57 protein-coding genes and 1 riboswitch (1 of these 58 running past the window's edge) are annotated in these 57671 nt (G+C 50.5%); of the genes, 24 read left to right on the top strand and 33 right to left on the bottom strand.

The annotated features are described in order from the left end of the window. From L9P87_RS17660 to L9P87_RS17630, 7 genes are all read left to right on the top strand, one after another. Positions 1-1731 carry part of the coding region annotated (locus L9P87_RS17660) for a VCBS domain-containing protein (RefSeq protein WP_290368540.1) on the top strand (this coding region is incomplete at its 5' end). Its footprint begins 6737 nt before the window's first position, so 1731 of the 8468 annotated nt are shown. An 87-nt stretch (positions 1732-1818) separates the two neighbouring features. Beyond that, entirely contained in the window at positions 1819-3972 is a 2154-nt protein-coding gene (locus L9P87_RS17655; protein WP_237446087.1) for a type I secretion system permease/ATPase, read from the top strand. Positions 3973-4048: 76 nt separating this feature from the next. Beyond that, positions 4049-5320 carry an HlyD family type I secretion periplasmic adaptor subunit gene (locus L9P87_RS17650; protein WP_237446086.1) on the top strand — a complete coding sequence of 424 codons (1272 nt, stop codon included), beginning with the start codon at positions 4049-4051 and terminating at the stop codon, positions 5318-5320. 17 nt (positions 5321-5337) lie between these two features. Then, positions 5338-6678 (top strand): TolC family outer membrane protein, encoded by a 1341-nt coding sequence (locus L9P87_RS17645; RefSeq protein ID WP_237446085.1) that lies wholly within the window; start codon positions 5338-5340, stop codon positions 6676-6678. Then, positions 6671-7411 carry an OmpA family protein gene (locus L9P87_RS17640; protein ID WP_237446084.1) on the top strand — a complete coding sequence of 247 codons (741 nt, stop codon included), beginning with the start codon at positions 6671-6673 and terminating at the stop codon, positions 7409-7411. The genes L9P87_RS17645 and L9P87_RS17640 overlap by 8 nt, the downstream gene beginning before the upstream one ends. Then, positions 7408-8349 (top strand): ABC transporter substrate-binding protein, encoded by a 942-nt coding sequence (locus L9P87_RS17635; protein ID WP_237446083.1) that lies wholly within the window; start codon positions 7408-7410, stop codon positions 8347-8349. Before L9P87_RS17640 ends, L9P87_RS17635 begins: the two co-directional genes overlap by 4 nt. Positions 8350-8462: 113 nt before the next feature. Then, positions 8463-9242, top strand: coding sequence for a TSUP family transporter (locus L9P87_RS17630; protein ID WP_237446082.1), 780 nt, complete (start codon positions 8463-8465; stop codon positions 9240-9242). An 18-nt stretch (positions 9243-9260) separates the two neighbouring features. Here the strand turns inward: L9P87_RS17630 and L9P87_RS17625 are convergent, their stop codons facing one another. After that, a complete protein-coding gene (locus tag L9P87_RS17625) occupies positions 9261-9587 on the bottom strand; it encodes a hypothetical protein (protein ID WP_237446081.1) in 327 nt (108 codons plus the stop codon). A gap of 360 nt (positions 9588-9947) precedes the next feature. Between L9P87_RS17625 and L9P87_RS17620 the strand changes: the two genes are divergently transcribed. Beyond that, positions 9948-10961, top strand: coding sequence for a hypothetical protein (locus L9P87_RS17620; RefSeq protein WP_237446080.1), 1014 nt, complete (start codon positions 9948-9950; stop codon positions 10959-10961). Between the two features lie 160 nt (positions 10962-11121). On the opposite strand, the gene L9P87_RS17615 is transcribed toward L9P87_RS17620, so the two are convergent. Next, positions 11122-13299, bottom strand: coding sequence for an NERD domain-containing protein kinase family protein (locus L9P87_RS17615; RefSeq protein ID WP_237446079.1), 2178 nt, complete (start codon positions 13297-13299; stop codon positions 11122-11124). 143 nt (positions 13300-13442) lie between these two features. Between L9P87_RS17615 and L9P87_RS17610 the strand changes: the two genes are divergently transcribed. After that, positions 13443-13817: a limonene-1,2-epoxide hydrolase family protein gene (locus tag L9P87_RS17610; RefSeq protein WP_237446078.1), complete on the top strand. Its 375-nt coding sequence runs from the start codon at positions 13443-13445 to the stop codon at positions 13815-13817. 37 nt (positions 13818-13854) lie between these two features. Here the strand turns inward: L9P87_RS17610 and L9P87_RS17605 are convergent, their stop codons facing one another. The 3 genes from L9P87_RS17605 to L9P87_RS17595 form a co-directional block, all read right to left on the bottom strand. Further along, entirely contained in the window at positions 13855-15084 is a 1230-nt protein-coding gene (locus L9P87_RS17605; protein WP_237446077.1) for a lytic murein transglycosylase, read from the bottom strand. A gap of 132 nt (positions 15085-15216) precedes the next feature. Next, complete coding sequence (locus L9P87_RS17600) at positions 15217-15483, bottom strand: GNAT family N-acetyltransferase (RefSeq protein WP_237446076.1); 267 nt, start codon at positions 15481-15483, stop codon at positions 15217-15219. After that, positions 15480-16319 (bottom strand): hypothetical protein, encoded by an 840-nt coding sequence (locus L9P87_RS17595; RefSeq protein WP_237446075.1) that lies wholly within the window; start codon positions 16317-16319, stop codon positions 15480-15482. The genes L9P87_RS17600 and L9P87_RS17595 overlap by 4 nt, the downstream gene beginning before the upstream one ends. A gap of 178 nt (positions 16320-16497) precedes the next feature. Here L9P87_RS17595 and L9P87_RS17590 point away from each other — a divergent pair, with 178 nt between their 5' ends. The 7 genes from L9P87_RS17590 to L9P87_RS17560 all read left to right on the top strand — a co-directional run bounded on the left by L9P87_RS17590 (position 16498) and on the right by L9P87_RS17560 (position 22164). Further along, positions 16498-16917 (top strand): nuclear transport factor 2 family protein, encoded by a 420-nt coding sequence (locus L9P87_RS17590; RefSeq protein ID WP_237446074.1) that lies wholly within the window; start codon positions 16498-16500, stop codon positions 16915-16917. Positions 16918-17234: 317 nt separating this feature from the next. After that, positions 17235-17924 (top strand): PhoH family protein, encoded by a 690-nt coding sequence (locus L9P87_RS17585; protein WP_237446073.1) that lies wholly within the window; start codon positions 17235-17237, stop codon positions 17922-17924. Positions 17925-18055: 131 nt separating this feature from the next. After that, on the top strand, positions 18056-18910 hold the full coding sequence (locus L9P87_RS17580; protein WP_237446072.1) for an acyl-CoA thioesterase: 855 nt from the start codon (positions 18056-18058) through the stop codon (positions 18908-18910). 63 nt (positions 18911-18973) lie between these two features. After that, on the top strand, positions 18974-19453 hold the full coding sequence (locus L9P87_RS17575; protein ID WP_237446071.1) for a DUF302 domain-containing protein: 480 nt from the start codon (positions 18974-18976) through the stop codon (positions 19451-19453). 150 nt (positions 19454-19603) lie between these two features. Then, positions 19604-19987, top strand: a complete 384-nt coding sequence (locus tag L9P87_RS17570) for a limonene-1,2-epoxide hydrolase family protein (protein ID WP_237446070.1) — start codon at positions 19604-19606, stop codon at positions 19985-19987. Positions 19988-20084: 97 nt separating this feature from the next. Then, a complete protein-coding gene (gene ftnA, locus L9P87_RS17565) occupies positions 20085-20606 on the top strand; it encodes a non-heme ferritin (RefSeq protein WP_237446069.1) in 522 nt (173 codons plus the stop codon). Between the two features lie 169 nt (positions 20607-20775). Beyond that, on the top strand, positions 20776-22164 hold the full coding sequence (locus tag L9P87_RS17560) for an alkaline phosphatase (RefSeq protein ID WP_237446068.1): 1389 nt from the start codon (positions 20776-20778) through the stop codon (positions 22162-22164). Between the two features lie 123 nt (positions 22165-22287). On the opposite strand, the gene cobN is transcribed toward L9P87_RS17560, so the two are convergent. From cobN to L9P87_RS17465, 19 genes are all read right to left on the bottom strand, one after another. Next, positions 22288-26148 carry a cobaltochelatase subunit CobN gene (gene cobN, locus L9P87_RS17555; protein ID WP_237446067.1) on the bottom strand — a complete coding sequence of 1287 codons (3861 nt, stop codon included), beginning with the start codon at positions 26146-26148 and terminating at the stop codon, positions 22288-22290. After that, complete coding sequence (gene cobW, locus L9P87_RS17550) at positions 26149-27240, bottom strand: cobalamin biosynthesis protein CobW (protein WP_237446066.1); 1092 nt, start codon at positions 27238-27240, stop codon at positions 26149-26151. A 30-nt stretch (positions 27241-27270) separates the two neighbouring features. Beyond that, positions 27271-28077, bottom strand: coding sequence for a precorrin-4 C(11)-methyltransferase (cobM, locus tag L9P87_RS17545; RefSeq protein WP_237446065.1), 807 nt, complete (start codon positions 28075-28077; stop codon positions 27271-27273). Positions 28078-28094: 17 nt separating this feature from the next. Next, positions 28095-28871 carry a precorrin-3B C(17)-methyltransferase gene (gene cobJ, locus L9P87_RS17540; protein ID WP_237446064.1) on the bottom strand — a complete coding sequence of 259 codons (777 nt, stop codon included), beginning with the start codon at positions 28869-28871 and terminating at the stop codon, positions 28095-28097. A 28-nt stretch (positions 28872-28899) separates the two neighbouring features. Next, positions 28900-29658, bottom strand: coding sequence for a cobalamin biosynthesis protein (locus L9P87_RS17535; protein WP_237446063.1), 759 nt, complete (start codon positions 29656-29658; stop codon positions 28900-28902). Continuing rightward, positions 29655-30404, bottom strand: a complete 750-nt coding sequence (gene cobI / locus L9P87_RS17530; RefSeq protein ID WP_237446062.1) for a precorrin-2 C(20)-methyltransferase — start codon at positions 30402-30404, stop codon at positions 29655-29657. Before cobI ends, L9P87_RS17535 begins: the two co-directional genes overlap by 4 nt. Next, the gene (gene cbiE, locus L9P87_RS17525; RefSeq protein ID WP_237446061.1) at positions 30401-31684 is read right to left on the bottom strand and encodes a precorrin-6y C5,15-methyltransferase (decarboxylating) subunit CbiE; all 1284 of its coding nucleotides are present in this window, start codon (positions 31682-31684) and stop codon (positions 30401-30403) included. Before cbiE ends, cobI begins: the two co-directional genes overlap by 4 nt. Before the next feature lies 1 nt (position 31685). Next, positions 31686-32324 carry a precorrin-8X methylmutase gene (locus tag L9P87_RS17520; RefSeq protein WP_237446060.1) on the bottom strand — a complete coding sequence of 213 codons (639 nt, stop codon included), beginning with the start codon at positions 32322-32324 and terminating at the stop codon, positions 31686-31688. A 38-nt stretch (positions 32325-32362) separates the two neighbouring features. Next, a complete protein-coding gene (locus L9P87_RS17515) occupies positions 32363-33379 on the bottom strand; it encodes a sirohydrochlorin chelatase (protein WP_237446059.1) in 1017 nt (338 codons plus the stop codon). A gap of 73 nt (positions 33380-33452) precedes the next feature. Then, complete coding sequence (locus tag L9P87_RS17510) at positions 33453-34184, bottom strand: precorrin-6A/cobalt-precorrin-6A reductase (protein ID WP_237446058.1); 732 nt, start codon at positions 34182-34184, stop codon at positions 33453-33455. Continuing rightward, positions 34181-35299, bottom strand: coding sequence for a cobalt-precorrin-5B (C(1))-methyltransferase (locus L9P87_RS17505; RefSeq protein WP_237446057.1), 1119 nt, complete (start codon positions 35297-35299; stop codon positions 34181-34183). Before L9P87_RS17505 ends, L9P87_RS17510 begins: the two co-directional genes overlap by 4 nt. A 38-nt stretch (positions 35300-35337) precedes the next feature. Continuing rightward, positions 35338-36012 (bottom strand): urease accessory protein UreH domain-containing protein, encoded by a 675-nt coding sequence (locus L9P87_RS17500; RefSeq protein WP_237446056.1) that lies wholly within the window; start codon positions 36010-36012, stop codon positions 35338-35340. A gap of 50 nt (positions 36013-36062) precedes the next feature. Then, positions 36063-37442, bottom strand: a complete 1380-nt coding sequence (locus tag L9P87_RS17495; protein ID WP_237446055.1) for a cobyrinic acid a,c-diamide synthase CobB — start codon at positions 37440-37442, stop codon at positions 36063-36065. Continuing rightward, the gene (cobO, locus tag L9P87_RS17490) at positions 37442-38035 is read right to left on the bottom strand and encodes a cob(I)yrinic acid a,c-diamide adenosyltransferase (RefSeq protein ID WP_237446054.1); all 594 of its coding nucleotides are present in this window, start codon (positions 38033-38035) and stop codon (positions 37442-37444) included. The genes L9P87_RS17495 and cobO overlap by 1 nt, the downstream gene beginning before the upstream one ends. Before the next feature lie 17 nt (positions 38036-38052). Continuing rightward, positions 38053-39741 (bottom strand): AAA family ATPase, encoded by a 1689-nt coding sequence (locus L9P87_RS17485; RefSeq protein WP_237446053.1) that lies wholly within the window; start codon positions 39739-39741, stop codon positions 38053-38055. Between the two features lie 2 nt (positions 39742-39743). Further along, on the bottom strand, positions 39744-40514 hold the full coding sequence (locus tag L9P87_RS17480; RefSeq protein WP_237446052.1) for a CbtA family protein: 771 nt from the start codon (positions 40512-40514) through the stop codon (positions 39744-39746). A 91-nt stretch (positions 40515-40605) separates the two neighbouring features. Then, positions 40606-40782 carry a CbtB domain-containing protein gene (locus L9P87_RS17475; RefSeq protein WP_237446051.1) on the bottom strand — a complete coding sequence of 59 codons (177 nt, stop codon included), beginning with the start codon at positions 40780-40782 and terminating at the stop codon, positions 40606-40608. A 31-nt stretch (positions 40783-40813) separates the two neighbouring features. Then, a riboswitch (cobalamin riboswitch) is annotated at positions 40814-41010 on the bottom strand. A gap of 23 nt (positions 41011-41033) precedes the next feature. Continuing rightward, positions 41034-41351, bottom strand: coding sequence for a hypothetical protein (locus L9P87_RS17470; RefSeq protein WP_237446050.1), 318 nt, complete (start codon positions 41349-41351; stop codon positions 41034-41036). Positions 41352-41629: 278 nt separating this feature from the next. Next, positions 41630-42229, bottom strand: coding sequence for a TetR/AcrR family transcriptional regulator (locus L9P87_RS17465; protein WP_237446049.1), 600 nt, complete (start codon positions 42227-42229; stop codon positions 41630-41632). A gap of 196 nt (positions 42230-42425) precedes the next feature. Here L9P87_RS17465 and L9P87_RS17460 point away from each other — a divergent pair, with 196 nt between their 5' ends. From L9P87_RS17460 to L9P87_RS17445, 4 genes are read left to right on the top strand one after another with little or no spacing between them, the layout of a single operon-like run. Next, on the top strand, positions 42426-43220 hold the full coding sequence (locus tag L9P87_RS17460) for an SDR family NAD(P)-dependent oxidoreductase (protein WP_237446048.1): 795 nt from the start codon (positions 42426-42428) through the stop codon (positions 43218-43220). A 28-nt stretch (positions 43221-43248) separates the two neighbouring features. Continuing rightward, positions 43249-44364, top strand: a complete 1116-nt coding sequence (locus L9P87_RS17455; RefSeq protein ID WP_237446047.1) for a sulfotransferase family protein — start codon at positions 43249-43251, stop codon at positions 44362-44364. 5 nt (positions 44365-44369) lie between these two features. Further along, positions 44370-45905 carry a hypothetical protein gene (locus L9P87_RS17450; RefSeq protein ID WP_237446046.1) on the top strand — a complete coding sequence of 512 codons (1536 nt, stop codon included), beginning with the start codon at positions 44370-44372 and terminating at the stop codon, positions 45903-45905. A gap of 3 nt (positions 45906-45908) precedes the next feature. After that, a complete protein-coding gene (locus L9P87_RS17445; protein WP_237446045.1) occupies positions 45909-46703 on the top strand; it encodes an SDR family NAD(P)-dependent oxidoreductase in 795 nt (264 codons plus the stop codon). 124 nt (positions 46704-46827) lie between these two features. Here L9P87_RS17445 and L9P87_RS17440 read toward each other — a convergent pair whose 3' ends face one another. After that, a complete protein-coding gene (locus L9P87_RS17440) occupies positions 46828-47634 on the bottom strand; it encodes a PhzF family phenazine biosynthesis protein (RefSeq protein WP_237446044.1) in 807 nt (268 codons plus the stop codon). Positions 47635-47912: 278 nt separating this feature from the next. Here L9P87_RS17440 and L9P87_RS17435 point away from each other — a divergent pair, with 278 nt between their 5' ends. Both L9P87_RS17435 and dapE read left to right on the top strand, forming a co-directional pair. Then, positions 47913-48623, top strand: coding sequence for a helix-turn-helix transcriptional regulator (locus tag L9P87_RS17435; protein ID WP_237446043.1), 711 nt, complete (start codon positions 47913-47915; stop codon positions 48621-48623). Positions 48624-48737: 114 nt separating this feature from the next. Continuing rightward, entirely contained in the window at positions 48738-49877 is a 1140-nt protein-coding gene (dapE, locus tag L9P87_RS17430; protein WP_237446042.1) for a succinyl-diaminopimelate desuccinylase, read from the top strand. Positions 49878-49880: 3 nt separating this feature from the next. Here dapE and L9P87_RS17425 read toward each other — a convergent pair whose 3' ends face one another. The 5 genes from L9P87_RS17425 to ung all read right to left on the bottom strand — a co-directional run bounded on the left by L9P87_RS17425 (position 49881) and on the right by ung (position 54609). Further along, positions 49881-50696: a class I SAM-dependent methyltransferase gene (locus tag L9P87_RS17425; RefSeq protein ID WP_237446041.1), complete on the bottom strand. Its 816-nt coding sequence runs from the start codon at positions 50694-50696 to the stop codon at positions 49881-49883. Between the two features lie 117 nt (positions 50697-50813). Beyond that, positions 50814-51461 (bottom strand): YiaD family glycine zipper/OmpA-like lipoprotein, encoded by a 648-nt coding sequence (locus L9P87_RS17420; protein ID WP_237446040.1) that lies wholly within the window; start codon positions 51459-51461, stop codon positions 50814-50816. Between the two features lie 110 nt (positions 51462-51571). After that, the gene (locus L9P87_RS17415) at positions 51572-52531 is read right to left on the bottom strand and encodes a hypothetical protein (protein WP_237446039.1); all 960 of its coding nucleotides are present in this window, start codon (positions 52529-52531) and stop codon (positions 51572-51574) included. 42 nt (positions 52532-52573) lie between these two features. Beyond that, positions 52574-53863 (bottom strand): hypothetical protein, encoded by a 1290-nt coding sequence (locus L9P87_RS17410; protein ID WP_237446038.1) that lies wholly within the window; start codon positions 53861-53863, stop codon positions 52574-52576. Between the two features lie 62 nt (positions 53864-53925). Then, positions 53926-54609 (bottom strand): uracil-DNA glycosylase, encoded by a 684-nt coding sequence (gene ung / locus L9P87_RS17405; protein WP_237446037.1) that lies wholly within the window; start codon positions 54607-54609, stop codon positions 53926-53928. 113 nt (positions 54610-54722) lie between these two features. Between ung and L9P87_RS17400 the strand changes: the two genes are divergently transcribed. Beyond that, complete coding sequence (locus L9P87_RS17400; protein WP_237446036.1) at positions 54723-55106, top strand: group II truncated hemoglobin; 384 nt, start codon at positions 54723-54725, stop codon at positions 55104-55106. On the opposite strand, the gene L9P87_RS17395 is transcribed toward L9P87_RS17400, so the two are convergent. After that, positions 55103-55402: a hypothetical protein gene (locus L9P87_RS17395; protein WP_237446035.1), complete on the bottom strand. Its 300-nt coding sequence runs from the start codon at positions 55400-55402 to the stop codon at positions 55103-55105. The two genes, L9P87_RS17400 and L9P87_RS17395, sit on opposite strands and share 4 nt — an antisense overlap. Positions 55403-55494: 92 nt before the next feature. Between L9P87_RS17395 and L9P87_RS17390 the strand changes: the two genes are divergently transcribed. Beyond that, the gene (locus tag L9P87_RS17390; protein ID WP_237446034.1) at positions 55495-56430 is read left to right on the top strand and encodes an alpha/beta fold hydrolase; all 936 of its coding nucleotides are present in this window, start codon (positions 55495-55497) and stop codon (positions 56428-56430) included. A 230-nt stretch (positions 56431-56660) separates the two neighbouring features. On the opposite strand, the gene L9P87_RS17385 is transcribed toward L9P87_RS17390, so the two are convergent. Together L9P87_RS17385 and L9P87_RS17380 are read right to left on the bottom strand one after the other, a co-directional pair. After that, positions 56661-57338, bottom strand: coding sequence for a transposase (locus L9P87_RS17385; RefSeq protein ID WP_237446033.1), 678 nt, complete (start codon positions 57336-57338; stop codon positions 56661-56663). 165 nt (positions 57339-57503) lie between these two features. After that, positions 57504-57671 carry a transposase gene (locus L9P87_RS17380; protein ID WP_290368541.1) on the bottom strand — a complete coding sequence of 56 codons (168 nt, stop codon included), beginning with the start codon at positions 57669-57671 and terminating at the stop codon, positions 57504-57506.

Here is a 57671-nt window from a genome sequence, read left to right as displayed (position 1 = left end):
AACGCCGAGTGGGGTAGCATCTCGATAGACGACACCGGTAAGTGGACCTTTGTCGTCAATACCTCCAAGGCGCAAGAATTAGCTGATGGCATGTCACAGCAACTTGATTATCAAGTTTCAGTGACCGACCCCCATGGCGAAGTCAGTACTAAAACTGTCTCTGTAACCATCGTCGGTAGTAACGACTTACCGGTTATTACCGGTACCGACAGTGACACGGTGAACGAGGACACCGACTTGAGCGGTGGTAACCTACTCGCCAGTGGTAAGTTGAACATTACCGATGCCGACCTAGGACAGGCCTTGTTCAGCGCCACCGTCGTCAATAATGGTCTTTATGGCAACTTAACCATCGACAGCTCTGGGCAGTGGAACTATTCTGCCGCCAACAACCAAGCTGCTATTCAAGCATTATCTGAGGGCGAGCCGCTCACCGATACGATAACCATCAGTGCCGCTGATGGCACTCTCCACGATATTGTCATCACCATAATCGGCACCAATGATATTCCTGTTATCGGTGGCGATGACACCGGCTTAATCACCGAAAGTAACAACCCTGCCGTTAGTGAGTTAGTCGCTTCTGGCAAGCTTGATATAGCCGATGACGACACCCTGAACGGTATCAGCGAAGCTCGCTTTAGTCCGATGAATTTAACCAATAGCCTCGGCGTCTTTGTCTTATTAGCCGACGGTAATTGGAGCTTTACTGCTGACAACAACAATCCGCTAATCCAACAAATGGGCGAGAACGACAGCACCGATTTACGCTTTACCGCGGTCAGTGCCGATGGCAGCAACAGCCAAGAGATTGTGGTCACCGTCAGTGGCGTTAACGATGCCGCGACCATCACTGCCACCACCAACCCAACCCCTGTTGTTCAGGAAGACTCCGGTTTAGATGCCGGCTTCCTGGTCACCTCTGGCACGGTTACCGTGATTGATGAGGACAGCGGTGAATCCGTTATGTTAGTGCGCGAATACCAGGGCAACTTCGGCAAACTCACCATGCAAGAAGATGGTCAGTGGCAATATCGAGCCGATAACAGCCAGACAGCTATCGATGAGCTCAATGAGCAAAGCACACCACTGCAAGACAGTTTCACGGTACTCAGCGCCGATGACAGCGAGTTAGTCATTAATATTATTATCGAGGGTACTAACGACCAACCCAAGGTAGACGCCATCACTCCGCTGCAACTCACTATAGACAATGCTGCCGACACCAACGGTGTCGATGGCGCGGTTATAGCCAGCGACGCAGAGAATGATTCACTTACCTATTTGGTTGATGGCGCCACCAGTTCTGCCGGCAGCTACGGTACGCTAACCATGGAAGAAGATGGCCAATGGAGCTACCTGATCACAGATAATTCACTGGCTGAGAACGCATTATTTAAAGAGCAATTTGAAGTCAGCGTCTCTGATGGCAAGCTCAGCAGTATCATCACCCTCGATATTCAACTTATCGGCGGTGTTGAGTTACCTGAACCCTTAGCTGTGCAGTTAAATAGTGCCGCCCCCGAAGGGCGTTCTCTGTCTCAGCCTCAATTCAACAGTAGCGGCTCCGAAGATGAGGAGGCTGTCGAGCAGTTATTGAGCCAATTTGAAACCACCAGCACTGAAGGCGACACTGAAGCGGTCACACCAACTGTTGAAGCTGGCAGTCACAGCGATGGTGGGTTTGTCGATTTGACGATAACGTTGCCTCAGGATGAATTTAATCAATAAAAAGTCTCCGATATGTGCAAAATAGATTATTATAAAATCTATAAGCTAATAATATTTATATACTTTTAAAGGATAGCTTTCATAACAATGAGCGGCAATGTGGAAAAACAGGATAATCAGTGGCAGATACCTCGGCTCGCTTCCGAGGATACCCTGCTGGATGGCATCCTCACACTCGCCCAGTTGTATGGTCTTTCTGCATCGCCACAGCGTATCAATGAGGGCTTGCCTCTGATCGATGGCAGGCTCACTCTTGAGCTGGTGCCACGAGCTGCCAAGCGCGCTGGCCTAGGTATGCGTCTGATGAAAAGAGAGGCGAATAAGATTGATACCCGCACCCTGCCCTGCCTGCTATTAATGCGCGACGGCACCAGTGCGGTATTAACCCAAATGTCAGAGCAGGTCTGCCTTCTGATCGACCCAGTCAATAACGGCACCATCGAATTGACATTGGACGAACTAACAGACACCTACAGTGGCTATTTCTTCGCCACCCGGACGCTCTATCACTACCGAAAACACGCCGATGATGTCAGTAAAGAAAAGCATCTGCACTGGTTCTGGGGAACAATTAGCAGCAGTTGGAGAATTTATCGAGACGTCATCCTTGCCACCGTTCTGATTAATCTATTTGTGCTAGCAAGCCCATTGTTTGTGATGAATGTTTATGACCGTGTGGTGCCCAACAATGCTATCGACACGCTATGGACTTTTGCCATTGGCGCGCTCATTATTTTTAGTTTTGATTTTATTTTAAAACTGCTGCGAACATACTCCATCGATATTGCCGGGAAAAAAGCCGACATATTATTATCCGCCAAGATTTTTCAGCAGGTTCAATCGATCAAACTCAGCCATGGCCCCCAATCCACCGGTTCTTTTGCTAAAAACCTCGCGGATTTTGAAAGCGTGCGTGACTTTGTCACCTCTGCCACTATTACCACGCTGATCGATCTGCCCTTTGCTGTCATATTCCTCATCATTATTGGTATTTTATCCGGCCCCGTTGTATTGGTGCCTATTGCCGGCATTATCATCATCGCGATTTACTCAGTGCTAATCAGTATTCCGCTGAAGACATCGATTCAGAAAACCTATGGTGCCTCGGCAGAAAAAAATGGCTTGTTAATTGAAACACTGTCTAATTTAGAAAATATAAAATTACAGCAACTCGCCAGTCACCATCAACACCGCTGGGAACAGGCCAGCGGCGACATCGCCAATTGGAGCATGCGCTCACGTTTTCTTGGCCAGTCGTCGGCCAGCGTTGTCAGTTATATTGCCCAACTCTCTACCGTCAGTATTGTGATTGTCGGTGTCTACCTAATCAGCAATGGCGATCTGTCTATGGGCGGGTTGATTGCGGCAGTTATGCTCTCCGGTAGAGCGATCTCACCCATGGGTCAAATTGCCAGCCTGATCACACGCTTCCACCAGGCTAAGGCGTCCTACAAAGGCCTTAGCGACATCATGGCAATGCCGACAGAAACCAGTGAGGACAGTAATTACCTAACCAACCCCAGTCTCACCGGACACTATCGTTTCGACGAGGTTTACTTTAATTTCCCTAATCAGGTTCAGCCATTTCTCCATGCTATTAATCTCGAATTTAAGGCCGGCAGCAAAACCGCAATCATCGGCCAGATAGGTTCTGGGAAATCGACGCTGATGCGCTTACTAACAGGTCTCTACTCACCATCATCGGGGCAGGTCAGCATAGACGGAACGGACATCGGTCAAATTTCGCCGGCTGATTTGCGTAACAGCCTCGGTTGTATTACCCAGCAGAATGAATTATTCAGCGGCACGATTCGCGATAATATCGTTGCCGGTTACCGGCATGTCGATGACGATGAGGTATTGCGTGTCGCACAACTATCCGGTGTCAGCCGTTTCACCGCCGAAGGAAAAGCTGGCCTAGAACGCCCTGTCGGCGAGAGAGGCAGCCTGTTGTCTGGCGGTCAGCGCCAGTGTGTTGCCTTTGCCCGAGCACTGCTAAACAACCCAAAAGTGCTGATACTCGACGAGCCCACCGCTGGGCTCGATAATCAAAGTACCCAAAACTTTATTAGCAATTTAGAGAATGTTATTGAAGATAAAACCGTCATTCTTCTCACGCATAATATGAGTCTGCTAAAAACAGTGGATAACATTATTGTGATGAACCAGGGCCGGGTTGCCTTGAGCGGCAAAAAAGCCGACGTACTAAGCCAGCTGCAAGCCGGCATGGTCGAGGTGTAATATGCTAAAAACCATCGACCAACTTAAAAGATCAGACACAAATCAACGCCCCGCCTTCGACCAGGACTTACCTTACATGTCGGAGTCAAGCGCTGCGGTTCTGATTAAAACACCCCGTGGTGGCCGCTTAATTCTCTACACCATTGCGCTAATGTTTCTTGTTCTTATCATTTGGGGGGCGCTAACCGAGGTTGATGAAATCACCCGAGCTGAAGGAAAAATAGTACCCTCTTCACGAGTTCAAATTATTCAAAATCTCGAGGGCGGCATTCTCAACGAGCTGTATGTTCGCGAGGGGCAGCATGTTATTAAAGGGGCCGCCTTGCTCAATCTAGAAGATTCCAAGGCTGAGGCTGCAGTCATTGAGTCCAACGTTGAGTACGATGCACTGATCGCGACCGCTGCACGTTTGGTTGCCGAGGCCGGTAATACTATCCCCGTATATCCTGTTGCCGATACGGCTGAACTCGCCGGCTATATCTCAGCTGAAAAACAGCTGTATCTTATCCATCAGCAGGAGATAAACAGTGAGCGGCAGATTATCAATCACGCGGTCGACGAGAAACAGTTTGAAATAGACTCGACAACGCAGAATATTGAAGACCTACAACAACAACTTCGGTTGATGCAGGAACAGAAAAAAATCAATCAACCATTGGTTGAAATCGGCGCTGTTCCACGCTTGGAGCTGCTCAATATCGAGCAACAAATCAGCAGCCTAACCGGAGACATTAACCGCGCCAAGAATATGATTCCGAGTTTGAGCTCTGCGCTAAAAGGCGAACAAGAGAAACTCACCAGCCTCGATGTCAAATATCAAGAAGAGGCTCAACAAGAGCTCACACAAATCCGCGCTAAAATTGCCATTGCCAAGGCGGGAAAAACGTCTAGCAGAGACCGTATTGATAGAACCTCTGTCATTGCCCCTGTCAGCGGTACCGTTAAGAAAATTCATATCACCACCCTCGGTGGTGTCGTTCAACCGGGTATGCCATTGCTGGAAATCGTCCCTGATGGCAAGGACATTATCGTCGAGGCAAACGTAAAGCCATCAGACATAGGCTTCGTCCACACAGGCTTGCCCGCAAGAGTAAAGGTTAGCGCCTATGATTTCGCCACGTATGGCGCCCTCGATGGCATTGTTGAACACGTCAGTGCTGACACGATTATCGATGAACAAGGCAGAAGCTACTATATCGTCAGATTGCGCGTTGATGACAACACCCTGAATAACAAGGATGGGACGCTACCTATTATTCCAGGCATGCAGACCACGATTGACATCACTATTGCCGATAGGAATTTACTCGCCTATGTCTTTAAACCTGTAATTAGAATGCTGAAATGATCTTTAAGGCAGAATGTATGATAAATAAACATAATCTTTCAGCGCTGATGAAGGCGATAACCACAGGGCTAGCTCTTTCAAGCCTTTCCTTCAGTGGTGCATGTTTGTCCAATACACTGGAAGAGGTTGTGTACTATTCAATAACCAGCAACCCTGAAGTGCGACGCTATTTTTTCGACTATAAAACAGCTGTCGATGAGGTCAATATTGCCAAAGGCGGCTTACTCCCCAGCGTCGACTTTATCGCCTCCGGTGGCTATGAATCAACCTATAATGACGTCCGAGATTTCGATATTGACCAGGATAGAAATAATTTAACACTGAGGTTGGTACAGCCTATATGGCACGGCGGTGAAAACTATCATGAGATTGACCGTACCACGGCAGATGCACTGGCCAGCCGCTACAATCTGGTTTCACAAGCAGAAAACATGGCGCTAAGAGTCACCGAAGCCTATCTCGATGTATTGGCAGCAAGCGAAAACGTGGTATTGGCTGAGCAGAATCTATCGCTGCATAAATTGACCTCTAAATTAGTAGGGGACAAATATGATGCAGGCGCTGGCGACCGTGCCGACTTAATACAAATTGAAGGTCGAATCAGACGAGCCGAGGCCAATCTAACCACATCCAATAATCTTTTAATGAATGCGCGCTCCAATTATTTAGCGCTGGTCGGAGACTTTCCTGTCAACCTCATCATGCCCGAGGCTGATTTAGATTACCTGCCCAATGAAAGAGTAGAGGCCATTAAATTGGCCATTGACAATAACCCGCTGATGAAACTTTCTCACTTCGATGTTGAGGCTGCTCAGGCTCAGTTATCTGCACGCAAGGCGGGCTACTACCCCGATTTTGACATTGTTGCCGAGGCCAACCACAACTATCAAAACAATGGGTTTACCGGCCGCGAGAACGACAGTCGTATTGTCTTAGAAATGCGCTGGAACCTATTCAACGGCCTGAGAGACCACAACAACGTCAGTGCTGCGAGCTCTCAACATAAAACCGCCCAGCTAATCAGTAACGCCACCCGTCGACAAGTCGTACAGCAGGTTGAACAGGGGTGGTCGAGTTATTTAACCACCGAGAAAAACAGGCGTTCATTGAAGGATTATGTTATCTCGGCAAAAGAGACCGAACAGCTTTATAACGAACAGTTCAAAGTGAATAGAAGAACGCTGATAGATCTACTTGACAGCCAAAATGAACTCTACGCCTCTCGCCAAAGTTTTTTATCGGCTAACTTAGAATATAAAAAATCAATTTATCGAATCATGGCTGCCACCGGTGTGTTGTTAGAAGCCATGAAGATTGACATAGATGCTGGCATCGAATGGAAAGAAGACAATGAATAAATTTTTCCTTAGCGTTTTATTACTGATTCTGACAGGCTGTGCCGAGCACGTATACCCGCCCGAAGACAATTCAAACAATGACACTGAACAAGGCGTCAACGCGTCGGCAAACCGATCAATCAACCCACCTTATCAGGTAGGCACTCTACTGCCAGCAGATGCGGGCTTAAAAGATGCGGACAAAGACGGTGTTATCGACGCCAGAGACAATTGCAATGCAACGATTGAAAGCTTAAAAATCAACAACGATGGCTGCGCCTTGCTTTCGAATAAGCAAAAGAAGGTAATTTTTTCTGCTCATTTTAACACCGACGACGCCGTTATCAGCAACGATGACAAAATCGCTTTGGAACAATTGGCCAATGAATTTCTCAACAGCAAATATCAGTATTTATTAGTTGTCGGGCATACCGACAGCGAGGGCAGTAAAGAGTCCAATATTTTATTATCGATTGATCGTGCAGTAGCATTAGCGTCGGTGTTAACGCAGAAATACTATATTGAGGAGGATCAGATTCTGATTTCAGGGCTAGCCGATCAGCTCCCTGTGGCCAGCAATGAAGACGAACAAGGCCGTGCTGAGAACCGACGAGCTGATACCTATCTCACCAACCAAAAGAATCTCGACCGCTTTAAGTGGGATATTTGGAGTGTCGACCAAAAAGATATCTACAGTAACAACCAGCCAAACCAAACGTTCAAAATACTTACCTTTGAAGGGGTCGATCAATGAGCCACATTAAACGACTTTTTCTTATTTTGGTCATCACCTCAGGCCTATCTATTAACGTGTATTCGAACGATGACAACTTTGTCCGTATTGGCTACCTCAACTTTGATGAGCAGTACCTCTTGGCTTTGATTAGTCGACAGCAATTAATCGATATTGGCGCGCAGGTTAAGTTAGTGCCCTTCGATAGCTATTTCGACTTGCGTAATGCTATGTTTTCCAGGGATATTGACATCTACTGGGGCTATACTGGACAAACAGCGATTAATGACATTTATGCCACCCCACCTTATGTACAAGAAGAACTTTATGACCAAGTGAAGGAATTTGACCAGGTCAGCAGTTTTATATGGCTGCAGCCTTCCACTCTGGTTAACAACTTCACCCTGGCGGTGAGAAAAACCAGCAACAGTACTAATGAGTTAGAAACCATTGAAGACTTGGCCAAACTTGCCAACCAGCAAGCTTCTGGTGTCAACATCACGCTGCACCCCATTTTTTTACAAAATCGTATTGACGCCATGGAATATCTGGCCAATTTTTATGGCAGCAATATCGACAAATTTATTATCGCCACCGAGCCCACCTTTGACGCAATATACAGCGATTTACGGGATAGTAAGATTAATATCGGCCTGGCACACACGACAGATTTTCAGCTCGACTTTTATTCACTGCGCCAGTTAGCCGATAATAAAAATGCCTTCCCCCCTTTTCAATTAGCCCCCGTTATCCAGGCCAATACGCTTACCAACAACGCTGAGTTTGAACAGGCACTGAACGATATCTCTATTCGCCTAAATACTCACTTAATGCGCTATCTATTACAGCGCTGGAAGGTGGATAAAATTGGTGCCCGCTCAACAGCCAAAGAGTTTCTCTATGCCGATGAGATTTACCCAAATTCAGGTCGTAGAAGTTTATTTGAGGCACGACAGTAGTTAACGCTAATCACCGACAAAAGATCGCCACCTGATCGACAGCATAGAAAAATTTGTATTACCGCGCGTTTACTATCAAAATGGCCTCCATTTGACGTGGCGACGCTTTTAATATGACAGATCTATCACTCATACAGTATGGTCTCATTGCCATTGTCTTTGTCTGGAGCGGTTTTGTCCGTTCTGGCCTAGGCTTTGGCGGCGCAGTGTTATCTCTACCCTTTTTATTACTGATCGATAATCGACCGCTGGTTTTCCTGCCACTTATCGCTTTCCACCTATTGTTTTTTTCGTCTGTAACGCTGATCACAGCACGAGTTAAAAACAAAAAAAACGCCACCAACGTACCCTCTGGCATTGATTGGCCCTATTTTAAGTATGCCTTCAGTATTATTATCATTCCGAAAATTATCGGTGTATTGGGCTTGGTGACGCTGCCGACGCAAATCATGAGTGGTATTATTTTTGCTATCGTCACCGCTTATGCTCTCAGTTATATCTTCAATAAACCTTTCAGCAGTAACAATAAATATATTGATGTTTTTTTCTTAATGCTGGGGGGCTATATCAGCGGCACCAGTCTGATAGGCGCACCGCTTATTATTGCGGTAATGGCCAAACATGTCAGTAAGTATCAACTCAGAGATACACTCTTTTTATTGTGGTTTGTCTTGGTCACGATTAAGATGGCGACATTTATTTATCTCGGCATAGATCTACAGCTCGTCCATCATCTCTGGCTATTACCTGCCGCCGGCATAGGACATATTATTGGCCTACGCTTCCATCAACACCTGTTGCAGGGTGAACAGGCAGTATTTTATCGAGTCCTGGGGAGTATCTTATTAATCATCAGCAGCATTGGCCTCTACCAAATATTGGTAGAGGGCTAGATGTCAGCAAATCCGGCCTTAGCCGATAGAGGAAAAAACTGACTGTAGCTTTTCCCCTATCAACGGGACTGGTGAGCGACTCTCTTGAATGGCATTGATGAAACCGATCACCTGAAAGATAAAAACAATTAAGCCTAAAATGCCGATTAATGTCGCCAAACTGGGCAGCAAAGACATCACGATAGACAGCAACAATTGAATGACTACTAAACCAAATGACTGCCGAATATGAAAGCTGCCCAGTTCGGTTTTATTATTACTGTTCATGATGAAGGCAACTACCCAGCCGATAATCGTTATATAGCTGACGATGGCGACCATCTTACCGTTATCTTTCTCACTCATGGTTTTTCCCCAATATTGCTGTCTCAGAGGGGCCGATTCTAGCCCCTCAATAGTTTTGTGCCAGTCATCCATGGTAACGACGAGCGTCTGTTTCTCTTTCTCTTCTCCGCGCGGTCATTGGCCGCTATGGGGTTAAGCAAGCTAAAAATCTTGTTGCTTTCACCTGTATACTCCTAATAGAACGAAGACACCGTTGCCGAATCACATCCTTTTTCATGGGACATTTGAACGCGATTAAAAATTCACTAAAAAAATAGCACCAGCCTTAATACGCTGTATTGCATTGAATTTTAACTATCTGTAAAACAATACTAATATAGTAGATATTGAATAATATACTTAACTTTTAGTGTGGTTTTTATGCCAAAAATTTGTCTTGAATTAGCGATACTGATCATCATAGCCAGTGTTCTCAGCGGCTGCTCACTGTTCAAAATTGACCTTGAAACAGCAGAGCCAATGTCACAACAAGAACTCAGCAAGCGTTTACTGACCAGGCAGTTTATCCCGCTCTATTTTAATACCCTGCAAGATTCCGCCAATGACATCTATTACGACACAGACGATACAATGCTGAAGGCGAATACAATTAACTGGAAGATGAACAGTGAGGCCGCAGCCATTAATGCGGTCTATCAGAGTGATCCAACTATTGCCCTGGCCGACCTGATGACATTGGTGCGACAACAACTGGCACTGGCACAGAGCAAGGCAGCAACAGAAGACTTTGGCCGATATCAACAGCAGGTCATCGATACCTCGCAGCAGCTGGTCGATGACGCCGATCAACTGAGCCTGACGCTGAATGTTGAAACTGAGCACAACAATCTTATTCAGTTTGCCAACCAGCAGGCGGCCAACTATCCGCTTGATGACTTTAACTACCAGCGCGGCTCAATCTATGGCGACTGGCTAAGTTTCAACGGCATCGACCCCAAAGTAGCCGCGGCCAATCAGGGAACGCTGCCACAGGTGGTGGGGGATATGTCCGAGAAAATGTCGATTTACAGCCAACAAATGCCCAAAACATTGATTTGGAAGGCCGAGATGTACAGTGCCGACAGCCAACTGGATGTCCGGCAAATCAATAGTTTATTGAATAATTTGAATGCCACCTCGCTACAACTGATGGCGCTGACCAAGGATGACCCTGAGCGCATGGCAAGAATCAGCAACAACATCAATACCGAGGTTGATGCCGTGCTCGCCAAATTCAGCGAGACATTGAAATCGGAGCGTCAAGCACTAGGCCATGGCTTGGCTGTCGAACGAGAAAACCTGAAACAATTAATCAGCAGTGAGCGAGTCTTACTGATGGCCGATGTCGACAAGGTGGCAGAGTCTTCTATTAACGCTGTTTTTAACTGCCGATAAAATCACTGATAAAAAGTGTCATCGTCTACATTATCTTGTTCGTCATTGTGCTGCTGTTTTTACCCTTTGGTTTTGGCTTCTATATCGGAAAAAAACTAACACAACGCTAGCAGTAACACACCAGAGCGACGGGCTCCCCCCCCCCCTCGCCCGATGTTTGTCACGCAGTCTTTGGCAACTGTTCCTGTTGCTCCCAGTCACGCCAAAAATCTGAGGTCAGGCGGATTTTCTTGCCCAACTCCTCCAGTACCCCCACCTGTTTAAGCTCATACAAGGCGATCTCTGCCGTTTCGTATTGCTCCTCGGTGGGTACTATTCCACGTTGACGAAAGGCGGCTGTTAACCGCTCGGACGGCAGATGCGGTCCGGGGGTGTTTAACATATCCAGCACCAGACCCTGGCGATACAGATCGGTTAAACACCACTGTTCAGCGAAAGCCTCAGGTAACGCTTTGATCTCTGCAGTCGCATGGGTTAAACCAAAGTAGTCGACATAATCACCGCCGAGTTCGGTACTGAAATCCAAGGCTAAAATAGCATCGATCTTGGTTGAGGCAGCCAGCGGTAAATCAAGCTGCTCAATCAGCGGCACCATCGATTTCAAGAGGCAATACAGATCCTTCTCCGACTCAGTCAGTTCATAGTCCGCCGCGGGCAGATATGGCTTAAGACTGTCGTGATTAGCAAACTCTTCGCCACCAAGGGTAAAATTAACCAAGACCGGTTGCTCATGTAGCACAATGTTGTCAGGGCAAATAGCACCGTGATATATGCCCATGGTATGAGCGTAACTTAAAGCCCCTAACAATGACTTCAAACACGTTAAAATCGCCGCTTGGTTCAGGGTGTAATCCAGCTCTGCCAAGGTACCGGCATCGATCCACACACGGGTAATAAAAAAGCTCCCCTGATCATCAAGGCGGTCAAAATCTATCACCCGCTCAAGATTGGGATGATAAATTCCCACCAAACGACGATACTGCTGTTCAAGCTGGGTATAGCTCTCTTCAGCATTTTTATAAATCGTCATTCCACAGTTAAAACGCCCCAACAAGTGTTGTGCAAACCACGCCTCAGTTGTCTCACTGGCCATCATGCGTCGAACCAATTGGTAGCGATTATCAATAACCGCCCCCGCTTCGATCAACAACTCATCGTCCAAACCCAGCAAAGACTGACCGGTAATGGCAGCGGCCAGATAAAGGCGCAACTCATCTAAGGATTCGCTCTCACCGCCAAACCATTGCCCTATTTTACGCACATCGGTTAACAGCTCTCCAAAACTGTAACGAAAGCCCGCTAAATCATCACTGAAACTGACATTGTTGAGGACACTTAGAAACTCAATCTCACCGTCTTCGGTAATGAAAATATCCGATGGCTTCCAGCACCCTACCGTACAGCCTCGCTGGTGTATTTGTTGCAACGCACTCACCGCACTGCGCACCACTTCCATACGATGCTGAGCGTCAGCAAGAATCAGCCCCTCCAGGGGTTTGCCCCTAGGCATTCGTATCGGCAACACTAATTGCTCACCATCGTCGAGTAACGGCGCACAATAAGGCACGCCGCTGGTGCCGGCCAATTGTTGCAGTGTATTAAATTCTTGTTTAAGCATGGTTTCGAATTGACTACGGTGCTCGGCATTGGAAAACTCCGATCGCACCACAATTTTTAACAGCCACGGCAGCTCAAGATTATCCTGCGGGTAATCCGCCACCCATACCTCAAAGCCCTGCTGTTTTGCCAATCGTGTTTTCTTGGCGAAGTCCTGTACTTGCTGATTGCGCTGTTTCACCAGATCAATCTGTCCAATCATCTCCAATACCGCACGGCGTTGGCTATCGGTGATCCGATGTTGGTATTGACTGTTGACCCCCTCGGCAGTGGTCAGTTTTTCGATCACGTCATCGATACTGTAAACCGCATAATCGGGGTGCTTTATAAGTTCAATATCATGACCTTCGTGGCCGGTCACAAAGACGCCACCCTGGCACCAGGGCGCATGACTGCCATGGGGCATTTTTTTCTTTAATCGTCCCGCCAACACTCGGGCAATATAGGAGGCTTTTGAAAGATAATTCTCACTGCTACGGCCGTCTAACAGCCACACATGATGACCCACTTCGAGAGTACCCACATACCCTTTAACATCAATGATATAAACACCCCACTCACCGATAATCAGGGTGTCGACCTCCATAATTTGGCCGTTGCGGGTAGGGATATCAATATTAGTGAGAACCACATAGTCTTCCGGTAACTCGGCCGCCAAATAATCAAACGCCCACTTTTCAGACTCATTTACCGGTTTGCCAAATTCAATGTGCTGGGCCACTTACCGCCTCCAGAATTACTCTTATTATTGTTGTATTAAGTAACCAAACTAACACTATGTATTCGTAAAGCCAATCAATGCTTGATCAAATGAAAACGCATAGTTAATATTGCGGTATTAAATATGCGTTTACAGGGAACGTCATGAATAACAGCCAGCGAGTAAAAAAATTTGTACAGGCGATAATGAGCAATAAGATGGAGGATATAGTGTGTTTTTTTGCCGAGGATATTCGCTACCACAACATCCCTATGCAGCCACGCCACGGCAAGCAAGAGAGCTGGGAAGAACTCTCTATCATCCACTCAATGGCGACAGACATCGATTGGCAGCTGATCAATATAGCTGAAAATGATCAGGGACAGGTGATGACTGAGCGCCTTGATCGCTACAAGGTAAACGGCCAATGGGCGGAGTTTGAGGTCATGGGTATCTTCGAATTTGAGGGCGAACTCATCAAACATTGGCGCGACTATTTCGATATCCAAAAGTCGAGCGCAACGCTGAAACTCGAATGAGGCCAAGGCAAGGTTTGATACGCCTCATCACGCCGTGTTATTGCTCAGCGTCGAGTTCTGCCAAACGACTGAATACCGCCTCAGAGGGAAAGCCATCGGCAATTAAACCCTGCTCTGCCTGAAAGCGACTGACCGCAGCACGGGTGCCCGGCCCCATGACGCCATCTACACCGTTGGTATCGAAGCCAAGGTCTGTTAAGCGCTGTTGCAAGCCCTCCACCTCGCTCACCTTCACCACCGCCTTGGCCGAGGGTCGCTGAGTTAAATCATAGCCGCCGACGATTCTGTCGGCGAGATGTCCCACTGACAGCGCGTAGAATTCGGAGCGATTCCATTTCATGATGATTTCAAAGTTATCGTACAACAAGAATGCCGGTCCCTGATGGCCAGCGGGAACCAACAGTGTGGCATTTATATGTTCAATGGCAGGCAATTTTTGACCGTTGGCCATCACCATGCCCATCGCCCCCCATTCAGCAACAGTCATGGTCTGCTGACGGCCAGCCAACTGGTAGTTAAAGCCCGAGGGTAGGATCACCTCTCGCCCCCAGCGCTCCTGTTCTTGCCAACCTAAACCGTTGAGAAAATTGGCCGACGAGGTCAGCGCATCGGGAATGCTTTTCCACAGATCCACTTTACCGTTGCCATCACCATCACGGGCATATTTTACATAGGTCGAGGGCATAAATTGAGTATTCCCCATGGCGCCGGCCCAAGAGCCTTTCATCTTATCAAGATCATAGCCATACTCATCCATCAGCTGCAGTGACAGCATTAATTCCTGGCTGAAGAATTCGCTGCGACGGGCATCACAGGCCAAGGTTGCCAGTGAGTCGATAATGGGCATTTTCCCCAGGTACCCGCCATAATTCGTTTCCAGTCCCCAGAAGGCAATAAGATACTGTCCCGGAATGCCGTATTCAGCTGTCAGCTGCTTTAGTAGTGGTTGATATTGTTGATACAGTTCTCTGCCTCGCCGAATCCTCTGCTCATTGACTCGACCATAAAGGTAGGCCGAAAAGCTCTGGGTAAATTCAGGCTGTTTTTTATCGAGGGCAATCACCCGTTTGATCTCTTGCACCTGCCCGAGGGTTTGCTCAATCAGCGGCTCACGGAAGCCCTCTGCTCGAGCTCGGTCAGATAAACGCTGAATGCACTGGCTAAACTCAGGGCTTTGTTGTGTCTGTTCGACACGAGACTGCTGACTCACGCCTACAGAGCTATACGTGGAAGCGAGTAGAAGAATAGAGGTGACAAGATAGTGCATAGTAAAACCTATAAAACAGCGACGGCCAAGACAACGGCACGCGGACAAAACACCTTAATAACTCAACCATACTGTTTTAAACGAGGGATACAAGCGCGGATTAGACAAAGTGGGAGCACGGTAATGATTTGCTTATTGGCCAGCAGATTCTGCGAGAAATTTCTCCACATACCAGCAACTGGCCGTCAACGCGTAGCCCTGCTCTGTGGCCCAGCTAACCGCTGCTGTGGCAAGCAATTCGGCATAGCCCTTCCCGCGCATTGAAAAAGGCACATAGGTACGGCAAAAATCACAGTGATTATCTCCATCGAGCGTATACTCGAGCACTGCAATATGACTGTCGACAGCGATAAAAAATCGCTGTTGTTGTGGTTGATGACGAACGTCTGCAGTGGTCACAGAGTCACCCCTAACTGCAGCAGTTTCTGTGGCAGAACAGTATCGATATCTGCCAGCTCATGTTTGTCGAGTTCGATTAACTTAAAGCGGTATTTTTGGTAGACCTCTTTCTTTTCCATTTTAGACAACATGGATTTTGCGCTGCTTTGATCACCCCAGTACTCAATATAGATATTCTTATCGGGTAAATAGAAATCGCTGATGACGTCTTCCTGCACCGCTAACGGCCGCTCAAAGGCATGCAGTAAGCCAGCCATATACAACCAATTGTCAATCACCGCATAGTCGGCACTGGGCAGTCGGTGACCATCGAGGGCACAGAGGTGATTAGTGCGGGATTTCAGCACGGCATTGGGCTCAAACTGCAACGCCGACATGGCCCGCAGCAAGTGCCTGTTATGGCGTAACTCACCGGGCCAAACGACATACAAGCCCTGTTTACCACTGCGTTGCTGCGCCCCATGTATGCGCCCCAACTCTGTCGCCTGCCAGCCATCACTACTGCGCTCTAACCAGTCGAGTTCATGTAGGATTTCATTCACCCGTTTGCCGCTGAGTCCCGATGGCGCACCCAGCTTTGTCGCTGTCAGCTGTTGCTCATCTTGATATTTTGCCAGCATCGGATGATCGACAATGGTCTTGGGCCATACCACATACTGGCCATATCTCTCGCTCTGGACATAACAGCCACCATGGAATTCTCCCTGCCCGGTTAATATCCAGCTGTCATTTTCGCGCCGCAGCCAGTCCTTCTCTGCCATCAATGCAAATAACACCTTCGAGTCAACACCGAGTAGCTTGGCAAGTTTGGATGTCGATAGATTGTCGGGGTTCATCGCTATAAGCTCTCGGTTCTCGATCGGGTTCAGTGCCTGCTATGTTATACAATCACAGGCATGGCTGCCACAGCGCTTGGCATCATATTTTTAGGTGACACCGTCACCGTTGTAACAATTTATACTACAACCCAACGTCTCATTTTTGAGCGAATAATATCAATATCTTGAGGTTTCTATGAGTAACTGTCTAAAAGCACAGGCGGCCAGCCAGCAATCGATGATGCATGTCATGGCCAAGGACAAGCAAGGTTGGCTAAGCCTGTTCAGCCCCGATGCGGTCGTGCAAGACCCTGTCGGTGTCTCACCGCTGGATCCAACTGGGCTTGGCGTACAAGGCATCGATGCCATCAGCACCTTCTGGGATAATTTCATCGCCTCCGGCGACATCACCCTCACTATCAATACTTCTATCCCTGCGGGAGACGAATGCGCCAACCTGGTCAACATTGTGAAAGTAATGGGAGATCTTCGTATAGAAAACGACATGATTGTCGTCTACGCTGCCAATGACCAAGGTCAGATTACGTCACTCAAGGCCTACTGGGAATATGCTAAGGTTGAGGCGCAAATTACCGCCCAATTATCGGCAGGATAGCAGCTCGCCTGGGGGTATGAAAATACCCCAAAACGACCAGAAATAAAATAAAGTTTCACTTTACAAAAGTTTTACAAACTGACACATTAATCGATACCAACAATGAGTATTCCTACGGAGACGGGGGTACTTTAAATATAATAAAAATGACTAAAGGAGGTCGAAAAAATACTGTTTACATAATTTATACCTGTAGAACTCTAACTACCTTGAGGAATAAATATATGGCCCGCCGCGCTCACTCTAAACGCAAAGAGAACAGATACCAAACAACCAGTACTCATGAGCCGAGACGTAAGACGTCACGACGCAACAAAATGACGAACATTGTTGAACTCCACAACCCCAATACCAACACTGCCTACACCCCGCAACGCGTTCAAAGCAAACTCACTGCTAAAAACCAATCACAACAGCAATACATCAATGCCATCTACAACAACACACTGACCTTCGGCACCGGCCCTGCTGGTACCGGTAAATCCTATTGCGCCGGGGCCATAGCCGCCGACGCCCTCGAATCAGGAAAAATAGAACGCATTATCATCACCCGCCCTGCGGTGGAAGCCGGTGAAGAACTCGGTTTTTTACCCGGCGATGTCGATGATAAATTCTCAGTTTACATTGATGCTTTTAGGGATATCCTCAACGAACGACTTGGCGCTGGCACAGTTGAATATTGCCTTCGTCATGGCCGTATTGTCGCCGCCCCGCTGGCCTACATGCGAGGCAAAACCTTTGATGAAAAGAGCTTTGTCATTTTAGATGAGGCACAAAATACCACCCCAGCACAAATGAAAATGTTCCTCAGTAGAATAGGAGAAGGCTGCAAGGTCGTGATCAATGGGGATATCGCCCAGAGCGATCTCAGAGGGCCTTCGGGGCTTGCCGATGCCGTCAATCGATTAGAAGGCGTCAATAACATCCACACCCATGCGTTCACCCGCGACGACATTGTTCGTAGCGGTCTGGTTCGCGATATCATTGACTGCTACGAACTCAACTAACGCTTATTGTTTGCCTTAGCTATTGCACAGCACCGTGGGTCACCGCGGTGCTGTCAGCGTTAAACCCTGCTTTCTTTAACGACTAACTTTGCTACTATGGTCAACATTCTAATGTATTCAGAGTGAACATCATGGCAACCCCCGCACTAACGCTTTTACTCGACCACCTAACACTGCAAAAACTCAATCACAATTGTTATGCCAGTCGAGGTAACAACGGTAGTCTGGGCCGGTTATATGGCGGGGAGATTCTCGCTCAGTCTCTGTCAGCGGCAGACAATACCATCGAGCGGCCTTTTATCGCCCACTCTTTACATGCCCATTTCCTCCATCTGGGCTCAGCCGACTCACCACTCGAATATCAGATCGAAAGGCTCAGAGATGGCCGGAGCTTTGCCACACGCCGGGTGAATGCAGTGCAGGCTGGACGCATGATTTTTACCGCAACAGTCTCCTACCACATTCCACAACCGGGCTTCGAGCATCAAGACACTGTCGACATCAATGCCTACCCCAAGCCCGAATCACTGGTCAGTGAAGCCGAGCGCTATCGGGCCTTTTTACCCGAATCGATGCACAACCTCTATGGCTGGCCCATCGACTTTCGACAGACCCAGGCTGTCGACTTACTCAACCCAGCCGTCGCCGAACGCCAACATGCTGTCTGGATCAAAAGCCAGGCAGAACTACCCGATGATCAAAACCTCCACCGTCAGCTACTGACCTATTGTTCAGACAATCCACTGCTATTGACCGCACTGCGTCCCCACGGGAAAACGAATTGGAGCGATGGAATGCAGGTCGCCAGCCTCGATCATGCGATCTGGTTTCACGCCGAGTTCAGGCTGGATGAATGGCTACTATTCACCCTGGACAGCCCTCGAGCAAGCGCCTCAAGAGGCTTGGCAACAGGCCATATTTACAATCAACAAGGCTGCCTGGTCGCCTCGGTAATCCAGGAGGGCGTGATGCGTAAAAAGCCCTGAGTCAGGACTGATAATTAACGCTATAATTAACGCCAGCAACCTGTCGACTAAAAGGAATAGTCCATGCTTAAGTACTGCCGTGTTACCGCAACCGCCCTATGCGCCGCCACGCTATTGTTGTCATCTCTGTCTACGGCTGTATCGGCCGACGACGTGGCGGGTCTAACCTCTGTTGCCAGCCAATCGTCGGTACAACAAACCGCCGATAAGTTGGTAACGATATTAGAAAAAAAGGGCATGACTGTATTTAATCGCATCGACCACGCCAAGGGTGCGCAAGGGGCTGGTGTCGAGTTACCACCAACGCAGTTGATTATCTTCGGCAATCCCAAAATCGGTTCGCAATTAATGTTGTGTAGCCAGACAACAGCGATCGACCTGCCACAGAAAATGCTGATCTGGCAGGATGACAATGGCAAGGTATGGCTTGGCTATAACAGCCCCGACTACCTAAAAAGCCGCCACCATATTGACGGTTGCCAGCAGATATTAGCGAAGGTGAACAAGGCCCTCAGCGCCTTTGCCCAGGCCGCCTCGCAATAATTCTGCGGCGCTGTTCAAGAGCAGCGCCAAACACTGACACTCCCCAGTGACCTCACCGGAACAGGCTATAACAAACACTGCTCATCCCATTATGCCTTTCAGTTGTCGCCCCCTCCTAATAAGCTTCTTATTCAATAAAAAGGAGTTAACATGAGCAATATTGCCCTCGTTCAAACATTTATAAACGCTATCAACGACAACAAAAAAAACAATGTACTGGCCTTTTTTAATGATCAGTCAGTCTTTAATAATATCCCGATGGGCATAGTGACTGGCCAGCAGGGTGTCTGGGACATACTCGGCCCCCTGCACGAGCAAGTCGAAGCGGTAGAATACGTGATACACAATATCGCAGAGTCCAGCGATGGCGTCGTTCTTACTGAAAGGACTGACCGCTACCATTTTAAAGACCATATTGCTGAATTTCCCGTCATGGGCACTTTTGAAGTTGATGGCAGTATTATTAGGCAATGGCGAGATTACTTCGACATGAAGCAATGCCTGGCACAGCTACCCAAGGCAGATAGAGAATAGTTGATTAACAGCAAGTGGTTTTTTGGTTGCAATTAACACCGAAACAGCCACAATCGACGGCTACTACTCTTTTTATTTCAGCGTTATTGGTACCTCTATGTTAACAAAAGAAATGGTGTGCTTCTTAAACGAGCAAATCAACCTTGAATTTTACTCCTCAAATCTTTATCTACAGATGAGCGCCTGGTGTGAGGATAAAGGCTATGAGGGCGCTGCAGCCTTTATGCGTAGTCATGCCGATGAAGAAATGGAGCATATGCGCCGTCTGTTTACCTATGTTAGCGAAACCGGTGCCCTGCCTCGGCTAGGCGCTATTGCAGAAGCTCCCTATGAATTTAAATCTCTCAGTTCGCTGTTTAATACCACCTATGAACACGAGTGTATGATTACCTCAAAAATCAACGATCTCGCCCACGCAGCATTCACCAACAGAGATTATTCTACCTTCAACTTTCTTCAGTGGTATGTTTCAGAGCAACACGAGGAAGAAAAACTGTTTAAATCCATTGTCGATAAAATCGAGCTTGTTGGTGAAGACGGCAAAGCGCTATTTTTAATTGACAAAGACCTGGCGGCAATGGCTACCTCTGGCAGCGACAGCATTATGACTGAAGCCTAATCAATAGTTGCATCAGACAATAAAAAAGGCCGTTAAACGGCCTTTTTTTTTCTAACATTAACACTTTTTATAGCAATCATTCTTTTGTTACAACTGTAGCTGACTTACTATCAATAACACTCAATAGACACGCCAAACAATACAACGACAGAAAAATAAGAGTAGATTTATGAACAAACGTATTGCCACCGTTATTGCAGCCGGCTTGTTATCGGCATCAACTTTTAGCCTCGCTGAGACACCTCAGAATGTCATCCTGATCATCGGTGATGGCATGGATGATCAACAAATCAGCATAGCGCGTAACTATCTCGTCGGTTCCCAAGGTCGGCTCACTCTCGACGCAATGCCAGTACGCAGCACCGCGCAGGTTCTCACCGTCGACAACGATGACCCAAACAAGCCGGTCTATGTTGCCGATTCTGCCAACAGTGCGACCTCGTTAGCGACGGGTGTCATTACCAGCCGTGGCCGCATTGCCACAACGGCAAAAACTGATCAGAGTATCACTACAATCATTGAAATGGCCCAACAGGCAGGATTAAAAACCGGCATCGTCAGCACCGCCAGTGTCACCGATGCGACCCCTGCCTCATTTATTGCCCATATCGATAAGCGCTTTTGCGAAGACCCCAGCATGATGATTGACGGCCTGATGCATGGCCGATTCCCCATTGAATGTGAGTCATATACCAAGGCTAACGGTCGCTCTGGCTCTATTTCCGAGCAACTGGCTGCCTCCAACGTCGATGTCATCCTCGGTGGAGGCATGCAACATTTCGATATCGCCGCCGAAGCCAGTGACAAAACAGTACTACAACAAGCCGTCGACAATGGCTTCAATATCGTCACCTCTGTTGCCGAGCTAGAGAACGCCAACAATGACAGCAAACTATTAGGCTTATTCTCACCCAGTACCATGCCCACTCTCATGCGAGGAGAAAATGGTCGTATTGCTGAGGCGCCCGAAAAAAGCGTGATGAACCATATCTACAAATACCTGGGTGAAATCACCCCGCCACCGGTGATGATATGCGAAGACAACCCAAAGTTTGCGTCGATGCCCACCATGAAGCAGATGACTGACGCTGCTATCAGCCACTTAGACAGTAACCAAGGCTTTTTCCTAATGATTGAATCAGCCTCTATAGACAAGGCCTCACATGGACGAAATGCCTGCGGCTCAATTGGTGAGGTGCAACAACTCAATGCCGCACTCGACAGCGCCCTGGCTTATGCCGAGACGTCGCCTAATACACTGATCATCGTCACCGCCGACCACGGCCAAGCCGCACAGATGATCCCTGAGGTCAGCCTGTTCTCTAATGCCGCTTATGGCGGTTTACCCGCAGCCACCCCAGGTTTGATTGCCAGAATCAAGACACCCGAAGGCAGTATTATGGGGGTTAATTATGCGACTAATGAGTCCTTCGCCGAAGAGCACACCGGTGTCAACGTGCCTGTATTCGCCAATATCGTCGGTCAGGATGTTATCGCACCGATGATTACCCAACCGGATATCTTCACCATTACCGCCAACCACCTCGGGTTAAAGTAAACTAAAAAAGGCCTCTGTTGAGGCCTTTTTTAACACTCGCCCAAACATACCTCTAACGATAAAAATCGTTTTCGCCACAACACTACCTGTTATTATTTTTCTGAAACGACAATAACAACCTGATTAACCTTCGTTTTCCTCATCTAACGATAGAAGTAAACCTTGTAATTTCTGTTGATAATCATCTGGTTGCTGCCAAAGCCCACGCTGACAGGCCTCGAGCATTCGCTCGGTCATTTCCTCCAAGGCTTGGGGGTTATTATCTTTTAGAAATTGCTGATTTTGTCGATCAAAAATTAATGTATCACTGACCTGTTGGTACTGATAATCAGCTATAAGATCTGTGGTGGCATCATAGGCAAACATGTAATCAATCGAGGCCGCCATTTCAAAGCCACCCTTATAGCCATGCTCACGCATCCCCTCTATCCATTTAGGGTTAAGTAGCCGCGAACGAATCACACGGTTTAACTCTTCTTTTAAGGTTCTTATCTTCGGTGCTGACGGGTTGGCGTGATCACTGTGATAAACCTTAGGGGTGTTGCCAGACAACACCGTAACGGCGTTAGTCATACCGCCTTGGAATTGATAATAATCATCGGAATCAAGCAGGTCATGCTCACGATTATCTTGATTTTGCACCACCGCCTCGAGATTGGCCAACTGATGACCGAACGCAGAACGCGCCTCCACACCATCGCCGCCAGCAACGCCGCCATAGTCACTGCCGTAGGCATAGCCGCCCCAATTGATATAGGCCTCGGACAAATCGCTTTTATGCTGCCAACAACGCTCATCAATCAAGCCCTGCAAACCGGCACCATAAGCCCCCGGCTTGCTACCAAAGACGCGGTAACAAGCCTGAGTCTGCGCCGCTTCAGCCTCAACACCCTCGGCGATAAGCTGCTGTCGACGCCGCTCGATATTGGCCTTGATCGGGTTGCTGGCGTCGGCCTCATCCATCTTGGCAATCGCCTCGACAGCAACGGCAAACAGTCGCATCACATTGGCAAAGGCATCGCGAAAAAAGCCCGACACCCGCAGCGTCACATCCACTCTCGGCCGGCCGAGTAACATCGCCGGTATCACCTCGATATCAATCACCCGCTGCGAGCCTGGCGCCCAGATTGGTTTAACACCCATCAGTGCAAAGGCCTGCGCAATATCATCGCCACCGGTTCGCATTGTCGCCGTGCCCCAGACAGACAGGCCCAGCGTCGTCGGGTAATCCCCGTGCTCCTGCAGATGCCGCTCAATCAGCGCCTGCGCCGACAGCTGCCCCAGCGCCCAGGCAGCGTTTGATGGGATGCTGCGGTTATCGACCGAAAAGAAATTTCTGCCGGTGGGCAGGGTATCGAGTCGGCCACGGGTCGGTGCACCACTGGGGCCGGGTTCGACAAAACCACCACCGAGACCATTGATCAACGCCTCGGTCTCATTGACTGCACTCTGTTCTAAGGCGGCAAGTAAAGTCTGCTTACTGTATTGGCACAGGGCATAACTGGCTGGCAGTAAAGACTGTAAATCGACTCGCGAATCGCCCTCCTCGATAACCCAGGCCTTGACGACAATCATTGCCAGCAGCTCCAGACGCTCTCGAGTATCCGCCGCTGTTCGCCATGATTCATCACTGAGATGCTGCAATATCGCCGGGCGCTCAGCGGTCCAAACTTGAGCCTCTGCCGTCAGCGGGTCATAGTCCTCACCGGCCAACACTGTTAAGTCTAAGTCTTTTGCCAAACTGTGTAGTATGCCCCGACTGTGGTCATCATCACCTCGTGGTAGGCGTAACAACGCGACAATGGTATCCACTAATTTTTCAGAAACCGGCAACTGACCCAGCCGATGCAGGCCGTGGCGAATTTGTGCCTCTTTGATATCGCAGAGATAGGCATCGAGTTGATCTAGCATCTCATCATCGTCGTCAGCGGCTAACTCTTCGGCTAAATGGCAGCGCTTGACCTCAATAATAATCTGCTCCCGCAGCCATTGCTCCCGCCGACCATCCATCCCCAGCGTCTGATAATATTCATCGACCAGCCCCTCCAGCGCAGCCAGTTCTCCATAGCTCTCTGCCCGCGTCATCGGCGGCATTAAATGGTCAATAATCACCGCGTGTGCACGCCGCTTAGCCTGCGCGCCCTCACCCGGATCATTGACAATAAACGGATAAAAATGCGGGATAGGGCCCAGCGTAATATCGGGCCAGCAGTGCGCAGACAAGGCTGTGCCCTTGCCCGGCAACCACTCTAAATTACCGTGTTTACCGACATGAATAACCGCGGCCACCCGATACTGGTAACGCAGCCAAAAATAAAACGCTAGATAACTGTGCGGTGGAATCAGATCGGGGTCGTGATAGTTGGCAGCCAAATCGAGATTATAGCCCCGCGCCGGCTGAATACCGACAAAGGTTTCGCCCAATCGAATACCGGCCAACATGATTCTGCCGTTGCGGTATTTCGGGTCCTGTTCAGGTTCACCCCAGCGCTCGATAACCGCCTGTTGTTGCGGCAGCGGTAATTGTTGAAAATATTGACGGTAATCGGCCACCGACATGCTCTGCCAACACCCCCGCTGATGGATGGTGTTAGGGTTGTTGGTGACGGAGCCCATTAGCTCGGTGATCAAATCGTTGCCATCAGCCGGTATATTGCTGATGGGGTAGCCCGCAGACGCCAAGGCCTGCAATATATTCACCGTTGAGGCCGGTGTATCGAGGCCGACGCCATTGCCAATACGGCCGTCTTTGGTCGGGTAATTGGCCAGGATGAGCGCCACTCGTTTTTGCTGATTAGGCACTGTCGACAGACGGCAAATATTGGCCGCTAATTGCAGCAGGGCCACCGCTCGCTGTTGCTGTAGCTGGTAGCGGATAACGTCTATTTGGCAGCGCTGGTTGTAATGGCTCAGGGCCTTGAAGCTAATAGCATGGGTAATAATGCGACCGTCTAGCTCCGGCAACACCACCTGCATCGCCACATCACGGCTGCGCAAGCCCTGTTTATACTGCAGCCAGTCGTCTTCGGTACTACTGGATAAAATACACTGTAACACCGTTATATTCGCCGTAAACGGGCTGACGAACGCCGTCGGTTCACTGCTCAAGCACGGTGTGCCAACCCGGTTGCTGGCAAAGCCAGTGGTATTGATAATCACTGCACTATCAGTCTGCTCGATCAACCGATTGACGCTGTCGATAGAGTCTTGATCCTTCAGAGAGGTAATCGCTATGGGCAGGGGGTTGAGCCCCTGCTCTATCATCAGTGCAATTAACTGGTCGAACATGGCCGTATTGGCGCTCTGCAGGTGACTGCGGTAAAACAGTAAGATCGCTACTGGCTGCATCGGCTGCCAGTGTTGCTGACACTGGGCCAGTAAAACATCTTCAGTGAGTTGCTCAAGCGCAATCTGCCCGTCAGCATATTGAACCGGCCAATAAATACAGCTGCTCGGAATCTGTAGCGGTGGCGACACCTCAGTAACAGCGCCGCCCTGCAGTAAGGGCAATAGTGACAATAAACACTGCTTGGCATTGCTGACTCCGCCCTGACGAAGATATTGCCAGGTCGTTAACCAGCGACCCTCGTCCACCGAGCTAATAGCCAGTAGCGCCAAATCAACGGCATCATCACCGGGGACGACAATCAAATGCCGATTAGGCCGTTGTTGCTGCCACTGCTGTAGCTGCTCGACGCCGTACTGCCAATAACTTTCACCCCCCAACAGCGATACCACCACAATCTCGGCCGCGTCGATCACCGTGTCACGATAAAGATCCATCGCCGCTGGCTTTAGCAGCTGCATCCAATTGGCCAGACGCACCTCAGCAAAATCACGGGGTAAAGTATCGACCGCCTGGGCCAGTGCCGCCAAGCTGCTGTCGGCGGCCGACAGTATCACGATAGGTGCAGGTTGTTGCTGTAGATCGACAATACCCTCATCGTCGACAAACCCACCGGGCTGAGCGGCTAACAGATGCATTTAGGCCGTCGCTGTTGCTTCAGCTGTTTGCAATGCTGCGATCACCACCGCCTCATCCAACTGCTTGCCGATAAATACCAGATTGGTTTGACGCATCTCATTCGCCGCCCATAGACGATCGAAATGAACATCAAGACGTTCACCCACCGCCTGCAATACTTGTCGCATCGGCTTATTGGGCAGTGCGGCAAAGCCCTTGGCGCGGAAAATAGTCTGCTGCGTTAACAGGTCTTGTAACACCGCCTGCAATTTATCCCCGTCGACCTCACCGAGACTCACCACAAAAGAGTCAAAATGATCGTGGGCATGATCGTGGTGCGCACCATGGTCATGATGATGATCGTGGTGTGTGTGTACCTGCTCAATACGCTGTTCAGCCTCGGCATCGAGACCAATCAGCATCTCTAAACTGGCTTCGCCATTACTGGTATAACAGGTTTTAACCGCAGCAGGCACCTTGTTTTGAACAATTTCCTCAACCAACTGACGTTGCTCATCGAGCAACAAATCATTCTTACTAACGACCACTAAATCAGCGGCGCTGAGTTGATCATCTAACAGTTCTTGCAAGCTGGGATCATGGTCCAGGTTTTCATTGGCCAGCCGTTGGCTCTGTACTTTTTGTTCATCGTCGGCAAAACGGCCGGCGGCGACGGCCGGGCCATCGATCACGGTAATCACCGCATCAACCGTACAATGTTGTTTTATTTCAGGCCAGTTAAACGCCTGCACCAATGGCTTGGGCAGGGCCAAGCCCGATGTTTCGATGAGGATATGGTCAATGTCATCACGGCGGGCAACCAACTGTTTCATCACCGGTAAGAACTCTTCTTCCACGGTGCAGCATATGCAGCCGTTGGCCAATTCATAAATACCGTTGCCCGCATCGATGGCCGCGTTGCTCTGCTCATCATCGCAGTCCAAAGGGCAAGAACGCAGCAGGTCGGCATCGATATCTAACTCACCAAACTCATTGACAATAACGGCAATCCGCTTGCCCTTGGCCTGCTTTAGAATATTGGACAGTAAGGTGGTTTTACCGCTGCCTAAGAAACCGGTGACAACGGTGGCGGGAATTTTATTTAACTGCATGGGGACACCCTATATTTTTTAAATTTCTGGTTATGCTATTTTTTTGTCGTCGCGTTTTACTGTTCTCGGTGCTGCCGGTTTCACTTTGGGGCGATAGACGTGTGCCTTATCTTCGTCATAAAGATAAGAGTCTTGGAAGTTTTCGGCATCTAACACATGGCCGACTAAGATCAATGAGGTACGAGTAAATTTCTTTTCGCGAACCTTGGCAACAATGTCTTTTAAGGTGCCCGTGACCTTGTCTTGATCGGGCCAGCTGGTGCGATAACAGACCGCCACTGGGCAGTCCTCGCCATAGTGTGGCAATAAATCTTCGACCACCTTATGAATACGAGTGACACCTAAATGAATCGCCAGCGTTGCCCCAGAACGGGCAAGTTCAGGCAGGCGTTCACGCTCTGGGAACGGCGTCTTACCCTCATAACGCGTCATAATTATGGTTTGAGAGACACCAGACAGTGTCAACTCTTTACCCAACCATGCCGCCGATGCCGATGTCGCTGTGACGCCGGGGATGATTTCATAATCGATATCCAAGGCCTCAAGACGACGAATCTGCTCACCGATGGCACCATAGACAGACGGGTCGCCGGAGTGCACACGGGCGACATCTTGATGGTTATCCCTGGCCTCAACAATATGCGCAATGATTTGTTCGAGGTCCAGGGATGCGGTATCGATAATGCTGCTGGCGGTCGCCTCAACCGACTGCAAAATCTCCCGCGGCACCAGTGAGCCGGCATAGAGTACTGCCGGGCACTGCTGTAATATACGCTGTGCCTTGACCGTAATTAACTCAGGGTCACCGGGGCCTGCGCCTAAAAAATATACTTTCATCGTCGTCACTCTTTAAATTACAGTTTTTTCTGATAGCCACGGGGGGTGTATACCCACTCTTTTTGACCGTTAACAATATGACGGGACTCACTGTTACCGACTGAAACCATGGTAAACATATCGACATCTTTGCCGTCGAGCTGCCCCAGCGTAGTAATGGTGATTCGTTCATCTTCACGGGTTAACTGACGGCCGATTAAGACCGGCGTTGAGGCGGGGCGATATTTCAACAACACATCTCTGGCGGCGTTTAACTGCCAGTCACGTTTCTTCGATACGGGATTATAAAATGAGATAACAAAGTCACCCTGCCCGGCGGCATCAACACGCTTAATAATTGTCTCCCAAGGGGTTAATAAATCAGACAGCGATACGGTACAAAAATCATGCCCCAACAACGCGCCTACTCGGCTGGCGCCTGCCTGCATGGCAGAGATACCCGGCACGACCTCAATCTCAACGCCCAGCCACTCTGGGTGCTGTTCTTCACCGCTCAATTGGCGATCAAGCAACTCAAAAACCAGTGTTGCCATGGCATAAATACCAATATCACCACTGGAGATCAGCGCCGTGGTTTTACCACTGGCGGCTAAATCGAGGGCCAAACGGGCACGGCCGATTTCTTCACCCAGGGGTAAATCATGATGGTTTTTACCGTCACAGATTTCGCCCAGCAAATCCAAATACAAACCATAGGCGACCAAATCACTGCTGGCCTTGATCGCATGCATCGCTTTTGGCGCAACCAGCGCTAAATCGCCAGGTCCGGTGCCGACTACAAATAATTTACTCATCACTCTCTCTATATTATTTTTTTAAAATTTACAGTGGGAAACTGCGGGCTATGGCGCAGGTTGCCTTATCCGTTTTGTGTTTGGCAAAAACAATCTCGGCGCTGTCGCCGGTGAGTTGTTGCGCGGCAAACAAGGCGGCGGATTCCGCCACGCCATAGACACCCACCGTGTTATAGACGTACTCCGAACGCATGGTGAGTTGCGCCTCTACCGTGGCCAACTGCTGTTTATTCCAGCACTGAAAAGGCAGTTGAAGGCTGGCAGCCAAGGCGATCAACCCCTGTTCATCGGCCTTGATATCGATACTGTTAATGCTGCTGATTTGCTCTATGGTCAAATCTGCGCGGGCCAGACACTGCTCTAAATGCTGTCTCAAATGCGCCTCGCTGCAACCACGCTCACAACCCATGCCAACAGCATATTGTGGCTGTAAATAAGGCTTGGCCGTGGTTATGACGGCCGTTGCCGATAAGTATTCGGCAATCTCAACCGCCCACTGATTAGCCCCCCCCTCATGGCCACTGAGCAAGGGAATGACAAACTCACCTTTTTCATCGAGAACCAATACCGCGGGGTCCTGGTGTTTATTGGCGATAACCGGGCTCAGCGTGCGCATCACAATGCCGGTGGCACAAATCATGATCAAACGATTACCGTCACTAAAGTAACGTTGGACGGTCTCAGCGAAAGGCTGCGGCTTAAAATGCAATTGGCTGTCGGCCAACTCCGCCTCAAGTTGCCTGCCCAGTTTTTGCCCCGCCTCGGTTAGTGCGATAATGCGTATCATCGTTCACTCCTCTCGTGTAATGTCGCCGCGGTAATGATGAACAGCGAAAAATACGGGCCGGCGGTGTTGTCGAGTTCACTCACATCATCGACAATATGTTGGTTTTCCCTGCCGATATACTCCAGATACTTGGCGTGCTGCAACCTACCGGTCTGCTTTAGGGCGGCCAATATACGAGGCCGTGCTCGACCCGCCTTCATAATCACCACACTCTGATGCTGCTGCAGCGCCGCGATAAGTTTGTCATCATCATGGCGACCACTGATGACCACCAATGAGTCCCGCTGCATGGTCAGCGGCAGCGGTAAAGCCGCCGCCCCCGCCATAATCGATGAAATGCCCGGCACCACCTGACAGGGGTATCGCCCCTCAATCCGCTCTAACAAATAGGCAAACGAGCCAAACATTAACGGGTCGCCCTCGCAGAGAAAAATCACCCGCTGTTGGCGACCCAGCTGAGTAATAATTTTTTCTGCGCCCTCATCATAGGCCTGGTTGGCCAGGTTTCGGTCCTCACTCATCGGCATTACGATGGCGATTTCGACCAGATTGTCTTTGCCAACAGCGTCTATCGACAGCGAGGCAATCGCCCGTGCTTGAGAGTGCCCCTGCTGATTGACTAAATAACAGATAACATCAGCGTTGCGAATCTCACGAACAGATTTAAGCGTCATCAACTCAGGGTCGCCGGGGCCTACACCAACACCAATAAAACAAGGCTCACTGTGCTCTAAAGCCACCATCATAATTGCCCTTGTGTTTTTACCATTTTAAATAAGGTAACAGGTAGATTGGGGCGATATAGCAGCTGACTGGCCAACACATCCCCTTGGCTGACAGCGACTTGAACACTCTGCCAGTGACAGCTTTGATCTATCTTCGGTAGCTGCTGTTCGATAAATTGTAATATTTTAATTTTGGTATTTTCCGTCACTGCACTGACTACAATCACCCCGTCGACCGGCAACTGCTGCCATACCATCAACAGCAAATTATTGAGCTCGCCGTCACTGCCACCGATAAACACCTTATTGGCCGCCTCCGTCTGTGCCTCAAGACATTGCGGCGCTCGTTGATTGAGTAACTGCAGGTTGTCGACGACACCAAATCGCTGCTGATTTTGCTGTAGACATTCAAAGCGAACAGGATGGTGCTCAACCGCCAATACCGATGCTCTGGGTGCCCAGCGCGCCAATTCGATCGCCACCCCGCCGCAACCAGCGCCAATATCCCACAGCCTGTCGCCATTGGTGGGGGCCAACAGTGATAATATCGACAGCCTCACCTGCCGCTTAGTCAGCAGCCCCTTGCCCTTGTCGGCATCGGTAATGTAGTGCTGATCTTCGATGCCGGGAAAGGCGGGCAAATAACCACGATTTTGTTGCGTCTGGATAACGCTGACATGCAGCAGATCGAACGCCAAGGTGTTATCGGCCAATAGTTGCTCAACACTGAACTCTCGCAGTCGTTGCTCGGGGTAACCGAGTTGTTCACACACCGTAATACTGGCATCGCCAAAACCCAGTAAATGGCACTGCTCGGCCAATTGCCTGGGTTGAGAGTGTTTATCGGTCAATATCAATAAATGCTGAAACGCCTTAAGGTGTCTGCGCAATAACATCAGCGGTCGACCATGAAGGCTGATCACATCGACATCTTGCAGTGACAAGCCCAGCTGATGACAGGCTGCCTGAATACTGGAGACACCGGGGTGAAAACACACATGACCGCCTGCGCTGTTTTGCCCCAGCCAACGGCCAATGCCATAAAACAATGGATCGCCCGAGGCTAAAACAACCAACTGACTAACACCCTGTTGCCGCCACTGTACTATCGCCTGTTTTAACTCGGCCAACTTTGGCAGTTCAACCCGCTGCACCTGGTTTTCAGCCGATAAATAGCGCTCTACCGTCGCCAATTGTCGCGGCGAACCGACGATAATTTGTCCCCGCTGAACAGCCTCAGCAGCACGCCGATCGAGCACCGCCTCGGCACTGACACCCAAACCAATCACATCAATATTCATATCAATACAACTCGCCGATATTGCAGCGTAACAGCGCATTACAGCTGGCCGACGAAACCGCACTGCCGCCTTGACGCCCCAGTAACGTAATACAGTCGACACCGAGCTCTCGGTGACAATCCCACAACGCTTGCTTGGACTCAGCCGCACCGACGAAGCCGACAGGCATACCGATAATTAGCGCCGGCTTATCGGCACCGTTAGCAATCATTTCGAGCAGACGAAACAACGCCGTCGGTGCATTACCGATGACAACAACACTGCCTTTCAACTGGGGTCGCCATAACTCTAAGGCGGCCATCGACCGTGTTTCACCCAAGGCCTTGGCTCTCGCAGCCACGGTCGAATCGTTGAGGAAACACAGCGGCGGCTGAGTAATCATCCGCTTGGTTATGCCCTGCTTTACCATCTCAACATCACATAAAATGGCGTTTCCCGCTGCCAAAGCCTGGCAGCCTTGCTGACAGGCCGCGGCACTGAAACGCACCTGCTCAGCCAACTCCGGCATGCCGAGACTATGAACAACACGCATCACAACCTGTTGCTGCTCAACATTGTATTGTTCAAGCGATACCAGCTGTCGAATTTGACGAAAGCTCTGTTGCTCAATCGCCTTCGGATCCAGTTCATAGTCAAACATCGGCTATCGACTCCCTATTAGGACGGCTAAGGCTGGCATTATTTTTCACTGTCGTGGCTATGGCTGTGTCCGTGATGATCATGGCTGTGCGAATGGTGGTGATGATGACCGTGATCAGCATCGGTTCCAATGCCCTGCACATGGTGGTGATGACTCTCCTGTACGGCACCAACCTTGTGCTCGGCGCCGACAATCTGTACCCGATACTGACACAGCTGACAGTTCATATTAGGGTTGCCCTGCTCGATCTGCTGCCACTTATCGACAAAGGTATCGATAACCAGAGGGTGATCGTTCAAGTACGAGGCCTTAACCACGGCAACATCGGGGTGGGCGTCGGCATAATCGTCTACCCAGCTATAAATTTTCTTCACCAGACGACCGGTGAATAGAAAATACGGAAACACAATAACCTGTTTAAAGCCAAGGCCATGCGCTCGCTCTAGACAGTCTGGTACCAACGGTGTGGTGACGCCACTATAGCAGGTGGTGGCCCAGCCAAAGCCCATACCCTCTTCGAGAAAGCGGGTGATTTTACAGATATTCGAGTTGGCATCGGCATCAGAAGCACCGCGTCCGACAACGACTAACATCGTGTCTTTGCGGTCATAGCTGTCGCCGATGGTGGCCTTTAATTGTTCTTCTGCATCGACAATCCTCGACTCAGAAGCCTGCAGCATCTTGGCATCGACACCAAGCTCAACGCCGTAATCGATTTTTACCCCGTATTGTTGTTGCAGCGCGTTCAACTCACTGGGAATATCATTTTTTGCGTGGCCACCGGCCATCAACATACCGGGAATAGCCTGAATATGCTTGGCACCTTGGTCGATTAATTTTTCTAAACCCTCGGCAATAATCGGTTTTACAAATTCTAGAAAGCCGGTTTCCACCAAGTGATTGGGGAATCGTTGACGGAAGTGATCGGCGAGTTGATAAAACTCTTCCACCGCATCAACATCCCGCGAGCCGTGACCGACAAACAGTATGGCGGGTTGCTCTTCGGTGCTGAAAACATCGATCTTATCGGTTGATACTGCAGTATTCTCTGACATATTTTTACCTTAAATTTCGTTAAAACGTCGTTTAATTCCGTTTATAATTTTTCCAAATTTTCTACAAACCTTGTTAACCCAAAGCCTCTTCAGCAACGGCCTCGACACAATCTTGCCAGTGGTTAAATTGCCTTGTAACCAGGGGTAAAACAGGGGGCTGCAACAACCACACCGGGATATTTAATTGTTCGGCGGCGGCTAATTTACTCACTGGCCAGCCACCGCTGTTCTTGCTGACTAACAGTTCTATGTGATGTTTTTCCATCAATGCCATCTCCTGTTCTACGCTGAACGGCCCTATCGCCACCTCCACCGTCAGCCCAGGCATCGGTATAGATGACGGCGCCACCGCGGTGCGTAATACAGAACGACCAAAGCGCTGGGCTAATACCGCCTGCTGTACCACTGGCGGCAACTGACCGCTGGTAAAAAATACCCTGGGCTGATCGATGACGGCAGACAACAAAGACTGCCAGTCATGAAAGAGTCGATGAGGCTGGTTGAGCTGCCAGGGCTCTCGCCCTAAACGCCAACAGGGCACCGACATCTGATCACAGGCCACAGCGGCGGCGTCGCTCATTCTCTGGGCAAACGGATGCGTCGCATCCAGCACCAGACTAACCCCTTGTTGACGCATATACAGCGCCAAGCCACCACGCCGACTAAACCCGCCAACCAACACCTCGCATGCCATTTTCGGCACGCGCACCAGGCCTGCAATGCTATAAACAACCGGTATTTCGCGTGCTATCAACCCCTCGGCGATACGCTTGGCGTCACCGGTACCGCCTAAAATAAGTATCATCGCTGCCCTCCCGCTAAATCGGTTGCTGCGTTATCACAGCCAATAATCTTGCCCTGACGGTTGATCGCGAAGACCTCAATCGACATCTGTCCTCGCGCGGTCTGTTCGGCTACCTGCCGGGCCTCCTGACAAACCAAAGAGACCAAGTCGATGCTTTCTTTCTGGCACATCGCCAGTACTTCAATCGAGGTATTAGCCTCTAAAACTTGTCGCTGCAAATTCGATGAACCATGCAACTGACCGACCTTACTGGCCAGATATGCAAAATTAATACTCGACGACTTGCTGTGTAAGTCTAAGTGGCCATTGGCCAGTTTCGTCAACTTGCCGAAGCCGCCACACAGCGTCAGCTTATCAACCGGCACCCTGCGTAGGTATTTCAATACCGCACCGACAAAATCACCCATTTCAATCAACGCCATGTCGCCGAGCTGATAATAGTCACGTATGGCAGCCTCGCTGCTACTGCCGGTCGTCGCCGCTATATGGTTAATGCCATTGGCCTTGGCAACATCGATGCCCTGATGAATAGAGGCAATATACGCCGAACAGGAAAACGGTCGTACAATGCCCGTAGTGCCCAGGATCGACAGCCCACCGACAATACCCAGCCGCGGGTTCATGGTTTTCTGCGCCAGCGCCTCGCCATTGATAACGCCAACAGCAACCTCAAAACCGCCGTTATAAGCTGCAACTTCTGCAATCTGTAGCAGGTGGTCCGTTATCATTTGGCGGGGCACGGGGTTGATAGCCGCCTCACCGACCGCCAGCGCCAAACCCTCGCGGGTGACGACGCCCACGCCCTCAGCCGCTGAAAACCGAATCTCGGCAGCGTCGATTAAACTCAGTTCGACATAGACCTCGGCACCATGGGTCACATCGGGATCATCGCCAGCATCTTTAATCGTCGCCGTTCTAACGGTCTGGTTTTGTTCGATCACACTGTCGATGATTAAGTCGACCTTTTTACCCCTTGGCAGCAGCACCTCAACACGGGACTGCAGCTGTTGAAAAAAAAGCATATTCGCCGCCGCGATACAGCAGGCGGTGGCACAACAACCGGTGGTTAAACCACTGCGCAGGGGACGTGCTTGTTCAGTGCTTTCTGGCCACATACCCCCTCCTCCAATTGATCAATGATTAACAGCGATAGTTAGACCGCTTGCGCCACCCAGTAACCACCAAAGGCCACCGAGAAACTGGCAATCAAGTAGCGGCTGAGATTAAACAGCCGGGTGAAGCGTTGCTGCAACTGCTTTTGCATCAGGCCCAGGCCGGCACCGAACAGCATCATCGACAACATCACGCCGACCGAAAACACGATCAAGTATCCGCCGGCCAACCACAGCTGCCCGTGGGCAACAGCGGGGATTAATGCCAGCGCCGGTGCACTGCCCGCCAGACCATGTAACATACCCACCATTACCGGCGCATGTGCTTTTTGAGAATTATCATTAGCGTGTCCCTGTTCATGCCAATGGGTATGTTCGACATCACCATGCCTGTGACTTTTCAACTGCATATGCTGTTTTCGAAAACGCCAAAAACACAGTAGACCAACCGCAATCAACACAAAGCCAACACTCAATTCGGCAAACCAAATCAAGCTTTCTGGTAATGCGACACCAAGACCAAACAACACCATGCCGGCGAGCAACAACACACCGCCATGACCGACAGCCCAGCTGGCACTGAATTTTAACGTTTTCTTAAAACCGGGTTTTTCATTACTCAACGCCGTGACAGCCATCACATGATCGGCATCGAGGGCGTGAATAAAACCAAGGGTAAAGCCGGCGAACATCATCGAAATACTACTGACCAACATGGACTATCTCTCCTATAAATATCAAATTATTGTCTGTTGTTAATTCACGGTTAGCCGACATTATCGAAGTGCTCCGGCAATACAACAGATTGGCTATTGTGTGCGCCCAACAACGCTGCAATGGCAGTCGGGTTGGAGGCAAAGAATAAATGTAAATAGCTGGCGGTTAAGCCTCGCTGCTGATAAATCGCCTCACCCGGTGCAGGGTGGCGCTGGCGTCGGCCATGGCTGACCGGTTCGGTGGTGCCGGTACTGCGAGACCGGTGGTGGGCATGGGCTCGCACCTCACCCTCTGACAGCATTGCGGTTTGCATGCCCTGACAACCACGTTTGCCTCGCATCCAACCATGGCCATCCAACAGGCCCAGCATCGAATGCTGCTGCTCACCAAGGTCGGTTAATGTCTCCAGGCAATAAAGAAAGCCGCCGCACTCTGCCAAGATCGGCTTATGCTCACCATGGTGTTCAACAAGACAGGCCTTTATTGAATGATTGGCCGCCAACGCAGCCCCGTGTAATTCGGGGTACCCACCGGGCAGCCAGATGGCATCAACATCCCTCGGCAGCTGCGTATCAGACAATGGCGAGAAGAAGCTTAAACGTGCACCCATTGCCTCCAATAACCTGAGGTTATCCTGATAAATAAAGCTAAAGGCTTGGTCGCGAGCGATGGCAATATGGCGCCCGGCTAGCAGTTTCTCGGGTTGCTCTATGCGCCCGGCACTGAAAGCAACAGCCGCTGGTAAATCGGTGACTGCATGCCCTGACAGAGAAAAACCACTGCCTGCCAGCCAGTCGGCTGCGGCGTCAAAGCAGTCTTCCAGTTGATCATATACCTCTGCCGCCTGGACCAAGCCTAAGTGGCGCTCTGGCAAGGCAACCGCCTCATTACGCGCCAACGTCGCCAACAGTGGCAACGTCGCTGGCAGCGCATCGTGAATCAACTGGGCATGTCTTTCACTGCCGCAATTGTTAGCAATTAAGCCGGCCACGGTAATATCCTGACGAAAGCCAGCCAGCCCTGCGGCCACTGCGGCAGCGGTCTGCGCCATGCCTTTGACATCCATGACAATGGCCATGGGAATATTGAAATAGGCTGCCAGATCTGCGCTCGATGGCTCACCATCGAACATGCCCATCGCACCTTCTATCAGAATTAAATCGGCAACTGCCGCCGCCTCATAGAGTTTTTGCTGGCAGTACTCTGGGCCGGCCATCCACATATCGAGCTGCTCAACAGGCTGACCAGAAGCCTGCGCTAAAATTTGAGGATCGAGATAATCCGGCCCGGTCTTAAACACCCTAACGACCTTGCCTTGGCGAGCAAAAAAACGAGCCAAACCAGCAGTGATTGTCGTCTTACCCTGGCCAGATGCCGGTGCAGTAACAAACAGCGTCGGGCATGATTGTCGCGAGGTTGAATCGGTCATCAGTATTCAATCCCCGCCTGCGCCTTCACCCCTAAACGAAAGGCGTGACGTTCATCCTGGATCACACTGATGGTATCGGCAATATCCTGTAAGCCCAAGGCCATGGTTCGGCCGGTAATAATGACAGTCTGCATTCGCGGCCTGGCCTTCAATGCAGCAACCACGGGTTCAACGGATAAATAATCGTACTTGAACATATAACTCATTTCATCGAGTACGATCAGGTCAAGACTATCATCGGCCAGTAGTTCTGCTGCCTTTTGCCAAGCCTGCTCAGCGGCGGCAATGTCCCGGGCACAGTCCTGGGTCTCCCAGGTAAATCCATGCCCCATAACATGCCAATCAATCTGCGGGTGGCGATGAAATAGCTTAAACTCACCGGTCTCTAGTCGCCCCTTACTAAACTGCACCACGGCGCAGTGCTTACCATGGCCGACACTGCGAGCCATGGTACCAAAGGCCGAGCTCGACTTGCCCTTGCCATTGCCTTTCAACAGAATTAACACCCCTCGCTGTTCTGTCGCCTTGGCAATTTTTGCGTCGATAACCGCCTTGCGTTTGATTGATTTTTGTCGATGTAATTCTTCACTCATTTCTTATTCTCTATCTATTAAGCGATTAACAGCGGCTGATACTGCGCCGCCAATGCCTCTGCCAATTCTGCACAACGTCCGCGCTTAACCGCCGACTGCTCAATATCAAAAACAATACACGGCCCCAGATCGCCGTTAGTGACCACACTCATCTGCTCAAATGACTGACTGCTGCGTCCATCGGTAAAAAGATAACGTTGACACTCAGTGGCTGGATGACGACGCTGAATATCGAGCAAAAAAGATTGCACAAACTGCAACATTTTCTGCATCGGCGTACCGCCACCCGCCTCGATACTCTCGAGGAAATCACGGCATTGTTTTGGCGCCTTAACAGCTGGCATTAAAGTGTAAGCCTGCTGTTGACCAAAACACACAATAGCGACCCTTTCACGCTTTAGGTAAGCCTGTTCTATGATGGTCATGGCTGCGGCCTTGGCGATCAAAAAGCCTTTATCTGCAACCACCGAGGCCGAGGTATCCAGCACAATCAAGTGCAACCGATCAAGACCACTTCGCGCCCGTTTAAAGGCCAACTGAGCCAGCGGTAGGCGGCCTGCGTTTTTAACCAATGTGGCAAACCAGTCTACTTTTTCACTCAGCTGTCGACTCTGCTGCTGACGCCCCATATGGCCGCCTTTAATCTTTCCACCCTCTAACGAGCGTTCACTGCGCTGCCGGTCAACAGGTTTTGCCAGATAGACATCGCTGCTGACATCATCGCCATCCACCGGCTGCGACAGACTGCCCCACTCTCCTGCCGCCTCATTGCCCGATGACGGTTGGTCTGCCGCTGAGCGGTCAGACTGCTGATCTCTGGGGTGATCAGGGCGAGTAAACGGCGGGGATGGCGGTTTAATATTCCGTCGCCTATGGTTGAGCACCAACTCAGACACCGCCGCTATATCCTCTGCTATTACCTCTGTTCGCTGCTGCCATGCGGCGTGAGCCTTGGCAGCCTGCAGACAAACGATGTCAGCACGCAAACCATCGACCGCCGCCTGCTGACATAGCTCCGCTATCGACAGCCGTAATGCCCGCTCACAGCGGACATCAACCAAGCGCTGCTGCGCCATCAACAAGCGCCGTTTGAGCGCCAACTGCTCTGCCTGGTACCGATCAATAAAGGCGGATGGATCCGCGTCAAACTGCTCACGCAGAGTCACAATATCAACTCGTTGATCGGTGGTGTAATCATTACCCAACTGCACACAGAAACCAAAACGGTCAAGTAACTGGCCACGCAATTCACCCTCATCGGGATTCATCGTCCCCAGCAACACAAAGTCCGTTGTGTGCTGATGGCTGACACCATCACGCTCGACCACATTGTGTTTCGACGCTGCCACATCAAGCAACTGATCGACCAAGGTATCAGGTAACAGATTGACCTCATCAACATAGAGAACTCCACCGTCGGCCTTGGCCAGCAGCCCCGGTTGAAAAACCACCTGCTGTTGATCCAAAACTTTTTGCAAATCCAAGCTACCGACTAACATTTCTTCACTGGCTCCCAGAGGAAGCGTCACAAAGGCAGCGTCTTCGCTCGGCAAAACATCAGCAACAGCACGTGACAATGTCGACTTAGCGGCACCTCTTGGGCCGCAGATCAGCACACCACCCACCGCTGGATTTATCGCAGCAAGAATCAACGCTTTTTTAAAAGCCGTCTGACCAACAACCGCCGTAAAAGGATAGTTAGACACAGCTATGCAGCGCTCCTGGGTGACACCGCAGCCGCCAGATAAGGGCGTACCAGACGCCTAACTGCAAAGGCTGCCGACAGTCCTAGCACCAACCAAAACAGCAAATTTGTCAGGCCACTGGCCACCACGAACTGCTCATGCAACCTTGTCAGCGCGTCAACAGCGGCAGGATCCTCATGGCTAAACATCGGCAAATCAGCATGCGGAGCACCTATGATAAAGGGAACTGCAGCAACCAGCACCGCGGCGATTTTAACGATGACTGGTGCAAAAGCAGCTATCGCCAGTGCTGCGGCGGCACAGGCAACTGCCAGCACCCACCACACTTGACGGTATTCCAACGCAGCAGCCTCAACCCCTGGAATCTCTGGCGGCAAACCGATAGCAGGCCAGATAAAAAAGGCAATAAATCCTGATAAGCCCCAAAGCACACCGGCCGCCAATGTTGGGCTGACCAGTCTATGCACACTAAGCTGAGCCATCACGGCCAGCAACACTGCGGCAAATCCTATACCGGCTAACACATTCGACAGCAGGGTATATAAACTTCGCTCCAGCCCGTCCTTAGGCCCCCAGGCCTCTGTATCATGATGATGTGCCGCCACCCCCTCAGCATGACTATGTGACGCTACAGCAGCGACAGGTTCAGCGACCTCATAGCTTTCAGCAGCAAAGATAATCGGCACCACACTCAACAATTGAACCGCCGTTAATACAACGCCTGCCAGTAGACCTACCAAGATGGCATTAAAAATTATTCCACGAAAAAACATGATTACCCTCAACCATAAAAACACTCCCCCATCAAAAAATGATGGAGATGACTATTTAATTTTTAGCAAAAACTTGAGATTAAGCGCAGGCTTAATGACAGGGAAAAGCCAAAGAGTGACGGGTATCATGAGCGGCGTTATGCGCAACATCCATTGGTGAAAAACCAACGGAAAATAGCACTAAAAAGCCAAAACAGACTGCAGTCAAGGACTGAGAAAGAGTTGAAAACGAGGTTGTACCAGCAGAATTTACTACTTGAGTAGACATAAAACTTCCTTTGCACCCACCGTGCCGTATAAGGGTTAATAGTAAACAGGCCGGTCTTCGGGCTCAGAGAGGTATTACAACAACACTTGCGCCTTCCCAGATAGTCAATTACCCAGTGGCGATGCAAGCTACTCTCTTTTACCGATGCGGGGGCAGCGATGGAATTGCACGTATGCGACCATACTTCCCGATTATCCCACTAGGGGCACCTACTTAATTGTGCAGGCAATAATACGTATCTAACCCCAGTGTTACAAGCGACAATTTAAATTTATCCGAGCGAGCGGAAGCAGGCCATAGACAGTTTGATCAACATGATCGGCAGCCGTCACAATATCGACAGCCCAGCCTAATTGCGCTAAATCAGTATTCAATGTGGATTGATAAATCTGTGAACGAAACTGCAAATAACTGCAGTGTTCATCGTCATTTAGGTAGCGATACAGCGAGGGAAGAGTAAAGCAGAAGTCAGACCCTATGCGTTTCATTTCCGGAGGAAGCGCGACTGGAACCTGACCATTAATAATTTCTTCAAAAAACTCGATCAGAGACTGATACATTTTTTGCACAAATGAGAACTAAAAATAAAAATGTTATGAGGCTTAATCAAACTCACCGACACTTTTAATTTCTCGAACAAGCGAGAAGCCAACAGAAGACAAGCCAGTAACAGCGATAGCAATTAACACAACACTCATAACAACCTCAACTTTTCATTGGTTTAGACTCATTATTACCACAAATACCGACACCAGTAATACGGTTATATACTTATCAAGAAAACAATGAGTCAGTCAAGATCGAAAGGATCAAATAAATGTATTTAAATATCTAATATTGGCTAAAATTAACTGAACAAAAGACCTACCATTTGGTGACAACGCTTTCTCCGCCCCTCGGCGTCCTCAGCCTCTACGGCTAAAAATCCAAATATTGATGTGGTCGATATTTGTACCAATTCCTCTGGAGAATACCCCTTCGGTATATCCCCTGCCTGCTGGCCCTGCAAAATACTTTGATGCAGAAAACTGAACAGCGCGTTTTCGCTCCAGTTAGCTTTAGCGGGATGGCGGATAACAAAACCAAAAACCTCTCGCCGCAATGTCTGCGGCGTCCGCTCCAACAACTCAAAAATGGCATCGATCATCTTATGGATAAGATCCAAACCGGTAGCAGAGCCAATATGTTGCTGCATCAAACTCAAGGCTCGCTGCTGGGTCCGTAACTCAAGCTCTCGCAAAAAGTCCTCTTTAGTCGGGAAGTGAGCATAAATCGTTGGCCGCGTGACACCGGCCTTCTTGGCCACCGTGTCTATCTTCATATTAGCCAGGCCAACAGCTGAGATCTCAACCATCGCCGCCTTAAAAATGACATCCTGAGTCTGCAGCCTTAGCTGCTCTCTGCGGGGCAATGCCGAATGGTTGTCACCGTCTACTGCTTTACTCATAAATCTCCACACCTACCTAGCTACTCAACCCTATGGCCAAGCATTTCACCATCAGTATACCTATAGTCAGCAGGTTACGGCAGCCCTCTATAGAACCACAAATAACTTTACATGTGTAAAGTGTAACTTTACACATGTAAACAGTTTAACTAGTCTATCAACATCGTCAATAAGCGCTAATAACAAGAGGAATATTATGCCAAGCCTAGCAAACACGACAGCAATCATTACCGGAGCCGGCCAGGGTATCGGTCGCGGCGTAGCCCGTGCCTTTGCCGCTGAGGGCGCCAACATCGTTATTGCTAACCGTAATGAGGCTAAAGGCAACGCTGTTGCCGAGGAGATCAACCAACAGTTCAGTAACACCAAGGCCATCTTTGTCGCCACCGACGTGGCCAATGAGAGCAGCGTCGCCAACCTAGTGAATGCCACTGTCTCAGCGTTTGGCGGCATCGATGTGATTGTCAACAATGCCACCCCCAGTGAGGCGATCTCTCGACTGGAGAAGATGAACAGTGCATCGATGCAGCAGAACATGGCTGTCAATTGCATGGGACCCTTTTGGCTGATGCAGAAAGCCTTCCCCTACCTTAAGAGCAGCGGCAAAGGAAGAATCATCAATATGGCCAGCCTTAATGGCATCAATGCACATCAATATACCGCCGGCTACAACAGCTCAAAAGAAGCATTACGCGCGCTCAGTCGCACAGCGGCTGTTGAATGGGGTAAGTATGGTATTACCTGCAATATTGTCTGCCCTGCAGCGATTACTGAGCCCTGGTTGAATTTCGAAAAGTATGACCCCAAAAGCGCCCAGGCGTTAATGGACACCAAGCCAATGACTCGCATGGGCGATGCTGAAAATGACATCGGCCCCATTTGTACATTCCTGGCCAGCGAGCCCTCTCGCTACATCACCGGCAACACCATTCACGCCGATGGCGGCGGCCATATCAACGGCGTGCCATGGAAATTTGAGCTACCCGAATAACCCCCTTTTAACAGACCAAGGAACTAGCATGGCTATTTCACAATTTATTCCGCTACCGGTTTTTAAAAAACTGTTAAAAGAAAATAAAACCTCCGAACGCTCTCAAAAAAGATTAAAATCACGATTAAAATTCAGTCGCTTTATCGAACCTATTCGCTGGTACGAAAATATTCGCTACCGCGGCCTGATGGCTAAAACCGAGCTCAAGCAAGACCCAGTTTTTCTCCTCGGTTTTGGCCGCAGCGGCACCACTCACCTGCACTACTTGTTTTGGCAGGATCCACAATTTGGCGTCTTGAGCAACTACCAGGCCACCATGCAACCCATCGCCTTAACAGGTCGTGGCTGGCTGGCCAAGCTACTGGCCAATTCAATGCCCTCGACCCGGCCGATGGATAACGTCGCCATGTCGATGGATGCGCCACAGGAAGAAGAGCTGGCACTGGTCAATATCAGCGAGCACGCCTCGCTGCACTTTATGAGCTTCCCGCAGAACTTGGATGTCTACGACCGTTACGTGACGCAACTGGGCAGCAACCAAAAGCAGCTAAAAGCCTGGCAGGCTGGCTATATGCAGGTGGTCAAAAAAGCCACCATCCTCAACAATGGCCGGCGACTGGCACTGAAAACACCAAGCAATACCGGCCGTATCAAAGTACTTAACAGCATGTTCCCCGACGCCAAGTACGTCAACATTGTGCGCAACCCCTATCGCGTCTATCAATCGATGCTCAACATGTATCGCAAGGTTCTACCTTCTGAGGCACTACAGGAGATTGATTGGCAGGCGATTGACGCCTGGGTATTGGAAGCCTACAAAGCAACAATGAACAGCTACTTGGAGCAACGACAACTGATCCCTAAAGACAACCTGGTCGAGATTAAGTACGAGCAGTTGGACGAGACACCGCTGCCGATCCTAGAGGCTATTTACCAGCAATTAGATCTCGGTGATTTCAATGCTGTAAAACCAAAGTTCGAAGACTACCTAAACAATCTCGGCACATTTGAAAAAAATCAATTCGACTTCCCTGAGCACGTCATTAATACCGTCAATGAACACTGGGGTTTTGCCTTCGACGCCTTTGGCTATGAAAAAATTGAAGCCGGCGAAACATTGACCGAAGCATCACAACAAGGATAATAATCATGCCTCAAAGCCAATTTTCACAACGACTCAAAGCGCTACAAGATGGCGAGATTGCCATCAAACACGACTACAATGAATTCGTCGGTCACGCCGACGTTATTGCTCAACTGCTTGAGGTCGCCCCAGCGGCAATCAAAGATGACCTGCAGGCTCTTTACGACTTAATGGCCGAGGCCCGCGACGCCCAGGGGATGGCCGTACTCGGCATATTCCCCAAGCTGTGCGAACCCGAACTGGCCAATGTCGAGGGTCGCATCTCCGACTACATCGCCGAGACCACCGGTCAACGCTTGGATGACGGGCAATACGAAGCAGGTCGCCTAATCGGAGAGTCCCGCTGCCCAGCCTGGCCTGGCATTGGCAGCCCACTGACCAACAACCGCTTCCCCTATCTGTTAGACACATCGGCGTCGAACTATTTCAGCACCCGCTTCTGGCATGGCGATAACGCACCACCGGGGTTTCTTCAGGTACCCACCGGCGGCAAAGTGGTCTTCAAAGGCGAGTATCTTCGCTGTCGATATTTTGCCTTCCACCCCTCAGACTTCGACACCAACAATCTTAAAACGATTATCGATGAAGATATTGTACCGGACGATGGCAGCCAAAACCCTTTCACCCAGGTGGTCGAGGAAGGATACAACAGACGCTTCACCACCCAACTGGTCTTTACCCCTGAACCTGAAATGCCAGAATCAAACACCTCTTATGTCGGCATCAAGCGTAACGGCGGATTCAACCCGGCAGTGTTCTTGATTTTGCGCACCACCGACTCTGTGCTGGGCGCCATGCCACCTAACAGCACAGGTGTGCTGCTGCCCTCGGTGACGATTTACGATGCGGAGGGAAAGCAAGTCAGCCACTACGATGAGATCGACCCCTACCCCGCTGGCATAGAGCCAGCGGTGGAAACCACCCGATTCGCCTCCCTGCCCATACCTGATGCCCGTGCCATCAACTGGCCGGCCCGCTTCAGCACCAAGGCAAATTGGGGACTACCCTACGACATTCTTGCCAGCGACGACCTGCTCTATTTGGTCTCGCCCTATAGCCAGCACCTTGGCAACGTTTTTGTGGTCAGAGCGAAGGCCTTTAGTACTCCTCATCCCCCAAAGACTGCAGTCTATGCCGAGTGCAATGAGGCGCGCGGCTTTACCGTGACCACCTATAACTTCTGGGCCGGTATTTGTAATGACGCCGTCGTCGACCATCAAATTGCCCACGATGAGGATGGCTATTACAACCTGGTGGTATCGACCAAGGAGAACCGCCCGACCAATGCCACCGCAGAGCATGGCTATACCTGGGTCGACTGGGGCGACTACCTCGACGGCCAGCTCACCTTCCGCTTTCTGCTGCGTCAAAACCCGCGCCTGAAAGCCCTCAAGGTGGCCATCGAGACCGGCAAAGCCGATGCCGACATTGCCGATTTCGTACCCCGTGCAGGACACTGCAACAAGGCGGAATTCGAGCAACAAGGACATCAGGCCGTCGAATTTGAAATGCGTACACTGGCAGACTTGGACAAGGACTAAATCATGAGCGAAGCACTGCAACAACAAAATAGCTGGGCGTTGATTACCGGCGCAGCACAGGGGCTGGGCCTGGCCTTTGCCAAAATCTGTCTCGACAAAGGCTTCCACGTCTTGCTGCTCGACATCAATCAATCACTGCTCGAACAGACAGCCGATGAACTTCAGGTCGCCACATCGCTGCAGGTCGACACCCTTGTCGCCGACCTGTCCGATGACAACTTCATGGACGGGGTTATCAGTAACACCGCCGATAAACAGGTTGGTTTGCTGATTAACAATGCCGCATTGACTCGCCCCGACCTGTTCTTGGATGTCGAGGAATCGTTTATCTGGGCGCAGCTAAAAATCAATATGTTTGCCGTGGTTGCCTTAACCCGCCACTTTGGCGAACAGATGTGTCAGCGTGGCCAGGGCGGCATTATCAATGTCTCATCGCGCTCCGGTGAGTTTCCCGCGCCGTTTAGCGCCCTGTACAGTGGTGCCAAAGCCTTTGTCAGTAAGTTTTCTGAAACCCTGTGGTGGGAATTCAAGCAGCAGGGCGTCGAGGTTTTTACTCTCATACCCGACCGCACTGACACCCCCAGCTATCGCAAGTACGCCAACGCCGATGATGTCCTGGCTCAGTCGCCGGAAGACTGCGCCCAGGTCGCCTTTGACAACCTTGGCAAGCTCGCCTGTAAAATTGCCACCGAGAGCGGCGAGAAACAGAACGAGATGATGAAACAATTACCACTGGAACAGCTGATTGAATTAATAGCGGATAATTACATCAAGATGTTCGGTGTAAAAAAAGAATAGGTTGGGCGTACCCTCTTGCCGGATATCGACAAACCGTCTTATCGTCGATTGTTGTTCACTGTCCACGGCCAAAACGAAAAAAGGCTTAACCACAGGGTTAAGCCTTTTTTTATGCTGCTATTGCTTAGTCGGCCAGGGTAATAAAGCCCTCCAGATATTGCACTGCCTGACCAGAGACAACAACCTGCTGTCCGCTAACACGGCAGAGCAACACGCCCCCTCTGGCTGAGGCCTGATAAGCGGTTAACTGCGTTTTTTGCAGCACTTCTGACCAATAAGGCGCCAACCCGGCATGAATGGAACCTGTCACTGGGTCTTCATCACCACCATTGGCCGGCCAAAAATAGCGAGAGATAAAATCGTGATCGCTGTCATGATCGCCCTTGGCAGTCACCACCACATCAAAGGGCGCCAGCGTTTTTAATAATGCGAGATCAGGCGAGGCATTTAACACATCCTCAGCACGATCATAGACAACAAAATAGGCTTGTTCGCTTCGCAGAATCTGTACTGGCGGCAGCGGCGAAAATGCCTGCAATAATGCCTCAGGGGCTGACACAGCCTTGGGCAGGCGGCTGGGAAATGTCATATCGATAAAGCCATCTCGCCCCCGCCGAACGATTAACTCACCCACCGCCTTGGCCTTGAAGACCACCTCATCAATCACCGTATTCTGGCTAAACAGCACATGCGCAGCGGCGAGGGTGGCATGACCACAAAAGGCCACCTCGGTCAGCGGTGAGAACCAACGAATGTTATATCGGTGCTTACCATAGCCGACCACAAAGGCCGTTTCCGATAAATTATTTTCACTGGCAATCGACTGCATCAATTCATCACCCAGCCACTGCTCGGTAATAATAACCGCGGCAGAATTGCCATGAAAAGCGGTGTTGGTAAAGGCGTCGACGAATTGAGTGCGTAGTTTCAAAATGACCTCTTCGATTGTTTTTTACTATTATATTTAGGCAGTTACCCACAGTATGCCGCAGCAGCAGTGACGACACAAAACAAAGAAGACTGAGGATTGAATATAGCCCAGCTCGATAAAGCTGGCGTTGTAATAGGATCAGAGATCTGCCAGCGAGAAAATTCAACAGTTGTTGACTATGATTTAAAGCATAGATCAAAGAAAGCGACAAAATAGCGCTAAAAACCTCGATGAAATGCCATCAAAGGGGTTACAATCCTCTTATTTAGGCTCAACAAATGAAATATGACAACCTGAAGTTCAACCGCGCCGAAAAATTTACTGCCGCCGAACATGCGATACTCGAATCATTCTTCCCCGTTGTTGACGCCCTCGGTAACCTCTTGGGTGAAACCTGTGAGGTGGTCTTGCACTCACTGGAAGACACCGAAAAATCGGTGGTTAAATTCGTCAACGGTCACATCTCTGGCCGTCAAATGGGCGCTCCTATTACTGATTTATCGCTGCATATGCTCAATAAAATGCACGAAAACGGCGCCAATTTTGCCGACAGCTATTTCACCCGCGCCAAGAACGGCAAGCTCATGAAATGCACCACCGTGGCCATTCGCAATCTCAAGGGCGAGGCCATTGCGCTACTCTGTATCAACCTCAATCTTGACTCGCCAATGAGCAACTTTATCGCCGCGCTAACCCCCAGCCACCTGAACAAAATCACCGGCGAACAAGGGGTTACCTTCAACGAGGAAAACTCTCTTGAGGCCCAGCTTGAAAGAATCTCCGATGAGATTATCAAGGATCACAATATTGCCGCCAAGGAGAAGGTGCGCCAGATCATCTATCGCCTCTACCGCGACGATTTATTCGAGCTCAAAGGGGCGGTCAATACTGTCTCCACCTTTCTCGACATCTCGCGCCACACGGTCTATCTCTATATTCGTGAGTACCGCAAGAAGCACACGACGCTGGATTTCACCAAGCAAAAGTAGCAATCACAGCGTCACCAATTGAAAGATAATGCGCAGATAGTGGGAATCACCTAGAGTTCCGGTATACTGCGCCTGCTGTATCTATCTCATCCTATAATGAAAGAATACCTGTCCATGACTACCCTATCGAACACCTTAGCGCTTGCTCATCAACTCATTGCCATAGACTCTGTCACCCCTGACGATAAGGGCTGCCAAGACATCATGATTGAGCGACTGGCCGCCATTGGCTTTCGCATCGAGCGTCTGCGCTACGAGGATGTTGATAATTTCTGGGCCGTACGCGGTGACAGTGGGCCACTGCTGGCCTTTGCCGGTCACACCGATGTCGTTCCTACGGGGCCCGTCGCTGAGTGGCAATATCCGCCGTTTGAGCCGCAGATTGTCGACGGCATGCTATACGGTCGCGGTGCCGCAGACATGAAGGGCAGCCTGGCTGCCATGGTTACCGCCAGCGAAGAATTTGTCGCCAAGCACCCAGACCACAGCGGCCGCATCGGCTTCTTAATCACCAGCGATGAAGAGGGCCCGGCCACCAATGGTACGGTAAAAGTAGTCGAGCACCTGCAAGCCCAGGGCGAACACATCGATTGGTGTTTGGTCGGCGAACCATCGAGCACCAATAAAGTCGGTGATATCATCAAAAACGGCCGCCGCGGCTCCCTCGGCTGCGAGATGACGATCAATGGCACCCAGGGCCATGTTGCCTACCCGCACCTGGCCGACAACCCGATTCACAAGGCGGCGCCAGCACTGGCCGATCTCAGTCAGGAGCACTGGGACGAGGGCAATGACTATTTCCCCGCCACCAGTTTCCAGATTTCCAATATCAATGGCGGCACCGGTGCCACCAACGTCATTCCCGGCACTCTCTCGGTCGTCTTCAACCTGCGCTTCTCGACTGAACTCAGCCCCGAGGTGATCAAACAGCGGGTGGTATCCATCCTCGACAAGCACGGCCTAAACTACGAGCTCAACTGGAACCTCAGCGGCTTGCCGTTCTTAACCGAGAAAGGCCGCCTGGTCGATGCCATCTCTGCCGCCATTGAATCCGCCACCGGATACCAGACCGAGCTGTCCACCGCCGGCGGCACATCGGACGGCCGCTTTATCGCACCGACTGGCACCCAGGTGGTTGAGGTTGGTCCGGTCAATGCCACCATCCACAAGGTCGATGAATGCGTCAAGGCCGAAGACCTGGATAAACTGCATGACATCTACTGCGCCACACTGGTCAATATGCTGGCTCAATAGGCCTTATTTAAACGCCTTCAGTGGGTAGATGTCGTAACGCGACGACTTACCCATCAGCTGAAAACCCGGTTTAACACCGGGCAGAGGCTCGCCCTTTCTCGGCCGCTTAACCGCCACGCGGTAACCGGCGGCATTGATTGCCGCCGCCAACAGCGCCTCGCCATCCATATCCTTACCGACCACCTGCTGAAACGCCTGCATCTCTTTTTTCACCGCCGCCGACTTCTTGCTGGCCGGAAACATCGGGTCCAAATAGATCACATCGGCCAGCGGCGACGTTGCCGCCGCCATCACCTCGATGGCATCGCCGTGATGCAACTGCATTCTGCCGACAATTTGCTGCAACTCACCATCGCCGAATTCGGCAGCACGTTGCAGGCCATCGGATAACAGCTGAGCGACTATCGGCGAGCGTTCATACAGCGACATCTGACAACCCAGAGTCGCCAACACGAAGGCATCCTTACCCATGCCGGCAGTGGCATCGAGCACGGAGGGGGTGACCCCCTTGCCAAAGCCAACGGCCTTGGCAATCATCTGCCCCTTGCCACCACCGTGTAAACGGCGATGTGCCACGGCGCCGGCGCCAAAATCGGCGATAATATCGCCGCCCTTGCCGCCCGCCATGGCCAGCCTTAGGCCGTCATCGGAGACCATTAAGACATACTGATCCTTCGGGCACTGCGCCAGGCTTGCCACCACCGTCGAACCCACTGCCCCGGCCAGTAGCGCGGCACGCTCATCACAGCCGGGCTGACAGCTAAACACCGGAGTCGCCATCGCAGGCATTAACAGAGAAGAAGTTGTGTCGGTTTTCATAGGGCTCGATGTGGGTCAGCGAATAATATCTGCATTATAACAACAGACTGAAGCGCGGATAAAACCTCAGGCATAAAAAAGCCCGGCTAATGCCAGGCCAGTCAAGCTGACAACTGTTTACAGTGGCAACAGTTCGAGCTCTACTCGGCGGTTAGCCGCGCGACCCTGAGTACTGCTGTTAGAGGCAATAGGGTAACGTGGGCCATAGCCCTGGGTCTGAACACGACCCGCCTTAACACCCTGGGTAATCAGATAGCGGCCGACACTGTTGGCGCGCTGTTCACTGAGGGTTTGGTTCATCGACGAGCTGCCGGTAGAATCGGTGTGACCGCCGACGCGCAAGACGGTGCTGTCAAACTCTTGCACCACAATATCGATCGAGTCTAATACCGGATAAAAGTCTGAGCGAATGTCAGAGCTGGAGCTGGCAAAGGTGATATTGCCCGGCATAATCAGCCGAATATTATCACCCTCACGCTGGATTCTTACCCCGGTGCCTTCAAGTTTGGCGCGCAATGCCGCCTCTTGGCGATCCATGGTATAACCAATACCGCCACCGATGGCACCACCGGCAGTGGCACCAATCAACGCACCTTTTCCACGGTCTTTCTTGCTCGATGTCGCCACACCAATTAACGCACCGGTCACCGCGCCAATACCTGCACCCTTGGCAGTATTGCTGACTTTTTGTTCGCCGGTATATGGATCGGTACTCATACAAGCCGTTAACATTACCGCCATGCCCAGCACTACAATTTTCTTCATCCTACAACCCTTACTCACTTATAATAATTACACCACATAATAACGCTGTTAGATTTTAAAATCAGCGATGCAGCTTACATTATCAACGTGAAGTAATAGATTATTTTTTATCAACCTAAGGATTCTGCCAGCAGATTGATATCATCTTGGGCCAACACAGCCTCGAGAAAACTGCAGTTATGCAGCAGTGCCTGCATGTACAGATTGTCGCCACCAAAATGCTGCTCGGCATAGCGATAAACCCCCTCAAAATACCCTTCGAGACGGGTTTCAATGGCGGTGTGCACAAAGCCCGGCGTCTTGCTTAACAAATCCAAGGCGCTGCTATAAACAACGTTTATCGTGCCGTTTTTCTCGACACTCTTGGCGACACCGCCTTTTTCGAACTCATCGAATAAATGATCGCGACACTTGTTGAGGTAATCCGCGTCAGCCATCTGTGCCACCAAGTCTGCGGAACCGACCAGATAACCGAGCTTACGACAAACAGGATTGGCGAGCTCAATTTCATCGGGCACAATTTCATAGCCGGTAAATTGCACCAATTTTTTGGCCAGCGGCACCCAATCTTCATGGCCTATCTCGGTTAAATAATCGGCCAGGAAACGCGCGCTGCGGGTGACATGGATACGAGTATATTCGGCACCGTCTAAGTGACGGGTATCGCCCCGGCGACGGATATAGCCAGAGTCGTGAAACAGCGCCACCAGAATACCCAATTCAATACGGCGGGCTCCTAACGCTTGCTCAGAGCCGCAGTGGCTCTGCTCATAACCATCCATCAAACGGGCGCAGGCCAACGTCACATCGAGCACATGTTGCAAGTCATGGTAACCGGTTTCACAGCCAAAAAAGCCCTGACGCTTGCCGTGATACATCGCCTCTAAATCGGCAAAGGATTGCCGAATCAGCGCCGTATCGAGATCATCATAGAGCGGGCTGAGAATAGCCACCACGGCCTCACAAACCTGCGTCGTATCGGACACCGCAATAGTATTGGTAACATCGAAGCCCCGGCGATGAGGGTGACGCAGCTTTTGGCCAGGCACTGCCCTTTGCGGCAAGGTCATCGTGTGATTCTCGCGGCCGTAGACACCAATGTTAACCGTTTTTTACTCTCCATGAGTATTCAAGCCTTTTTGCTGTTCTATCCGATCTCTCAATTGCCGACGCTGACTACTCTCTTGTCGGGCATACCGCCGCTGCTCTATCACTTCTCGCTTTTCTTTAGAGCGTCGCTGCATGCCCAGAATAATGGCCTGACCATTCGACATATGTATATTTATTCTTACATTATAAGTTTTTCGGGTCATGCCGTGCTTGTCTGTTATCGTGAAGGTCTTCACAGTTTCGCCACCCGAGGCACCGGTTTCGCCGGTTAAGTAGCAACGAACCTCCAAAATCTTGTCCTCGGTCAGTGACCAGTCTTTTAACGAGGCGAGCTTCTTACGGGCACGCTCGACAAAACGCGGGGTGTCAACATCGATAAGATACGCCCCCTCGCCGCTGGATGTTGGAACGGATGTCTCAAAATCCCCCATCACAATTTGACCCGGTGAGGCACCATCGAGCATCCGCGCCAATTCGATGGTAACGTCGCCGACAATATAGCTAAACATGGTCGGATTCAGCCCCTCGGCCTGGTAGAACTCGTAATGACTGCCCATGTGAAAACCGGTGCGGATCAGCGGCACGGTGTTGCCGACGGCGCGGCGACGGGCAATGGCGTTATCCATGACTACTAACAGCATAAACAGGTAGAGGTTGAGGCTGGCCTCCGGGGTGTTGTCGCGACTCCAAATATAGAAGCCATCACCGGTGGTGGTCCGGGTGAAGTTGATCTCGATATGCTGCTTTAACAGCTTGTGATAGGACGAGTTAATTGAATAGGACAGACTGTTTAACTGACTGGTTTGCTCGAAGGGGGTGAACAGCGAGAAATCGACAATATCAAACAGCAATACCGCCCGCTTATCGACATAACTGATGCTGTAGCGGTGCAGCAACTCCTCGACCAGCGACTGGGCGGCACCATCATCGGCAATCGGCACCGGCAGGTCGATGGCAATTGGCTCCAGCCCAAGGCGCTTGGCCGTGCCATTAAACGCCTGTGCCTTCATATAGCGTCGGCCAGAAATCAATTTTTTGATAAACAAGCCGTTCAATGCCTCGAGACGGCTGTCGACGGCGGTCTGATTGAGCGCGGCGGTATACTGTGCCAGAAAATAGTGGGGCGCCATTAACAGCTCGATGCCCTTGGCCGTGGTACGCCAGCACAGCACAATGTTCTGCCCCAGGCCCCAGTGCTCACGAATAGCCGCCTCTAGAAACTTCAGATTGCCGCGCTGTAATATGCCAATGGCGACACCGTGTTGCTCGGATAAACTTTCCGAATCACTCATAGCTCTTCCCTAAGGCCTGTATCGGCCTCCACCCAAATACTTATTTATTTGATATATCAGTATTATAGCTGCCAGTCGATGGCATCTCGACCCCGTTGTGATAAATATTTATTGGCCTGTGAGAATGGCTTGCTGCCCCAAAAACCACGGTAGGCCGATAATGGCGACGGGTGCGGCGCCATCAACACCTTGTGGCGACGGGGGTCGACGTTCTTCGCCTTCTTCTGCGCGGGCGCCCCCCACAGCAGAAATACCACATCCTGGCACTGTTGATTAATCGCCTCGATAATCGCATCGGTCAGGGTCTCCCACCCCTTCCCCTTGTGGCTTGCCGCCTGGCCCTGCTCGACGGTTAGCACATTATTGAGCAGCAATACTCCCTGCTGTTGCCAACGCTCGAGGCAGCCGTGGGACGGTGCTTCGACCCCGAGGTCATCGGCCAGCTCCTGATAGATATTGCGCAGTGACGGCGGAATCTTCACCCCCGGCAACACCGAGAACGACAGGCCGTGGGCCTGGCCTGCGCCGTGGTAAGGGTCCTGGCCGAGGATAACCACCTTGACCTCATTCATCGGCAAGCCTTTAAAGGCATTAAAGATGGCGGCGTTATCGGGAAATACCGTCGCCTGTCGCTGGCGCTGCGCCAAGGTTTTTTGCAGCGCCACCATGTAATCTTGCGCCAGTTCAGGGTTGATCACTCGCTGCCAGCTCGAGTCTAACTCCTCGGTTAATGCCTTAAGATTCATTGCGCCACACTCTAAAATTACGTTAGATCAATTCTAACAAAAATTTATAGCAATCTAATATCGCAATGGAGGGGATTTTCTTACAATAGGGCAAAAGATAATGAGGAAAGACCATGTCCACCCCCTACCAGCTACTCGGTCAAGAAGATGGCATCCGCGCCCTGGCCAACGCCTTTTATGAGGCGATGGATGAATTGGAAGAGGCCCAGCCGATTCGTCGCATGCACGCCGACAACCTCGATGCCATCAAAAACAGTCTGTTTATGTATTTAACCGGCTGGTTGGGCGGACCGCCATTGTATGCCGATGCCACCAGCAGCGTCTGCCTAACCACACCGCACAAGGGCTTTAGTATCGGCGAGAAAGAGCGCGACCAGTGGTTGCTGTGCATGGACGCGGCGCTGGAGAAAATCAACGCCAGCGATGAGGTAAAAGCCATGCTGAAAGAGCCGATGTGGCAACTGGCCGATTTTATTCGCAACAACGATAAAGGCTAAAGAATACCGTTAAAGGCAATGCCCTTGGCGGCCAGGTGTTGCTTGACCAGGCCATCGAAGGATTCCTTGGCCATTAATTTCCAGCCCTCACCCACGGTGGGCTGGGCCAGCCACCAGATGGGATTGACCCGCAAATAGTGAAATTCTCGATCCTCGGGTAACTCTAAGACGACAAAAATGCCCTCGTCGAACTTCTCCAGCAAAGATAATGTGGCCGCGATCAAACTGTCGGTTACCTCTTCGCCGTCGGTATAACGCACATCGGCGTAAGCCGCTCTGCCCTGATCAATATCCACACCTGCTCCCAATAAAATCACTCTAAGACAACCGATTATAACCATTAAACTGTTAGAATCGATGCCTTTATTTTCACCACGCCAGTATCCGTATGATGTCAGCCGCACAAACTCGTCAGTATCCACCACAGACACGCAGCCTCAGCCTCGATGATGGCACCCGCCTGAACATTCTCGACTGGCGACAATACTGCCAACACCGCGACCGCCCCTGCGCCATTCTGCTACACGGCTTTACCAATAACAGCCATATTTGGCAGCCGCTGGCCGACGACATCGCCACCGCTCAACCGCTGATTGCCATCGACTTCAGAGGCCACGGCGACTCGGATTGGGACCCCGAGCTTCGCTATCAGCACGACCAGTTGATGGCCGATGTGGCGGCGGTATTACAACAGTTGGCCATTGGCCAGCACCACTTAATCGGCCACAGCCTGGGCGCCAGAATCGCCCTGTTACTGGCCGCCGAGCACAGCGATAAGGTGGCCAGCCTGACGTTGATCGATACCGGCCCCGATGTCGGCGACAACGGCGCCGCCAAAGTCAGAGTCGATGCCGAGGCGATGCAGCAGGACTTTGCCAGCCCAGAGGCATTCAGCCACTATTTGAAGAGTATTTATGTCTTTGCCCAAGCCGCCGCGGTGGCGGCGTTGTGTCGGCACGGGTTGAAGGCGACAGACGATGGCCGCTATCGGGTCAAGACAGACCCCGGCTTTGCCAAGGTGCTGTGGAAACCGGGCGAAAGACGCCACGATGCCAGCGATTTAACCGCACCAAAGAACCAGCAGCTGTGGCTGGCGCTCGACACCATCGACGCCGCCGGTATTCGCTGCCACGTCATCCGCGGCAGCATATCCGCCATCTTACGGGCCAAGACCGCCAACAAAATGCTCGAGCAGCACTTGATCAAAGGCGGTCAGTTAACCACCATCAAACGCGCCGGCCACGCGGTGATCTGCGACAACCCCGGCGACACAGTCGCCGCCATCGGCGAGTTTTTAATGTCGCCGCCGCGACGAGAGCAGTAATCCCAGCCACAAAAAAAGCCGCTTCTCTCGAGGCGGCCTTCGTTGTTACTATCCCTGTAGCACTCATATCCTTATGTGTGCAGTATCGTCCTGATGTGTTCTATTATCCCTAAATCGAGATGAATCAGTAGTGGTTAATACGTATAGCCTCTGTGAGACATTACCCATAACAATTCCAATATTCTTTACGGGGTGTATTATATTTAGGGTCAGAGTAAAAACTAATCCTATTACTTTGGCCCTCTTTTCAACAACCGCTGTCGCCTGCCGCCCAAAACCTCAAGCTCTTCTTTAAATCGTTCACAACCCAGTGCCATCCCTCGTTTTGCCGACAACCTGATATCACTCAGCAGCGCCTCTTCAACCTGGCCAGCAAACAACGCCCTATATCTTACCTCTCTCGTCAACTGGGTCTTTGCAAGGCTCACATATTGCTCATGCGGCTCCCACATAGCAACAGCCTGACCAAAGGCATGACATCGATAACTGGACCAATGATAGTCCGCCGGATCCCTCACCATCCCTGCCCGAACAGGGTTTAGTTCAATATACTGCTGACAGACAAGAAAATAGCCCTCGCTCTGCACTGGACATGATTTAAATCGCCCCTCAAACAAAGTACCTGTGCGCTGGTATTGATGATTGAAGTAGCGGACATAATGCCGCCCAATAAACTGCATAAAGCGGGATATGGCATCATCTTCTTGTGGGGTAACGAGCAAATGAACATGGTTGGTCATCAGAACCCAGCTATGAATACGCACATCGTATCGAACTGCAGCCTCGTGAAGCCAATAGGCATAAGCTGCCATATCCTCATCCGAGCCAAAACAAACCTGACGATTGTTACCACGCTGAATCACGTGTTGAGGGATACCCTTTGGGGTATATCGCTTAAGCCTTGCCATTACGTTCATCCTTGAACGATTGAGTATTCTTTAGTTTAGCTTCTATTTAGGGGCAGAGTAAAAACTAACCTTGAACATCCACACTGAAGAGACGATCGCCTCAAGAAAAGGCAATAGTTTTTACTCTGACCCTAAATATTTGTACTCTGACCCTAAATATTGGCCTCAAGAAAAGGCAATAGTTTTTACTCTGACCCTAAATATTCGATGATTGAAGTAGCGGACATAATGCCGCCCAATAAACTGCATAAAGCGGGATATGGCATCATCTTCTTGTGGGGTAACGAGCAAATGAACATGGTTGGTCATCAGAACCCAGCTATGAATACGCAC

It is taken from the genome of Sinobacterium norvegicum (assembly GCF_923077115.1).
GTDB classification, from domain to species: Bacteria; Pseudomonadota; Gammaproteobacteria; order Pseudomonadales; family Sinobacteriaceae; genus Sinobacterium; species Sinobacterium norvegicum.
This window is presented reverse-complemented; position numbering and strand designations above follow the sequence as displayed.

Coding starts and splice junctions, on each gene's coding strand:
- L9P87_RS17655 (WP_237446087.1), top strand. CDS start 1,819: ATGAGCGGCAATGTGGAAAAACAGGATAATCAGTGGCAGATACCTCGG.
- L9P87_RS17480 (WP_237446052.1), bottom strand. CDS start 40,514: ATGTTTTTTCGTGGAATAATTTTTAATGCCATCTTGGTAGGTCTACTG.
- L9P87_RS17505 (WP_237446057.1), bottom strand. CDS start 35,299: ATGTGGCCAGAAAGCACTGAACAAGCACGTCCCCTGCGCAGTGGTTTA.
- ftnA (WP_237446069.1), top strand. CDS start 20,085: ATGTTAACAAAAGAAATGGTGTGCTTCTTAAACGAGCAAATCAACCTT.
- L9P87_RS17650 (WP_237446086.1), top strand. CDS start 4,049: ATGTCGGAGTCAAGCGCTGCGGTTCTGATTAAAACACCCCGTGGTGGC.
- L9P87_RS17630 (WP_237446082.1), top strand. CDS start 8,463: ATGACAGATCTATCACTCATACAGTATGGTCTCATTGCCATTGTCTTT.
- L9P87_RS17610 (WP_237446078.1), top strand. CDS start 13,443: ATGAATAACAGCCAGCGAGTAAAAAAATTTGTACAGGCGATAATGAGC.
- L9P87_RS17515 (WP_237446059.1), bottom strand. CDS start 33,379: ATGTCAGAGAATACTGCAGTATCAACCGATAAGATCGATGTTTTCAGC.
- L9P87_RS17425 (WP_237446041.1), bottom strand. CDS start 50,696: ATGAAAACCGACACAACTTCTTCTCTGTTAATGCCTGCGATGGCGACT.
- cobW (WP_237446066.1), bottom strand. CDS start 27,240: ATGCAGTTAAATAAAATTCCCGCCACCGTTGTCACCGGTTTCTTAGGC.
- L9P87_RS17420 (WP_237446040.1), bottom strand. CDS start 51,461: ATGAAGAAAATTGTAGTGCTGGGCATGGCGGTAATGTTAACGGCTTGT.
- L9P87_RS17390 (WP_237446034.1), top strand. CDS start 55,495: ATGATGTCAGCCGCACAAACTCGTCAGTATCCACCACAGACACGCAGC.
- cobN (WP_237446067.1), bottom strand. CDS start 26,148: ATGCATCTGTTAGCCGCTCAGCCCGGTGGGTTTGTCGACGATGAGGGT.
- L9P87_RS17475 (WP_237446051.1), bottom strand. CDS start 40,782: ATGTCTACTCAAGTAGTAAATTCTGCTGGTACAACCTCGTTTTCAACT.
- L9P87_RS17455 (WP_237446047.1), top strand. CDS start 43,249: ATGGCTATTTCACAATTTATTCCGCTACCGGTTTTTAAAAAACTGTTA.
- L9P87_RS17560 (WP_237446068.1), top strand. CDS start 20,776: ATGAACAAACGTATTGCCACCGTTATTGCAGCCGGCTTGTTATCGGCA.
- cbiE (WP_237446061.1), bottom strand. CDS start 31,684: ATGAATATTGATGTGATTGGTTTGGGTGTCAGTGCCGAGGCGGTGCTC.
- L9P87_RS17495 (WP_237446055.1), bottom strand. CDS start 37,442: ATGACCGATTCAACCTCGCGACAATCATGCCCGACGCTGTTTGTTACT.
- L9P87_RS17585 (WP_237446073.1), top strand. CDS start 17,235: ATGACGAACATTGTTGAACTCCACAACCCCAATACCAACACTGCCTAC.
- L9P87_RS17605 (WP_237446077.1), bottom strand. CDS start 15,084: ATGCACTATCTTGTCACCTCTATTCTTCTACTCGCTTCCACGTATAGC.
- ung (WP_237446037.1), bottom strand. CDS start 54,609: ATGAATCTTAAGGCATTAACCGAGGAGTTAGACTCGAGCTGGCAGCGA.
- cobO (WP_237446054.1), bottom strand. CDS start 38,035: ATGAGTGAAGAATTACATCGACAAAAATCAATCAAACGCAAGGCGGTT.
- L9P87_RS17520 (WP_237446060.1), bottom strand. CDS start 32,324: ATGTTTGACTATGAACTGGATCCGAAGGCGATTGAGCAACAGAGCTTT.
- L9P87_RS17500 (WP_237446056.1), bottom strand. CDS start 36,012: ATGTTGGTCAGTAGTATTTCGATGATGTTCGCCGGCTTTACCCTTGGT.
- L9P87_RS17460 (WP_237446048.1), top strand. CDS start 42,426: ATGCCAAGCCTAGCAAACACGACAGCAATCATTACCGGAGCCGGCCAG.
- L9P87_RS17410 (WP_237446038.1), bottom strand. CDS start 53,863: ATGAGTGATTCGGAAAGTTTATCCGAGCAACACGGTGTCGCCATTGGC.
- L9P87_RS17465 (WP_237446049.1), bottom strand. CDS start 42,229: ATGAGTAAAGCAGTAGACGGTGACAACCATTCGGCATTGCCCCGCAGA.
- L9P87_RS17570 (WP_237446070.1), top strand. CDS start 19,604: ATGAGCAATATTGCCCTCGTTCAAACATTTATAAACGCTATCAACGAC.
- cobI (WP_237446062.1), bottom strand. CDS start 30,404: ATGATGGTGGCTTTAGAGCACAGTGAGCCTTGTTTTATTGGTGTTGGT.
- L9P87_RS17595 (WP_237446075.1), bottom strand. CDS start 16,319: ATGAACCCCGACAATCTATCGACATCCAAACTTGCCAAGCTACTCGGT.
- L9P87_RS17435 (WP_237446043.1), top strand. CDS start 47,913: ATGAAATATGACAACCTGAAGTTCAACCGCGCCGAAAAATTTACTGCC.
- L9P87_RS17535 (WP_237446063.1), bottom strand. CDS start 29,658: ATGATACGCATTATCGCACTAACCGAGGCGGGGCAAAAACTGGGCAGG.
- L9P87_RS17575 (WP_237446071.1), top strand. CDS start 18,974: ATGCTTAAGTACTGCCGTGTTACCGCAACCGCCCTATGCGCCGCCACG.
- L9P87_RS17590 (WP_237446074.1), top strand. CDS start 16,498: ATGAGTAACTGTCTAAAAGCACAGGCGGCCAGCCAGCAATCGATGATG.
- L9P87_RS17450 (WP_237446046.1), top strand. CDS start 44,370: ATGCCTCAAAGCCAATTTTCACAACGACTCAAAGCGCTACAAGATGGC.
- L9P87_RS17510 (WP_237446058.1), bottom strand. CDS start 34,184: ATGATACTTATTTTAGGCGGTACCGGTGACGCCAAGCGTATCGCCGAG.
- cobM (WP_237446065.1), bottom strand. CDS start 28,077: ATGAAAGTATATTTTTTAGGCGCAGGCCCCGGTGACCCTGAGTTAATT.
- L9P87_RS17645 (WP_237446085.1), top strand. CDS start 5,338: ATGATAAATAAACATAATCTTTCAGCGCTGATGAAGGCGATAACCACA.
- L9P87_RS17625 (WP_237446081.1), bottom strand. CDS start 9,587: ATGAGTGAGAAAGATAACGGTAAGATGGTCGCCATCGTCAGCTATATA.
- L9P87_RS17415 (WP_237446039.1), bottom strand. CDS start 52,531: ATGACCTTGCCGCAAAGGGCAGTGCCTGGCCAAAAGCTGCGTCACCCT.
- L9P87_RS17580 (WP_237446072.1), top strand. CDS start 18,056: ATGGCAACCCCCGCACTAACGCTTTTACTCGACCACCTAACACTGCAA.
- L9P87_RS17445 (WP_237446045.1), top strand. CDS start 45,909: ATGAGCGAAGCACTGCAACAACAAAATAGCTGGGCGTTGATTACCGGC.
- dapE (WP_237446042.1), top strand. CDS start 48,738: ATGACTACCCTATCGAACACCTTAGCGCTTGCTCATCAACTCATTGCC.
- cobJ (WP_237446064.1), bottom strand. CDS start 28,871: ATGAGTAAATTATTTGTAGTCGGCACCGGACCTGGCGATTTAGCGCTG.
- L9P87_RS17635 (WP_237446083.1), top strand. CDS start 7,408: ATGAGCCACATTAAACGACTTTTTCTTATTTTGGTCATCACCTCAGGC.
- L9P87_RS17620 (WP_237446080.1), top strand. CDS start 9,948: ATGCCAAAAATTTGTCTTGAATTAGCGATACTGATCATCATAGCCAGT.
- L9P87_RS17385 (WP_237446033.1), bottom strand. CDS start 57,338: ATGGCAAGGCTTAAGCGATATACCCCAAAGGGTATCCCTCAACACGTG.
- L9P87_RS17640 (WP_237446084.1), top strand. CDS start 6,671: ATGAATAAATTTTTCCTTAGCGTTTTATTACTGATTCTGACAGGCTGT.
- L9P87_RS17400 (WP_237446036.1), top strand. CDS start 54,723: ATGTCCACCCCCTACCAGCTACTCGGTCAAGAAGATGGCATCCGCGCC.